This is a genomic window from Mesorhizobium sp. LSJC285A00 (genome assembly GCF_000503155.1).
In the GTDB taxonomy this organism is placed as follows: domain Bacteria; phylum Pseudomonadota; class Alphaproteobacteria; order Rhizobiales; family Rhizobiaceae; genus Mesorhizobium.
In genome coordinates, this window is record NZ_AYVK01000029.1 from 1 (window position 1) to 53,923 (window position 53,923).

Below are 53,923 nucleotides of genomic sequence, written 5' to 3' on the forward strand. Positions count from 1 at the left end.
CGTCGAGCACGACGCGGCCCTGGTCGGGCGCCTCGAAGCCGGCAATCAGCCGCAGCAACGTCGTCTTGCCGCAGCCGGACGGGCCGACGATCGCGGTGCGACTGCCGCTTGCGGCGCTGAGCTCGATGCCGGCAAGGGCTGCGACCGGGCCGTAGTGCTTGGTGAGGCCACTGATTTCGAGAAAGCTCATCGCCCGGCCATCCGTTTCGACTGGACATAGAGCAGCCAGGTCAGCGGCAGCGACATCGTCACCATGATGAAGGCGTAAGGGGCGGCCGACGCATAGTCGATCTCGCCGCTATAGGACCAGAACGCCATGGCCAGCGTGCGCGTGCCGTTGGGCGCCAGCATCTGGGTGGCGGTCAACTCGTTCATGATGCCGAGCGCGACCAGCGCCATCCCGGCCGCAGCCCCCGGCGCCGACAGGCGAATCGTTGTCGACCAAAGCGCCTTCAGCGGCGGCCGGCCAAGGCTGGCGGCGGCGCGTTCGAGCTCGACCGGCGCCTGTGCGATCGAGGCTCTGAGGCTGATCAAGGCGCGCGGCAGGAACATCAGGGCATAGGCGACCAGGATTGTGAACAGCGTCTGGTAGAGCGGCATGGCGATGCGCACGGTAATGGTGACCAAGGCCAGCGCGATGACCACGCCGGGCAGCGAACCGACAATGTAGTTGCAGCCTTCGAGCAGCCGCTGCAGCGGTCCCGGCGCGCGGATCGAGATCCAGGCCATCGGCATGGCGGCGATGGTCGCAAGCAAGGCGCCGGCCAGCGCCAGGAACAGCGTCTGGCCAAGCGCCAGGCCGATCTCGTCCAAACGCCAGACATCGGCGCCGCCGGCGACCAGCCAGCCGCCGATGGTGACGAAGGGCACGCCGATGGCGAGAAGCGTGGCGATGGCAGGCAGAGCCAGGCAGGGCAGGGTGGCGCGACCGAGCCTGGTGCGCTGCTGGCGGCGCGCGGCACCCGAGCCTACGCGGGCATAGCGTTCCTCGCCGCGCACCAGCACCTCCAGCGCGAGCAGCACGAAGCAGCAAGTCACCAGGACGCCGGCCAGCATGTTGGCGGCGGGACCGTTGAAGGTCGACTGGAACTGGTCGACGATCGCCGTGGTGAAAGTGTCGAAGCGGATGAAGACGTAGAGGCCGTATTCGGCCAGCAGATGCAGGCCGACCAGCAGCGCGCCGCCGCAAATGGCCAGTCTCAGCTGCGGCAGCACGACACGCCAAAACACCCGCCATGGTCCAAGGCCGAGTGCTGCGGCTGCGTCCTCCAAAGCAGGATCGAGCCGGCGCAGAGCCGCCGCCAGCGGCAGATAGAGGAACGGGAAATAGGCGAGAACCGAGACCAGCACGCCGGCCCACAGGCCGTGCAAGGTCGGCACCATGGTGATCCAGGCGTAGGAATGCACGAAGGCGGGGATGGCGAGCGGCGCCACCGACAGCCAAGCCCACAGGCGGGCGCCGGGCAGGTCGCTGCGCTCGGTCAGCCATGCCAGCGTCACCGACAGCACGGTGGCGATCGGCACGGTGAGCGCCACCAGAAGCACGGTGTTGACCAGAAGTTCGCCGACGCGCGGCCGGAAGACCAGGGCCGAAGCAGTGTCCCAGCCGATCTGCACACCGATCCAGATGATGAACGCCAGCGGCAGCAGCGACAGCAGCGAGACAACTATGGCGGCAAGCGCGATCCAGGACATGGGCTTCCGGCGGGACCGCCCGACTGTCTGGCCTGAACGTGCGAGATCGACCGCAGTTTGCATCAGCTCGACCGCGCCACTGCCGCCGGGGCGGGGGCGCCGCAGGCGCGGCCGGAAACGCAATGTGTTGTCATGGACAATGCCATCTCGAAAACAGAGCGCTCCTGCGGAAAGTCCGGCAGGAGCGCAATCGTTGCCCTTTTAGGACGAACCCAGCCTAAAGCAAGCCGGCTGCCGTCATCAGGTCCGTCACCTTTTTGGAGTTCAGTGTCGCCGGATCGACCTTCGGCGCCTGCAGGTCGGCCAGCGGCACCAGCTTGGGATTGGACTGCGCGTCCTTGCCGATAGCGTATTCGAAGGACGTGCCGGTCTTCAGCACGTCCTGGCCGCCTTTCCCGGTCACCCATTTGAGGAACGCCTGGGCTTCCTTCGGGTGTTTGCTCGAGGCGAGCACGCCGCCGCCGGAGATCGAGACGAAAGCGCCGGGATCCTGGTTCTTGAAATAATGCAGTTCGACGTTCTTGCTGTTTTCGCCGGTCTTTGCCTGATCGCCGAAATAGTAATAGTGGTAGATGATTCCGCCTTCGATCTCGCCGGCATTGACCGCCTTCATCACCGTGCCGTTGCCCTTGTAGGCGGTGAAATTCTCCTTCATGGCCTTCAGCCAGTCGGCGGTTGCGGCTTCGCCCTTGAGCTCGAGCAACGCGCTGACGATGGCCTGAAAATCGGCGCCGGAAGGCGAGGCTGCCCAGCGGCCTTTCCAGCTCGGATCGGCGAGATCGAGCATCGATTTGGGCAGCTTTTCGGCCGTGAGCTTGGTTTTGTTGTAGGCAAAGACGGTGCTGCGCGCCGCGACACCCACCCATCTGCCGCTGCTCGGCTGGAATTCGGCCGGGACTTGCGCCAGCGTGTCGGCGTCGACCGGCGCGAAAAGGCCCGCCGCTTCGACCAGGGTCATCGCCGGCGAGTTTTCGGTCAGGAACACGTCGGCCGGCGAAGAAGCGCCCTCGGCGACGATCTGGTTGGAGAAATCGCTGTCGCCGCCATTGCGCAGCGTGACCTTGATGCCGGTTTCCTTGGTGAAACCTTCGACCCATTCCTTGGCCAGGCTCTCATGCTGGGCGTTGTAGACGATGATGCCGGCATCCGCGGCCATCGCCGGCCCGGCGATCATGCTCACGGCCAGCGCTGTGGCCCCCGCTAGGGTGGAGAGCGTGTATCTCATGGCGTCATCCTCAGTCTCGGTGGTTCTGGTTTCGCAGGCTGCACCTATCGATACCTGACAGCAGTAGTCAACATTGCTCGGCTGCTTCAATCGGTCGCCGCTCCCGCAAACTTTCGTGATTTTGCGGCACTTTGGCTTGGACATCATTTCGCCGGACACGTAACAAATCGGTGCCGAGGCGCGAAGATCGGGGAGTGAACTCTTGTGAGCGGCAAGGATGAGGCCGAGCTTTCCCGGCTGATGCGGGCCGCGATCGCGGGAGATGAAAGGGCCTACGCCGACTTTTTGCACCGGATCGCCGCGCTGGTTCGCGGCTTTGCGAGGCGCAAGATCGTACAGGGCGGGGTCGATCCCGAGGATGTCGTGCAGGAAACCTTGCTGGCCATTCATGTGAAACGGCATACCTGGCGCCAGGACGCGCCGGTGTTGCCATGGATCTATGCGATAGCCCGCTTCAAGCTGATCGATGCTTTCCGGCGGCGCGGACGGCGCATCGAAATCGAGATCGACGAGATCGCCGAGACCTTTGCCGAGCCGGAAACCGAGACCGTCAGCGAACGCGACATCAACCGGGCGCTGGACGGACTGCCGGCTGCGCAGCGTTCCGTCGTTTCTTCGATCTCGGTCGACGGCCGCTCCATCGGCGAGACGGCGGCCAGGCTCGGCGTCAGCGAGACGGCGGTGCGGGTGTCGCTGCATCGCGGGCTTGCCGCGATCGCCAAGCGATTTGGGCAGGGGCGCTTCGGGCGGCAGTGACATGAGGACGGAGGATCTCATCAAGGCACTCGACGCCGACACAAGCAGCAAGGCGATGCCGCTGCGCTCGGCCTGGTTGATGGCGGCGGCAGCCGCGGCGGTGATCGCGGCTCTGGTCTTCTTTCTCACCATCGGCCCGCGTCCCGACATCATGACCGCCATGCACACGATGCGGTTCCTGGCGAAGTTCGTGTTCACCATCGTGCTCGCCGTCACCGCCTTTGGCCTGGTCCGGGCGTTGTCGACGCCGGGCGCTTCGACGGCAAGAGCCGCGGCCTGGATGCTGGCGGCGCCGCTGCTGGTGGCCGTGGCGGTGGCTCTCGAACTGTTCATGGTGCCGGAGCCGATGTGGAGCACGCGCATGGTCGGCTCCAACATGATGATCTGCATGGGCTTCATCCCGCTGATCGGAATCGGCCCGCTTGCCGTCTTCCTGTGGATGCTGCGCTATGGAGCGCCGACGCGGCCGGTGTTGGCCGGGGCGGTCGCGGGACTGCTCGCCGGCGGCCTGGCGGCGACCTTCTACGCCGCGCACTGCTTCGACGATTCTCCGCTTTTCGTCGCCACCTGGTACACGCTCGCCATCGCCGTCCTCGCCGGTCTGGGCGCGCTCGGGGGACGGTTCTTCGTGCGCTGGTGACCGGGCCGTCCAAGATCGCCCAATAATCACCGATCCTTAATCATGCCGGGAATTGTTTGCGGGTTCACCGTGTTGCCGGTGGCTCCGGCGCAACCTTTCCTTAAAATCGATCATCCAGTGTTTTTTGCAGAAATGTGTTGCGCATGGGATGGCATGCACAGTGATGCGACGAGAGCGAAAAAGCCTGCGGGCTGACAGTCACGTGGCTTTGGTGCTTGCGGCCGGAGGGCTTTGCGCTGCCGTGGTCGCGCTCCTGCTGTCGCGGCTCGATGTCAGCGCCGAAGTGCTGAAACTCTGCCTGCAGATATCGGTGCCGGTCGCCGCCGTTGCGCTGATTCTCGCCGCCCTGTTCATTTACCGGATACTGGACGACCGCCGGCAGATCGCCGAAAGCGAGCAGCGTTTCCGCCGCGCCATGGAGGATTCGGCGATCGGCATCGCCATTGTCGGCCTCGACGGCCGCATCCATGAAACCAACCCGGCCTTCGCCGCCATGCTCGGCTATAGCAAGCAGGAGATCGAGGCGCTGACCTTCTTCCAGATCACCCATCCCGACGATGTGCAGATCGGCCGTGAGACGATGGAAGGCATGCGGGCGGGCACCGTCAACGCCTTCCACTTCGAAAAGCGCTACCTCAGGAAGGACGGCACGCCGGTATGGGCCCATCTTGCCGGTTCCGTCATTCGCGACGAGAAGAGCGGGAGCCCGCTCTACCTGGTCTCCCAGATCGAGGATATCGATGCGCGCAAGCAATCCGAGGCGCGCATAGCCGAGGCCGAAACGCGCTGGAATTTTGCCCTGGCCAGCGCCGGACAAGGCGTCTGGGATCTTGATATGCGGAAGGGCGGCACCACCTACTCCGCCACCTGGGTGAAGATGCTGGGCTATGCCGATGGCGAACTGGACGGCGACCCCGACCGCTGGCTGGCGATGATCCACCCCGACGATCGCGAAAACGTCGCCGAAGCCGATCGTGCCCATCTGGAGGGCAGGACACCGTTCTTCGAAGCCGAGTTCCGGATGCGCCACAAGGATGGCCACTGGGTCTGGATCCTCGACCGCGGCAAGACGCTCGAACGCGACAAGGACGGACGGCTGGTCAGGGCCATCGGCAGCCTGACCGACATCACCCAGCGCAAGCAAACCGAGGAAAGCCTCATCGTATCGGCGGCAATGCTGGCCGACGAGAAGGAGCGGCTGAGGGTGACGCTGCAGTCGATCGGCGACGCCGTCATCTGCACCGATGCCGCAAACCGCATCACCTTCATGAACCCTGTCGCCGAAAAGCTCACCGGCGTTGTTGGCGCAGAGGCGCTCGGCAAGACGCTTGGCCATGTCTACTGGGCGGTGGACGAAGAAACCGGGCAAAGGATCGGCATGACGCGGCCGGCGCTCGGCAGCGCCAGCCCTGTCGACCAGAACAGTCGCGCCGTCCTCATCCGTCGCGACGACACACGCTGCAGCATCCGCCAGGTGGTGTCGCCGATCATGAACGACCGCCAGGAGTTCTGCGGCCTGGTCATTGTCTTCCAGGACTTCACCGATGCGCGCGCCTTGCAGCGCCAGCTCGCCTATGCCGCCGCGCATGATGCGCTGACTGGCCTTGCCAACCGTTCGAGCTTTATCCGCACCATGGAGGAACTGGTCGACCGGAGCCGCAAGGCCGGCACAGCCAGGCCGGCGGGCGAACATCATTTCATGTTCATCGATCTAGACCATTTCAAGCTGGTCAACGACACTGGCGGGCACGCCGCCGGCGACGCCTTGCTGAAGCGGGTTGCCGAGGCCATTCGCGGTGCGCTTGGGCCGGAGGATATCGTGGCCCGCCTCGGCGGCGACGAATTCGCGGTCATCCTGAAAGCCGGGCCGAGCGCCGGCGCCAGGATTGCCGCACGCTCGGTCATCGACGCCATCCGCGGCCTGCAGTTCAGCTGGGACGGCCGGCCGCATGCGATCGATGCCAGCATCGGGCTGGCGCCAATCCACAGCAACAGCGGTGAAGTCGACGAGATCATCGCCCGGGCCGATGCTGCCTGCTATGCGGCCAAGGCCGCCGGCCGCGGCTGTGTTTCCGTGGCGCCTGACGATACCGGGTCAAGAGGCCAAGCAGAGCCGCCGCTTGCAGCGGCGTCCTGAGGGAGCACGGAACTTTCGTTCTGGTGGTTAGCGCGTCGGAACCGGATGCTCGCCGCGATAGTCGTAGAAGCCGCGCCCGGTCTTGCGGCCGAGCCAGCCGGCCTCGACATATTTCACCAGCAGCGGGCAGGGGCGATATTTCGAATCCGACAGGCCGTCATGCAGCACCTGCATAATCGACAGGCAGGTGTCGAGGCCGATGAAATCGGCGAGCTGCAGCGGTCCCATCGGATGGTTGGCGCCGAGCCGCATGGCGGTGTCGATGGCATCGACCGAGCCGACCCCCTCATAGAGCGTGTAGATCGCCTCGTTGATCATCGGCAACAGAATGCGGTTGACGATGAAGGCCGGAAAATCTTCAGAGACGGTGATGGTCTTGTCGAGCTGTTTCACATAGGCCTTGGCCGCCTCGAAGGTCTGATCCTCGGTAGCGATGCCGCGCACCAGTTCGACCAGCTTCATCAGCGGCACGGGGTTCATGAAATGTATGCCGATAAAACGCTCGGGACGGTCGGTCTGCGCCGCAAGCCGGGTGATCGAAATCGACGAGGTGTTGGTCGCCAGAATGGCTTCCGGGTTGAGCTGGGGACAGAGCTGCGCGTAAATCTTGCGCTTGACCGTCTCGTCCTCGGTCGCCGCCTCGATAACCAGATCGGCACCGGCGAGATCAGCCATGGTGGGGGCTGCGGAAATGCGCGCCATCGCTTCGTTACGCAGCTTTTCCTCAAGCTTGCCGGAGCCGACCTGACGGGCCATGTTGCCGCTGACCGTGGCAATGCCCTTCTCGATACGGTCGGGCGAGACGTCGTAGATCAGCACCTTGAAACCCGAAAGTGCTGATACATGCGCGATGCCGCCGCCCATCTGGCCGGCGCCGATGATGCCGATCGTCTCGATCTTGGCCATTTGCAGCGATCCCGTCGAAAAGGCCTTTGCGGCCTGCTTTTTGTGCAGTGCAAACTAAAAGGGTGGGGCAGCTTCGTCTACCCCACCCTTTCACAATTTAATACGCTTTGGCAGAGAGCGTCAAAGCGCCTTTTGCAGTTCCGGCAGGATGACGAACAGGTCGCCGACGAGGCCGTAATCGGCAACCTGGAAGATCGGCGCCTCTTCGTCCTTGTTGATGGCGACGATGACCTTCGAATCCTTCATGCCAGCAAGGTGCTGGATGGCGCCGGAAATGCCGACGGCAATATAGAGGTCCGGCGCCACGACCTTGCCGGTCTGGCCGACCTGCCAGTCATTCGGGGCGTAGCCGGCGTCGACGGCAGCGCGCGAGGCGCCGACGGCTGCACCGAGCTTGTCGGCGACCGGCAGGATGACTTCCTGGAACTTTTCCGAGGAGCCGAGCGCGCGGCCGCCCGAAATGATGATCTTTGCCGAGGTCAGCTCCGGACGGTCGGTTTCCGAGAGTTTGTTCTCGACGAAAGTGGAGAGGCCGGGATTGGCCGCGGCCTTCACCGTCTCGACAGCTGCCGAGCCGCCCTCGGGGGCAGCCTGGAAGGAGGCGGTGCGCACAGTGATGACCCTCTTGGCGTCGGTAGACTGCACCGTCTGGATCGCATTGCCAGCATAGATCGGCCGCTTGAACGTGTCTGGTGAAACCACTTCGATGATCTCGGAGACTTGCGCGACATCGAGCAGGGCCGCCACGCGCGGCGCGACGTTCTTGCCCGACGAGGTCGCCGGCCCGATTATGGTGTCGTAGGCGCCGGCCAGCGAGACAACGAGTGCGGCGAGCGGTTCGGCGAGGCGCTCGGCCAGTTCGTCGGCCTCGGCCAGCAGCACCTTGCTCACGCCCTTGAGCTTGGCGGCGGCGTCGGCAGCGCCTTTGGCGCCTTTGCCGGCGACCAGCACATGCACGTCCGAACCGATCTGCAGCGCCGCCGAGAGCGCTTTGGCGGTCTGGTCGGAAAGAGTTGCGTTGTCGTGTTCTGCGATGAGGAGAATGGTCATTTTATCTGTTCCTTCCAGTCTCAGAGCACGCCGGCTTCGTTCTTCAGCTTGTCGACCAGTTCGGCGACGCTCTTGACCTTCACGCCCGCCTTGCGGCCGCTGGGCTCCTCGGTCTTGAGCACCTTCAGGCGCGGCTTGACGTCGGCGCCGTAATCGGCCGGGCTCTTTTCGTCGAGCGGCTTCTTCTTGGCCTTCATGATGTTGGGCAGCGAGGCGTAGCGCGGCTGGTTGAGGCGAAGATCGGCGGTGATGATCGCCGGCATCTTCAGTTCCACCGTCTGCAGGCCGCCATCGACTTCGCGCGTCACCTTGGCCTTGTCGCCGTCGAGCACGACCTTGGAGGCGAAGGTGCCCTGTGCCCAGCCGAGCAGGGCGGCCAGCATCTGGCCGGTCTGGTTCGAGTCATCATCGATCGCCTGCTTGCCGAGGATCACGAGGCCGGGCTGCTCGGCGTCGACGACGCCCTTCAGCACCTTGGCGACGCCGAGCGGCTCGGTCTGTTCATCTGTCTTGACCAGGATGGCGCGGTCGGCGCCCATGGCGAGCGCGGTGCGGAGCGTTTCCTGCGCCTGCTGCGGGCCGATCGAAACGACGATGATCTCTTCGGCCTTGCCGGCTTCCTTCAGCCGGAGTGCCTCTTCCACCGCGATCTCGTCGAACGGGTTCATCGCCATCTTGACATTGGCGAGTTCAACCGCCGAACCATCAGCCTTGACGCGAACCTTGACGTTCGCATCCACAACCCGCTTCACGGGCACAAGGATCTTCATTTGCCTGTCACCTCTCCTGAGATATCCGGGCGCGCTATAGCAGCGTGCGCCTCCGCAGAGTTGTCGAAAGCCGACATTCCTGACTGAATTGCGGCCAAACGGAATCCTGGCCGGACGAATTCTGGTCTTCTGCCGCCTAGCGGTGGCGCTCTCCGTAGTTGTGGCGACGCAACACGTCAATATGCCACGGCAGCGGCCAAACCACTCAAATCGGTTCAGTTGTGACCGGAAGCGCCACCCCGGCCCCAACGCGTCTCAGGTTGCACGGGAGCCGGACCGGCTGGCGCCGGCCCAATAGAAGCGGCTGGCTGATCGGCGGGTTCCGGCTCGCCGTCGTCACCGGCGAGCAGCGGCACGCCGCGGCTGCGCATGATGAGCACCAGCACGCCACCGGCAATGATGCCGCCAATGTGGCAGGCCCAGGATATCTGGTTTTCGCCGCCGGCGGCAAACATCACCACCTGGAAGCCGATCCACAGGATCAGCGGGATGAAGGCCGGGATACGCAGCGGAATCCGGGCAAAGACCAGCACCCACACTTTCACCCGGGGGTAGAGGACCAGATAGGCGGCGACGACGCCGGCAATGGCGCCGGAGGCGCCGATCAGCGGAACCTCCGAACTCCAGGCGACGAGCCCCTGGAAGAAGGCGCCGGCGATGGCGCAAAGCAGGTAGAAGATGAGGTAGCGGATGTGGCCGAGTGCGTCCTCGACATTATCGCCGAACACCCACAGGAACAGCATGTTGCCGCCGAGATGAAAGATATCGGCATGCAGGAAGGCATAGGTAAGGTAACTCAGGCTCTCGGGAATGACGACGAATTGGGGCGAGAGTTCTGCCGTGTCGTGGACAACCGAAGGAATGAAGCCGAAGCCGAGCACGGCGGCGTTGTTGAAATTTTCGCCGCCGATCGTGGTGATGAGAAAGACCAACACGTTGGCCGCGATCAGGCCGATCGTCACATATTGCAGCCGGATGTGGCGCAACCTGTTGGAGTCGTAAAGCGGGATGAACATGCCCCAAGCCCTTTCCCGCCTTCGAAAATTCAGCGGTTCTTGCCGGGCACCCATAACACGTCGGCATTTCCGTTGTCATTGACCGCACGAGCGGCGACGAACAGAAAGTCCGAGACGCGGTTTATGTATTTCAGCCCCTCGCGATTGACATGTTCGGCCGGGTCCTGCGCCAGTGCCACCATGATCCGCTCGGCCCGTCGCGCCACGGTGCGGGCAAGATGAAGTGCTGCCGCCGCCGGCGTGCCGCCATTGAGCACGAAGGATTTGAGCGGCTGCAGATCCTTGTTGAGAAGGTCGATATCCTTTTCGACGCGGTCGGTCTGCGAGGCGATGATGCGCAGCGGTTCGTAGCCAAGCGGCTTGCCGTCGTCGGGCACGGCGAGATCGGCGCCGAGGTCGAACAAATCGTTCTGGATGCGGGACAGCATGGCGTCGATGGCGGGATAACTTGCCGCTGTGTGCAGGCGGGCGATGCCGATGCAGGCATTGGCTTCATCGACGGTGCCGTAGGCATCGACGCGCAGGTCGGATTTCAGCCTGCGTTCACCGGTGCCGAGGCCAGTGGTGCCGTCATCGCCGGTGCGGGTGTAGATCTTGTTGAGCTTGACCACGTCGCCTCCCGAACGGCCGTCACTTGCGGGTGAAGTACACCACCAGCAGGATCAGTGCCAACGCCAGCGCCTGCAACAGCACGCGCGCCTGCATCAGCTTGTTCGAGCTCACACCGGAGCCGCCGCGCATCATGTTGATGAGGCCGCGGACAAGCACGATCACCACGGCGACCATGACGAGGACGAGGAGGACTTTGATGACGGTTGCCATGATCTGTTCCCAGTTCTGTTGCGGTCAGGCGCGTCTGGCCAGAACGCGGTAGAGCATCGATGCCGGCAGGATGCGCTTGAGCATCACGCCGATCCTGGCCGGCACTGTTACCACATAGTGCGGGCGCGGGCGCCGCGACAGAAGTGCATGGCGCAAGGCCGCATAGACCACCTCCGGCCCCTTTTTCAGCCGTGATGAGCTGCCGCCGGCCCGAAGCCGCGCCAGCTGCGTGGCATAGGCGAGGTGGTGGACGGAATTCTCGTGGTCGATGTTTTTCAGGAACCAGAACAGCCCGTTGCTGGCGATTTTCGAGGTCACCGGCCCCGGTTCGATCAGCGAGACATGGATGCCGCTGCCCCTGAGTTCCTGCTGCATGCACAGCATCAGGCCTTCGAGCGCGTGCTTGGAGGCTGAGTAGGCGCCGCGAAAAGGCACCGGCGCTAGCCCAAGGATCGAGGAACAATGAACGAGGCGGCCATGTCCCTGGCGACGCATTACCGGTACGATGCGTCGGGTGAGGTCGTGCCAGCCGAAGAAATTGGCCTCGAACTGCTCGCGCAATGCCGCAACCGGCAGGTCTTCCACGGCGCCGGGCTGTGCATGGGCGCCGTTGTTGAACAGGGCGTCGAGGCGTCCGCCTGTCCGCTCCAGCACCGAGCCCACAAGGGCTTCGATAGAGTCCGGCTCACGGTAATCGAGGTAAAACGCCTCGATGCCGTCTGCTTCGAGTGAGGCTATGTCTTCAGGCTTGCGCGCCGTTGCAAGCACCCGCCAGCCATCCGCCTTCAGCGCACGGGCGCAGTGGGCGCCTATCCCGGACGAGGCGCCGGTGACGATGATGGTGCGCAACTCTTTGGCAGGCGGCGTCGTGGTTTGAGCAAGGGTTGCCATTTGCCACAATCCCTTCCCATATTCGCGGCGTCGAGACAATCGAAGGGAACGCGGCTCTTGATGCGGAATATCGTCGTGCTGCGCCGCGTGCTCTATGACGCGCTTGGCCATTTCAACACCGATGACGGCTGGGCCATGGCCAGCCATCTGGCGATCACTTCGCTGATGGCGCTGTTCCCGTTCCTGATCTTCGCCACCACGCTGGCGAGCTTCCTCGGCGCGCAGGCGTTCGCCGATACTGCCGTGCACCTGGTCTTCGACACCTGGCCCGAACAGATCGCGAAGCCTATCGCGCGCGAAGTGCTCAACGTGCTGACCGTGCGGCGCACCGATCTTTTGACCTACGGCGTGCTGCTGGCGGCCTATTTCGCCTCCAACGGCATCGAGGCGCTGCGCACCTCGCTCAACCGCGCCTACCGCGTCGCCGAAACGCGCGGCATCATCTACCGCCGGGTGCAGAGCATTTTCTTCGTGCTGATCGCGACGGCCGGTTTCCTGGCGATCAGCGTGCTCCTGGTCTTTGCGCCCTTGCTGGCGCGGCTGGCGGAAGCTCATTTCGAGTGGATCAAACCCTATACGGGCACGATCACGCTGTGGCGTTACGTCATCGCCTCAACCGTCATCATTGGTGGCTTGTTTGCCGTCCACTATTGGCTGCCGGCGGGCAAGCGCCGCTTTGTCTCGCTGGTGCCTGGCATCATTTTCACTCTGGCTGCGTGGCTTGTCGGCTCGACGATGTTCGCGACCTACCTCGACCATTTCTCGTCCTATGTGACGACCTATGCCGGCCTCGCCTCGATCATGATCGCCGTGGTTTTCCTCTATATGCTGTCGGCGATCTTCATCCTCGGCGGCGAACTCAATGCAGCGATCAGCCGCTTTCTCGAAGCGCGCGCGCGTGTCGGCAGCTAGGTTTTGGCTGGCCGAGCCGTGGCCAGCCCGACGCCGAGCGTCGCGATTGCCATGCCGACGATCTGCACGAGGCTGAGCCGTTCGCCGAACAGCGCCCAGGCGATGACAGCGGTGACGGCCGGCACCAGGTAGAACAGCGACGCGACCTTCGACATCTCGCCGTCGCGGATCATCACCATCAGCAAGAAGATGGCGCCGATCGACAGCACCAGGACCAGCCAGGCCATGGCGAAGATCAGTTCGCCGTTGATGATCACCGTGTGGGTCTCAAGGGCCAGCGAAGCCAGGATCATCAGCGAGCCGCCGCCGATATATTGCCACATCGTCGCCGCCACCAGGTCGCCACCCGAGGCATAGCGCTTCTGCCAGATGGTCCCGGCGCTCATGCCCAGCACCGAGACCAGCGACGCCGCCAGCGTTTCGGGCGTAACGCCGCCGCCGAGAGCGCCGAGCTTTGGCCACAGCACGATGATCACCCCCACAAGGCCGACGGCAAGGCCGGCCCAGTGGCGCGGCAGGATGGCCTCGCCGAGGAACCGGCCGGCAAGCACGGCCGTGATCAGTGGCTGCAGGCCGACGATCAGCGCCGAAAGCCCGGCGGGCATGCCCCTGTGGATCGCCCAGAACACCGCGCCGAGATAGATGCCATGCATGAGGATGCCGGAGACCGTGGCGTGAAGCGCTTCTGCCCTTGTGGCTCGCTTCGAGCCAAGCACGAGCATCAGGCCGGCGAGCAGCAAGGCGGCGATGACAAAGCGGGCCGCCAGAAAGGTGAAGGGCTCGGCCCAGGGCATGGCGTAGCGCGCGCCGATGAAACCTGTCGCCCACAGGACGACAAACGAGGCGGGGATGAACCGCTTGAGACTGTGCATTTTCGGGGAAGCCGTTTCCGGTGGAGAGGTCCGATTCGGTGAAGAGACAAATACGGCAATTGCTCTAATGCGGTTCAATCCGGCAAGCAAAGCGAAACAATTGGTACATAAGCTCATCCTGATGTAGGAGGTGGCCGAATTCAAAGGGCGGCGTCAGGGCAATCGACTTCTGTCGATGGATCCGGCGACATGGCGTTTTGGCTTCGACAGGGAGCGCGCATGCTGTTGCATCTCGACACAAGCTGGCTTTTGATGACGGTGGCCAGTGTGGCCGTGTTCGGCTTCTTCTTCGGTTCAGCGCTCGACGCCATCATGCAGGAGGACGGTTTTGGGTCGACCGGCAACACATTGCTGTTCACGCTCGGCTTTTTCGCCGCGGTCATGGCCGCGAACGAACATGGCATCGTCCTGAGAGATCTGAAGCTCGCGGTTGCCTGGGGACTGGGCGGCGCCTTCGCGTTTATAGGCGCGTTGGCGCTGCTCAAGGCGGGGCTGGCCCGGCTTTAGTCAGAGCCCGACCAGCCGCCTGACATCGTCCGGCGACATGCCTGCCGGCCTCAGCGCGGCAAGGCCGGTATCAGCAAAACTCTTCGACAGTTTGCGCCCATCCGGTCCGAGTATGAGACGGTGGTGGAAATACTGCGGCTGGCCGAGGCCGAGCAGTTCCTGCAGCAGGCGCTGGATGCCGGTCGCGGAATAAAGGTCGCGGCCACGCACGACATGGCTGACGCCTTGCAGAGCGTCGTCGACGACGACGGCCAGGTGATAGCTGGTCGGGATGTCGCGGCGCGCCAGAATGACGTCGCCCCAGTCCTGCGGACGCGCCTCGACTCGCTGCGTCGCCGAAAGCGTCTCGTTGGTGAATTCGCGCCAGGACAAATCCGTGCCGACGCGCGCCAGCGCTGCATCGATGTCGAGGCGCCAGGCGAAGGGCGCATTTTCGGCGATGCGGCGGTTGCGTTCGCTGACCGGCAGCGCCTTGTCGGCGGCGGGATAAAGCGGCACGCCGTCCGGGTCGCGCGGCCAGCCGCGGCCGCGCTTTTCGCTGTCGGCGATGAAGGCCCTGATCTCGCCACGGCTCATGAAGGCAGGGTAGACGAGTTCTTCGCGGACCAGCCGGTCGAGCACGGCCTGATAGTCGGAGAAATGCTCGGCCTGGCGCCGCACCGGCTGTTCCCATTCGAGACCTAACCATTCGAGGTCGCGAAAGATGCCGGCCTCGAATTCAGGCGTGCAGCGGATCGTGTCGATGTCCTCGATGCGCAGCAGCAGGCGGCCGCCGGCCGCACGCGCCAGTTGCTGGTTGAGCAGTGCCGAATAGGCATGGCCGAGATGCAGTTCGCCATTCGGGCTCGGCGCGAAGCGGAATGTCAGGAGCGTCATCTCACAAGCGGCAATCGGGTTGTGCAGCGGTTTTGCCAATTGCTACCGTGCGGTCGGTTCAGGAACAAGAAAACATGCAACGCATCGCGACACTGGACGATATTGCGCGCGGGTTGGATGCGCTTTGCGCAATCGATCCGCGCCTGGAAAAGGTGCGCGGCATGGCTGGCGAGGTGCCGCTGCGGCTGTCGGAACCCGGTTTTCGAAGCCTGGCCTCCATTATCGTTTCGCAACAAGTATCCCGTGCGAGCGCCGATGCGATTTTCGGCCGGCTGATGAAACTGGTCGATCCGCTAACGCCGCAGGCGATCCTTGCCGCCGGCGAGGACATGTTTCGCGAGGCCGGGCTGTCGCGGCCGAAGCAGCGCGGTCTGATCGCGGTTGCGCAGGCCGTGGTTGAGGGGCTCGACCTGCATCACCTCTGTTTGCTCGACGCCGAAGAGGCGATCGCGGCTATGATCGCGGTGCCGGGCATCGGCCCGTGGACGGCGGAAGTCTATCTCCTGTTTGCCGCCGGCCACCCCGATATTTTCCCCGCGCGCGACGTCGCGCTGCAGAGCGCGGTCGGCCACGCGCTCGGTATCGAGCCGCGTCCGCCGGAGAAAACGCTGATCGCCCTGGCCGAATCATGGAGCCCGTGGCGAGGTGTCGCATCGCGGCTTTTCTGGTCCTATTATCGCGAAACCAGGGGCCGGGACGCGGCACCTCCGGCCTGAAACCGCAAAAAAGCATGAAAACCCTGCATTTTTGCCGCGTTTGGCTGATGACAATCCGCTTCACATCCCTGTCATGTCGGGCTTACAGTATCCACGCCGATCGGTTTTAAAACGAGGAGGTCAACAAGGTGACGGTTGCCGTATCTCCGGATGGGCTTCCTGCGCTGGTGCTGAATGCGGATTACCGTCCGCTCAGCTATTACCCCTTGTCGCTCTGGTCCTGGCAGGATGCCATCAAGGCGGTGTTCCTCGACCGGGTCAACATCGTCGCCGAATACGAGCATGCGGTGTCTTCGCCGACCTTTTCGATGAAGCTGCCCAGCGTCGTCAGCCTGAAGGCCTATGTGAAGCCGTCGAGGCACCCGGCATTCACCCGCTTCAACGTGTTCCTGCGCGACCGCTTCCAGTGCCAGTATTGCGGCACGCCCGAGGATCTGACCTTTGACCACGTCATCCCGCGCCATCGCGGCGGGGCGACGACGTGGGAGAATGTCGTGGCCGCCTGTTCACCCTGCAATCTGAGGAAGGGCGGCATGATGCCGGCGCACGCCAAGATGTGGCCGTTGCAGAAGCCCTACCAGCCGACCGTGCACGACCTGCACAACAATGGCCGGCTGTTCCCGCCTAACCATCTGCATGAAAGCTGGATGGATTATCTCTACTGGGATGTGGAGTTGGAGCCGTAGGGATTGGCGCGATCGGCCTTGCCAGGGCAATCGCCGATGTCAGGTGCTGCCCCTCATCCGGCTGCCGCCACCTTCTCCCCGTATAGTGACGGGGAGAAGGGAATTGGCTGCAAATTTGGCGCCCTTCTTTCAGCGTTCGGGATTGGCGAAACCATTGATGACTGCGTCTTTCTCCCCGTCACTATACGGGGAGAAATGCCCGGTGTTCGAACCGGATAGATAGGTAACAGAATGGACCGATAGCATGGGTGACAGTTTTCTTGTCCGCCGGAGGACCGGCGATGGTTTGGCGAGAGACTGGCATCATGGACGAGCGGCTACGGTTTGTTGTGGAGTGTCTTTCTGGGGATGAGACGATGGTTGCGCTTTGTGCGGCCTACGGGATCTCACGCAAGAACGGCTACAAATGGCTAGGACGCTATCGGACGTTTGGGCCTGAGGGTTTGCACGACCTGCCGCGAGCCCCGCTCAATCATGGCCGGGCGACAGCTCAGGATCTGGTTGAGCGGATTGTGGCGGCCAAGGAGCTGCATCCGCTTTGGGGTCCAAAGAAGATCGTGGCACGGCTCAGGCGCACGGCTCCCGAGTTCATGTGGCCTTCAGCCTCGACGGTCGGCGCGATCCTTGCGCGGCATGGGCTTGTCCGCGCCCGCAAGCGACCCCGCCTGCGGGCCTGCGGCAATGGACCCTGGCCACAGCCGCAAGAACCGAACGCGGTGTGGACTGGCGATCACAAGGGCTGGTTCCGGACCCGCGACGGCTGGCGTTGCGAACCCTTGACGGTGATGGATGCGTCGAGCCGCTATCTTCTGGCGCTCGAAGCGACGGGGTCGACGGCCGATAGCGAAGCCTGGCCGGTGTTCGAACGGCTGTTTGAAGAGCATGGCCTGCCGGATCGCTTCAGAAGCGACAATGGCCCGCCCTTCGCATCGGCCGGCGTCACCGGGCTGACGCCGCTTGTCGTGCGCTTCATCAAGCTCGGCATCACCTTGGAGCGGATCGCACCCGGCAGGCCACAGCAGAACGGACGTCACGAGCGCTTTCACCTGACCATGCTGCCGATGGCCGAGGCACCGGAAGCCGACCGAACGGCACAGGGCCAGGCCTTCGAGACCTTCCGCCACAGCTACAATGAGGAACGTCCCCATGAGGCGCTGGGCATGGATACGCCCGCCCAGCACTACCGGTCCTCACAGCGCGCCATGCCCAGGACACCACCCGAGCCCGTCTATCCGGCCGAGGCCTCGGTCCGCCGCGTGCGCCACAATGGCGAGATCCGATGGAATGGCGGCTTCATATATGTCTCGCAAGCGCTGGCGGGCGAACCGGTCGCTGCGTTGGAGACCGAAGACGGACAATGGACACTCTCATTCCATGCCCACCCGCTCGGCATCATCGACACACGGCACATGAAGCTTGTCCGCCGCAGCGCCGCGCCAACCAATCCGCTTGGCGCTGCGGCGGACGCATAGGGGGAGAGAAGTGTCACCTATGTATCCGGTTCAAAGTGTTACCCATCTATCGGCTGGACACCGGCNGCGGCGGACGCATAGGGGGAGAGAAGTGTCACCTATGTATCCGGTTCAAAGTGTTACCCATCTATCGGCTGGACAAGCGAAGCTCGACGGAGTGGGGGTCGACCCATGCGCTCAGTGCCCTTCCGATGTCCGTTCGCGGCGACTGCCAGGTGGTTCCCCCACTCCGTCTCGGCTTCGCCGAGCCACCTCTCCCCCCTCCGGAGGGAGAGGAAAGGAGCCTGGCTGGGACAGCGCCAACGTCCGGAAAGATGGGGGGGGAGCGCCCCGGCCGTAAGCACAGGTCCTGCACGAAAACTGCACATCCCTGCGGAAAACCTCCTCCGCTCCGCCCCGCCGTTTCCATGCGAGCCCGCGACAACAGCGGCATGCAACAGCGAAACGCTCACCTTTGGTCCTTGCCCTATCGCCTGCGCAGCGAAAGCTGGTGGTTGGTCGATCCGCCCCGGGCGGCGGCCCGCCCTTACCTGGAAGCGAGCCTGCTCCCTTTTATCCGCCCACCGGCCGAGCGGACCCAGCCCATCAGGAAAATCCGCGCATGACATCGTTTGCAAGCTTTTCCAGCCGCTTCGGCATCGCCGTCCTGCTCGTGGCGCTGGCGGATTTTTTCTTTTACGGCCAGCCCGCCGGGATCACGGTGCTGCTGTTTGCCATCCTGATCGCCGGCGCGGTGGTCGCTGTGCATCCTGCCGCACTGAATTCCACCCGACCCTGGCTCAAGCCGGCCGCTTTGTTCGTCGCGCTGCTGCCGCTGGCCGAGAACGTCAGCCCGCTGTCGGTGGCGATAGCTGTCGTGGCGCTGGTGGTGTTTGCGCTGTCCCTGTCCGGGCGGCTGCGGCACGGCATCGCCCGCATTGCCGGCCAGGTCGCGCTGTTCCTGCTGGCGGCGCCGCTGCGCCTTATCCGTGACTTTTTCCAATGGCGCCGCACGGTGCGCCGGCTTGGCGGCCGCCGCATCCACCTGGCGTCCATCATCGTCTGGGTCATGCCGGTGACGCTGGGCGCGGTGTTCCTGCTTTTGTTCGGCACCGCCAATCCGGTCATCGAATACTGGCTGTCGCTGATCGACCTGATGAAGCTGCTCGATCTCATCCAGCTGGCGCGGATCGTCTTCTGGCTGTTCGTGCTCGCCGGCGTCTGGGCTTTCCTGCGGCCTCGCCTGCCGCGCTTGCTGCGCCGACCCCCACGCCGCCTTCCACCTTTGGCGCCGCCTGCAGCCGTGGCCGCACCGGCCGCGACAAAATCCGCCACGACGATCGAGGCCGTCGTCTTCGGCAAGGCCGCGATCCTGCGCGCGCTGATCGTCTTCAACGCCTTGTTTGCGCTGCAGACGGGGCTCGACGCAGCCTATCTCTGGGGTGGGGTCGCCCTGCCGGACGGGTTGAGCTATGCCGCCTATGCGCATCGCGGTGCCTATCCGCTGATCGCCACGGCGCTGCTGGCCGCCGGCTTCGTGCTGGCGGCGCTGCGGCCGGGCAGCGAAACCTCAGGCGATCCGCTGATCCGCCGGCTGGTCTATGCCTGGGTGACGCAGAACATCGTGCTGGTCATCTCGTCGATTCTCAGGCTCGATCTCTATATCGGCGTCTATGCACTGACCTACTGGCGCATCGCCGCCTTCGTCTGGATGGGGTTGGTGGCGTCAGGGCTTGCATTGATCATTGCCCGCATCGCGCTTGGAAAATCCAACGAATGGCTGCTCTCCGCCAATCTTGCGACGTTATCGGCGACGCTTTATGCCTGCTGCTTCATCAACTTCGCCGCAACGATCGCCAATTTCAATGTCGACCATTCCCTTGAAATGACCGGCGACGGCACGCCTATCGATACCGAATATCTGCGCTCGCTCGGCGCTGCCGCCATGCCGGCGCTGGACCGCCTCTACCTGCACCAATTCGGAAACCAAACCACCTGTCTGGCCGATCAAATGATGATCGACGACACTATCGCCGAGCAGAGGCAGTGGCGCGCCTGGAGCTTTCGCGGCTGGAGGCTCGTGCAGGTTCTCGACAAGAGAGGTCCGCTCGTGCTTCCTCCACCTACCCAGCCCTCGCAACCTTCAGTGCCGGACCGTTAGATCCATGCCGCATCAGATCCTGGTCGCCGACGACGATCCGCACATACGCGAGATCATCTGCTTTGCGCTGGAAAAGGCCGGGATGAAGACGCAAGCCGTGTCCGACGGCGCCGCGGCCCTGCAGGCGATCGAGCGCCGCGTGCCCGATCTCGTCGTGCTCGACATCGGCATGCCGGAGATGGACGGGCTGGAAGTCTGCCGGCGGCTGAGGCAGCGCTCCGATGTGCCGGTACTGTTCCTGTCGGCGCGAGACGAGGAGATCGACCGCATCCTCGGGCTGGAAATGGGCGGCGACGACTATGTGACCAAGCCGTTCAGCCCGCGCGAGCTGGTGGCGCGCGTCAACGTCATCCTGCGCCGCGCCCGCCCGGTGGCCCCGGACCCCGCCGGTGACAAGAACTTTGCGCATGGCAAGCTCAGCCTGGTGCCGGCCAGCCACGGCGCCAGTTTCGACGGCAAGGCGCTGGCGCTGACGGCGATCGAGTTCTCGATCCTCAGGGGATTTCTGGCGCGGCCGGCGCATGTGCTGGGCCGCGACCTGGTGGTCGCCAGCGCCTATGCCGCCAACATCCACGTCGCCGACCGTACCGTCGATAGCCACATCCGCAACATCCGCGCCAAGCTGGCGGCGGCGGGCTGTCTCGACGCCATTGAAACCGTGCATGGTGTCGGTTTCCGGCTCGGCCGATGCGGCGCCTGAGCGACGCCAAATGGATCGGCACCAAATGGCGGCCAAGGCTGGCCACGGTGGTTCTCGCCATCCTCATCATGGTGCTGGCGCTGCCGCTGGTCGGCCTGTTCTTCTTCCGGCTTTATGAAAACCAGCTGATCCGCCACACCGAGGGCGAGTTGATCGCGCAAGGCGCCGTCATCGCCGCCATCTATGCACATAATATCAGTGACGCCGCCATTGCCCCGGAGAAGCTAGGGGTGCCGATGCAGGCTGACAGCGGCGATGCCAGCCGCGGCGACGACTCGCCTTACCAGCCGATCGAGCCGAGCCTCGATCTCGCTTCCGACTACCTGCTGCCGACCCGACCCGCCGGCATCGCCGCGGCCATCGATCCAGCCTTCGCGGCGATCGGCGCCAGCCTGTCCGGCATTCTCGACACGACGCAAAAAACCACGCTGGCCGGCTTCCGGCTGCTCGATCCGCGCGGCGTTGTCATTGCAGGGCGCGACGAGGTCGGACTATCGCTGGCCAATGTCGAAGAGGTGCGCACCGCCCTTGCCGGCCACTACGCCAGCGTGTTGAGACAAAGAATTCCCGACCAGCCGCCACCGCCCCTCTATTCGGTCAGCCGCGGCACGAAAGTTCGCGTCTTTGTCGCCATGCCGATCGCGGTCGACGGCCATGTCGCCGGCGTGATCTACCTGTCTCGAACGCCGAACAACATCGTCAAGCATCTCTATGGCGAACGCGGCAAGGTGACGCTGGCGGCCATCGCCATGCTCTCTGGCACGCTGCTGATCGCGCTGGTGTTCCTGCGCACCGTGAGCCGGCCGATCTACGCGCTGATGGAGCGCACGAGGCGCATCGCCGCCGGCGACCGCGACGCGATCCGGCCGCTCGACCATCACGGCACGCGCGAAATGGCCGAGCTGTCCGCGGCCTTTCTCGACATGGCCGAAAAGCTGCAGGCGCGCTCCGACTCGATCCAGACCTTTGCCACCCATGTCTCGCACGAGCTCAAATCGCCGCTGACGGCGATCCAGGGCGCGGCGGAACTGTTGCGCGATTCCGGCGAGGCGATGGATGCCGTCGAACGCAAACGGTTTTCCGGCAACATCGTCACCGATGCCGGAAGGCTCAATCTGCTGGTACGGCGCCTGCTCGACCTGGCACGCGCGGAAAACCTGGCGCCGAGCGGCGAGAGCACATCGCTTGATGCGGCGCTGGCATTGCTGCCGGTGGACGGCAGGCTGGCTGTTACCATCGAGACGGGCGGCGAAATCGGTCTGCGCATCTCGGCCGAGAATGCGGCGATCCTGCTTGCCAACCTGATCGACAATTCGGCCAGGCACGGCGCGACCCAGGTTTTGCTGGCGGCTGGCAGCGCCGAGGGCAAGGTGACCATTGCGGTCAGCGACGACGGCGCCGGCATCTCGCCGAGCAACAGGGCACGCATTTTCGAGCCGTTCTTCACCACGCGGCGCGAGTCCGGCGGGACCGGCATGGGCCTCGGCATAGTGCTGGCCCTCCTGAAAGCGCATGATGGCACGATCGCGCTGGTTGACTCCGGGCGCGGCACGCGCTTCGAGATCATTGTGCCGGCGGCGTGAAGGATGCCGGCGGCCGGATTGGAGAACAAAGTGCGCTACGACACCGTCATCATCGGCGGAGCCATCGTCGGCTCCTCGGTCGCCTATTATCTGCGCGAGGAAGGCTTTTCCGGCTCCATCGCGCTGATCGAACGCGACCCGCAATTCGCCCATGCGGCAACGACGCTGTCCATGGCCTCGATCCGTCAGCAATTCTCGATTCCGGAAAATATCCGGCTGTCGCAGTTCACGCTAAACCTGTTCCGGCGACTGAAGGAGACCTTCGGCACCGATGCCGATATCGGTTTTCGCGAAGGCGGCTATCTCATCCTGGCCGGCGAGGCCGGGTTGCCGATCCTGAAAGCCAACCACGAGGCGCAGGTCGCCGAGGGCGCCGACATTCTGCTCGAGGACGCCGACCAGCTGGCAAAGCGCTTTTCATGGCTGTCGACCGAAGGCATCAGCGCCGGCGCCTTCGGCCGCACCGGCGAGGGCTGGTTCGACGCGCATGCCATGTTGACGCTGTTCCGCAAGGCCTTGCGCGACAGACGAGTCGATTTCATGGCCGCCGATGTCACCGGCATCGAGCGGCAGGGCAATCGCGTCACCGGCGTGGACCTCGACAATGGCGAAAGACTGCAAGCCGGCATCGTCGTCAATGCCGCCGGGCCGAATGCCGGCAAGGTGGCCGGCATGGCGGGACTCGTCCTGCCCGTCGAGCCGCGCAAGCGCAACGTTTTCGTCTTCGAGGCGCGGGAAAAATACGCCGACATGCCGCTGCTGGTCGATCCCTCCGGCATCTATGTCAGGCCTGAAGGCTCGGTCTATCTCACCGGCGGCGCCGAGCCGGAGGAGGGCGATGGCCCCGCCGACCCCAGGGATTTCGGCGTCGACTGGCCGCTGTTCGAAGAGGTGATCTGGCCGGTGCTGGCAACCCGCATTCCGGCCTTCGAGGCGATCAAGCCGACACGCGCCTGGGCCGGCCACTACGACTACAACACGCTCGACCAGAACGCGGTGATCGGACCGCATCCCGAGGTCGGCAATTTCATCTTTGCCAACGGATTTTCCGGCCACGGCCTGCAGCAGGCGCCGGCGGTCGGCAAGGCGCTGGCGGAGTTGTTGGTGCATGGCGGGTATCGGACGGTGGATTGCTCGGCGTTTGGGTACGCCAGAGTGGCCGAAGGAAGGGCGTTCCGGGAATTGAATGTGATTTGAGGCGGCAAAAGCTCACTGTCGAGTTCCTGCCTACCCCCCTCTGCCCTGCCGGGCATCTCCCCCGCAAGGGGGGAGATTGGCAGCTTCGGCGAAGGCGCCATTCTTGCAACGTCGGCGATTGGCGAAAGCGGTCGCGGCATCTGATCTCCCCCCTTGCGGGGGAGATGGCCGGCAGGCCAGAGGGGGGTGCTGTCCCGCGAGCGTCTAAGCAACCATCGCACTGACAGCCATCGCGTTGCCCAGTGCATGCCCGGCAGCCGTGTTGTCGAAAAAGCCCCAGACCTCGGCACCGGAAGCGGCCGCTGCTTCCACCTGCCGCGCAAACCGGTCGAGCGCTTCGGCATCGTGGTCCGAATAGTAGACGCGCGGCGCGCCGTGCCAGCGGAAATAGGCAAGGCCGGGCGAGCCACCCGGCCCTGCCGCCTCAGGGATCGGGGCCGGGTCAACGGCCACGCGCGTGATCCGGTTGTCAACAAGGAGTGCTCCGCCTCGGCACTGAACCAGCTGGGATGGCGCGGCTCGCATGCCAGCCTTGCCAGGCTACGCCTGCCCAACATGTTGAAGAAGCCGCCGGCGACCTCCGGCTCGAAGGGCAGGCTTGGCGGCAGCTGCACCAGAAGCACGCTCAGCTTTTCGCCGAGACCTTCGACCTGCCCGAGAAAGTCCTCTGTCAGCCCCTCGCAATCGGCGAGGCGATGCTCATGGGTCATGCTCTTCGGTGCCTTGACCGCGAAACGGAAGTGCTCCGGCACGGCGTGCGCCCAGCGCTCATAGGTCTCGCGGCGGTGCAGTTTGTAGAAGGAGGTGTCGATTTCCACGACCGGAAAGCATTTTGCGTAACGTTCGAGATGCGACCCGGGCTGCGGAAAGTCAGCCTTGTATCGAGACGGAATTCCCCATCCGGCGGTGCCTATCAGAGATCGGCGATTTCCCATGCTGCGGATTTGGACCGGATGAAGCGCGGGTCAAGGGCGACAAGGAGGCGTTGCTCCGCGGGGTCCTGAACACCGTTCCGCATTGCCGAGAACCTTGCCCCGCCTTGACTGCCCAACCCGATCGGCAATTGCGCCCGACGCTCGTCAGCCCTCGCGGGAGAACCAGAACGCGTCGGCCATTCGCGTCATGCCAATACGCTCATAGAAGCCGACGGCGTCGGGCATCGAGATCAGGCTGATGGCGACCGAAGGCCCAAGCTGCCGGCGGGTCTCGTCCATCAGGCCCTTGCCGATGCCGAGGCCTTGCGCAGATTGGGATACGGCGAGCTCTGAGACGTAGCACACCCAGGAAAAATCGGTGATGGCCCTGATAACGCCTATCAGCGGCCTGCCTTCGATGTCGAGCCGCGCCGTCAGCACCAGGTTCGCGCCCGAAAGCATCGCCTGCAGCCGGGCGTCGTCATCGACGGGGCGTGTTTCGCCGAGCGTGGATTCAAGCAGAACGCGGCGGAATTCGGCGACGTCGAGTTCAGGCTCCCGGGCATAGATAATCTTCGATTGTGCGGTCATGGGCGTAAGGTGCACCAACGGCAGCCGGTTTTAAAGACAGTGCCGCGCCGATCTTTCGATCGGGCCGCGCACCAACAGTTGCCTTTTATTTGCCGGCCGCTTTGTGTAAACCGGGCGCAGCAAACCCTGACGCAACGAATTATCGATCAAGAACGGGCAAAAGCCATGGAAAAATTCACCAAGCTCACCGGCGTCGCCGCACCGATGCCGATCGTCAATGTCGACACCGACATGATCATCCCCAAGGATTATCTCAAGACGATCAAGCGCACCGGGCTCGGCAGCGGCCTGTTCGCCGAAATGCGCTACAAGGACGATGGCTCGGAAAACCCCGACTTCGTGCTCAACAAGCCAGCCTACCGCAAGGCGCAGATCCTGGTCGCCGGCGACAATTTCGGCTGCGGTTCGAGCCGTGAGCACGCGCCGTGGGCGCTGCTCGATTTCGGCATTCGCTGCGTCATCTCGACCTCGTTCGCCGACATATTCTACAACAACTGCTTCAAGAACGGCATCTTGCCGATCACCGTCAGCCCGGAAGATCTGGAGAAGCTGATGGATGACGCCTCGCGCGGCTCCAATGCGACGGTGTCGGTCGACCTCGAGGCCAAGGAAATCCGCGGGCCCGATGGCGGCGTGGTCAGCTTCGACCTCGACGACTTCAAGCGCCACTGCCTCTTGAACGGTCTCGATGATATCGGCCTGACCATGGAGAAGGCCGGCGCCATCGCCTCGTTCGAGAAGAAGAACGCTGCCGAGCGTCCTTGGGCCTGAGTGGTACGGCATGGCCGGCCGCCACAAAGCCGGGNTGCCGGCGCCTGCGCGCTGGCGTGGATGCTGATGCCGGTGGCCGGCGCGCAAGCACAGACCGACACGGTCCTCGTGCCGGCAGAAGATCCGTCCGCCGCCGATCCGGGCGCGTCGAGCAATGCGGCCCTGGCGGACGATGACAGCCAGGGGCCGGTCCCGTTCGAGGGCGGGCAACTGACCATTACCGAGCCAGAGCAGGATGGCGAAAAGGTGCTGGCCTATGACGGCAAGCAACTGGCCAGCAATTACGACGTGTTCTTCGACAGAACAGTCAAGGTCGGCGGCGTCAACGTGGCGCTGGTCGATGTCGGCGACGGCGGCAACCAGTGCGGCCCGGCCAAGGTCATCGTCTGGAAGCCGGAAGGCGGCGAGATACAAAGCCTCAAGGTCGAACAGGACGAATGCGGCGCGCCGCCGTCGGCGGTGGCCGACAACGCCATCTATTTCGTGCCGTATCTGTTGCCGGGCGATACGAAGCAAGCGCTGCAATGGTCGCCCAGCGACGGGCTGACGATCTCGGGCGACCTGACCTACGCGCCGGAGCCGGGTACGGACTGGAAGGACGTCGATCCGGCCAAATACCAGAACATCATCGACGCCTTCCACAATGAGGCCGTCTACAAGGCGGCGCAGACGCTGCTCGGCGACACCATGCCCGACATGGCGACCAGCCTGCTGGTCGGCGGCGGCACCGAAAAGACGGCGTCGGGCGCCTTCTACGCCACCGGCTGCGTGCCGCACGCATGCGGCAGCAATGACGGTTTCATGGCGGTCGACCCGGCCAAGCACACGCTCTACTTCGCCCGGCGCGGCGACAATGGCGAGCCGCAGGCGTGGCCGCCGGTGGCGGACTGGCCGGCGGATGTGAAGGAAGCAATGGACAAGGCGCAGGAGTCGGGGAACTAGGGTTCGCGGCAGCGCGGCGAACACTCGGTGTTCATGCTTGTTCCGTCGCGATCCGTCACACCCCCCTCTGCCCTGCCGGGCATCTCCCGCTCAAGGGGGGAGATCAGACGTCACTCTGGCTTTCGCCAATCGCAAATGTGGAAAGCGAGAAAGGCGTCCGAACTGCTAATCTCCCCCCTTGAGGGGGGAGATGGCCGGCAGGCCAGAGGGGGGTGCTGTCCCGCCGACGACCAAGATTTGCACCTGACTTGGCCCATGGCCTGGCCGGCCCTTTTCCTGCAAAGTGTTCGAAACCACAGCGAGGCTCCATGCGCACACTCATCTCCACCGGTTCGCCCTTCGAAAAAACCGCCGGCTATTCGCGCGCGGTGGTGCAGGGCGACTGGTGCTTCGTCTCGGGAACCACCGGCTATGACTATGCGACGATGGCCATGCCGGAAACGGTGGAGGCGCAGACGCGCAATTGCCTGGCGACCATCGCGGAGGCGCTGAGGGATGGCGGCTTCGACATGGCCGATGTGGTGCGGACGCATTACTACATCACAGACCGGGCCATCGTGGACGTCGTCTTCCCCATCCTCGGCGAGGCTTTCGGCGAGATCAGGCCGGCGGCGACGATGATCGTGTGCCAGCTCAACAAGCCGGAAATGAAGATCGAGATCGAAGTCACGGCGCTGCGGCGCACGGCTTGAAGAGGCCAAAGCCATGACGGTCCGGCGCATCGTAGCCAATATCGGGACGCAGGACGCGGCGGCGGCGAAACGCTTCTATCAGGACGTGCTTGGCCTCGATGTGCTGATGGATCAGGGCTGGATCGTCACCTACGGGTCCGACGAACGGATGCAGGTGCAGATCAGCTTCATGGCCCAGGGCGGCTCCGGCACGCCGGTGCCGGACCTCTCCATCGAGGTCGACGATGTCGATGCGGCGCTGCAAGGCATGAAGGCCGCCGGCTTTGCCGTCGAGTATGGTCCGGCCGACGAACCCTGGGGCGTACGGCGGTTTTATGTGCGCGATCCGTTCGGCCGGTTGGTGAATATTTTGTCGCATAAGTGATTTGTTCCTCTCCCCCGCCTCTGGCCACGGCGAGGAACCCAGGTCTTGAGACGCGGGCGCCGTCGTAGCGTTCTTCATCCCCTTGCGCGGCAAGCTCTTGGCGTTTAGCAAGGCCGCGGTTTCTCCAAACAGCATCGGACGGTTCTCCATGGCTTCGAAAAATCTTCTCCTGCTCGCCGGCGACGGCATCGGCCCCGAGGCGATGGCCGAGGTGAAGAAGCTGATCGCGGCCATGAACGCAAAGCTCGGCAGCGGTTTTGCCACTGATGAAGGCTTGGTCGGCGGCTGTGCCTACGACGCGCATGGCGCGGCGATTTCGGATGCCGACATGGCAAAGGCGATGGCTGCGGACGCCGTGCTGTTCGGCGCCGTCGGCGGGCCGAAATGGGACAAGGTGCCTTACGAGGTGCGTCCCGAGGCCGGGTTGCTACGGCTGCGCAAGGATATGGAGCTGTTCGCCAATCTCCGGCCCGCCATCTGCTATCCGGCGCTGGCCGCGTCGTCCTCGCTGAAGCAGGAAGTCGTCGAGGGCCTCGACATATTGATCGTGCGCGAGCTTACCGGCGGCGTCTATTTCGGCGAGCCGAAGCAGATCATCGATCTCGGCAACGGCCAGAAGCGCGGCATCGACACGCAGGTCTACGACACGTTCGAGATCGAGCGCATTTCCGGCGTCGCCTTCGAGCTGGCGCGCACGCGCAAGAACCACGTGACATCGATGGAAAAGCGCAACGTCATGAAATCCGGGGTGCTGTGGAACGAGGTTGTCACCCAGACCCAGAAGACTCGCTATGCTGACGTCAAGCTCGACCACATGCTGGCCGATGCCGGCGGCATGCAGCTTGTGCGCTGGCCAAAGCAGTTCGACGTCATCGTCACCGACAATCTGTTCGGCGACATGCTGTCCGACATCGCCGCCATGCTGACCGGATCGATCGGCATGCTGCCGTCGGCCTCGCTCGGCGCGCCCGATGTGAAGACCAAGAAGCGCAAGGCGCTGTACGAGCCGGTGCATGGCTCGGCGCCCGACATTGCGGGACAGGGCATCGCCAACCCGATCGCCATGATCGCGTCGTTTGCCATGTGCCTGCGCTACTCCTTCGGCATGGTCGATGAGGCCGACAAGCTCGAAGGCGCCATAGCCGCCGTGCTCGACGACGGGCTGCGGACGAAGGATATTATGTCCGAGGGCATGACCGAAGTCGGCACTGTCGCAATGGGCGATGCCATCATCGCCAAGTTCCTGGCTTAGCGGCCGACTCAGCGGATCTCGCCGGCCAGCCGTTTCAGCAGGCCGACGAGTTGCGCCTCATCCACGGCTGAGAAAAAAGCAGCGTCGGCGGCTTCGACGGCGACGATAGCGCGCTGGACTGCGGCCGTCCCCGTCGTGGAGACGCGGATCACCTTGGCGCGGGAATCCCGCGGGTTGGTGTCCCGCACAATCAGTCCCTTTGCCTCGAGCCGGGCGACGACGTCCGATGTCATCTTCACCTCGGTGCCGGCCTGGGCGGCGAGCTGCACCTGGTTAGGCGGCTCGCCATAGCGGCCGAGCCACATCGCCGAAGCCAGCAGCACGAACTGGACATGCGTAAGGTCAAGCGGGGCCAGCGCCGCCGTCATGACGCGCTGCCAGCGCATGGTGGTTCGCCAGAGCAACAAGCCGGGGCTCTCGGATGGTCCGCTGAAGCGCGTTTGCAGATCCCCCCGATCAGCCACCGTTCGCCAACTCCCTTGCCTGCTCGAACAGTTTGGCCATCGAAGTGTCGAAATCGCCGCTGATCTGCGGCCCGAGCTCTGGTCCGACCTCGGCGGCCGATGGGCCGGAAATCTCGAGGCGATGCGTCACTTGAGTGCCACCCTCGACCGGCGTCAGCGTATGCCTGAACAGCAGTTTCGTGTCGCCGAACGAGGTCTCGTCGGCATACGTCACAGTGTCGACAAGATCGACGATCGTCGATTCGAAGGTGTCCTGCCCGACGGGCGTTACAGAGAGGCGGGTGCCCTTGGCGAACGGGCCGTGCAGCACGAAGGTATCGGACCCTTCGTAGGTGAGGCGGCCTTCGTGCAGCGCCTTGAGCGCGTTCCAGATGGCCTGCGCCGAAAGGGGGGAAATTGCGGTGTACTCGTTGGTCCACATTTGTCTTGGCTCCATCATCCGTTTTCGATCGTCGATTTAAGGAGTGCACAGATTATCTGTGCGCAGACAAAATGGCAAGAGAAATATTTCGTTCGTCCGGTCAAAACAGCAGCTGCCTTCCTGGCTGCGACCTAAGCCATTGTTAAAGCACGGCTGTCCGCAAACAGCCGGCAGCTCATTTCTGGTGCGGTCTAGGCTCCGCCTCCTCCAGGCACCGGCCCCCACTGGTTTTCGTGGGCCTGGGTCGGGATCAATCCGAGTATCAGCGCGAGGATCAGCGTAGCCGGAGCGAACATGAAGGTGATTGCGAAGTAAGGTATTGCCAGCCAGCCGGTCAGGCCGATGTCGTGCAAGCGGCGCACGACGAGCCCGACCCAGGGCAGGAACGTCGCTAGCCAAAACAGCCCCCAGACGCCGATCATCACAATCGGCCAGTTGCCGGCATCGAAATTGCCGACGGCCTGGTCGGCGAGGGCGCCGGCAATTCCGACCAGGATGAAGCTGACGGTCCAGAACAGGCAGTAGCCCCAGAATTCCTTGCGGCGGGCGCGTTCGGCGAAGTTGATGTAGTTGCGCGTCACGCCTCGCCAGAAATAACCCGGCAGTCCGCTATCGCGAACCGCGCCGTCTTCCGCCAGGCGGCCGAAATGCTGTGGCGCGGCTGAAGCGGCAGCCGCCTTGGGCGGCGCGACGCTTGCCGCTGGCGCAGCGGTGGCGGGACTGGCGGGCTGGGCGCGGATTGAAAAAACGTCGCGCGCCTGACCGCTTGCCGGCAGAAACTCGACCACGGCGCCGTTCGCGATCACGGTATCACGGCGCAGATCCTCGCGCGCGAAGGTGTAGCGGTTGCCGTCCGCCCCGGTGATGAAGCCGAAACCCTGGGCCTCGTCATAGTGAAGAACTTCGCCGCGCATTTAGCCTTGCCCCCGTGTAGGCACAGACTGTTCAAAGTTGCGGCGGACTGCAAGGGGTTGGACGAAATGGAGGGTAAACGGTTCAGGCATGAGTTGCTTCATTTTCCGGTGCGTTGGCGCTGCCCCTCACCTGCCTGCCGGCATCCTCTCCCGTATAGTGGCGGGGAGAGGGGTCGCTGTTATCGACGATTCCGCCAATCGCCAACGTTGCAAGAAGAGCGCCAAGGCTGCGGTCAGCCCTTTCTCCCCGTCACTATACGGGGAGAAACGCCCGGCAGGGCAATGAGGGGCAGCGCCTACATCTGTAATTGGCCGATAAGAGCCTCAAACCGGCCGCTTCTTCGGTTTCTTGTTCTTCGGCGGTCCAGCCTTGTCGAATTTCGGTTTCCCGGCCCAAGGCTTTGCATCGCCGGCGGGCCGTTCCCGCTTCTCGAATTTCGGCTTGTGTGCGCTTTGCGGCGCCTCGAACGGGCGCTTGCCGCGATGCGGCTTCTTGTCGGGCTTCGGCGCCTGGTAGCCGGCCCGCGACAGGTCGGGCGTGCCGTCCAGGCGTTTCACCGCAATGTTGCCCTGCAATTTCTTGTCGGGGCCGACGGCGGCGAGGAAGCGATCGGCCCAGTCGGCCGCGATCTGCACGTAGGTCTCATCCTGCTGCATCTTGATGGAGCCGATCTCGCGCTTGGAGATGTTGCCGGTGCGGCACAGCATCGGGATCAGCCAGCGCGGCTCGGCATTCTGCTTGCGCCCGATCGACAGCGAGAACCAGACGCTGTCGCCGAAATCGTCGCGGCGGCTGGGCGCTTCGTCGCGGCGTTCGAATTTTTCGCCCGCCGGTCTGTCTCGCGACGGCGTGAAGGCCGCGACCTCCGTCAGTTCCTCGGGCGCCGAGCGGCTGGCGCGGCATTGGCGCACGAAGGCGGCGGCCACCTGTTCGGCGCCATGCCTGGCCAGAAGCGCGTCGATGAAGCCGCGCTCGTCCTCGGCAATCGGCTCTTCGAAGGCTGGATCGGCAAGGATGCGCTCGTCGTCGCGCTTGATGACTTCGTCGGCGGAGGGCGGGCTCGCCCATGTCGCCTTCAGCCCGGCATTCTGCAGCAGCCGTTCGGTGCGCTTGCGGGCGCCGTTGGGCACGATCAGCGCGCTGACGCCCTTGCGTCCGGCTCGGCCGGTTCGGCCGCTGCGGTGCAGCAGCGTTTCGGGATTGGTCGGCAGATCGGCGTGGATGACCAGTTCGAGATTGGGCAGGTCGATGCCGCGCGCTGCGACGTCCGTGGCAATGCAGACTTTGGCGCGGCCGTCCCGCATCGCCTGCAGCGCGTGGGTGCGTTCGTTCTGGCTGAGCTCGCCCGACAGTGCGACGACGGAAAAATTGCGGTTGTTGAAGCGTGCCGTCAGATGATTGACGGCGGCGCGGGTGTTGCAGAACACCAGCGCGTTCTTCGCCTCGTAAAAGCGCAGCACGTTGATGATGGCGTTCTCGCGGTCGGGATAGGCGACATTCAGCGCCCGGTATTCGATATCGAGATGCTGCTTTTCCTCGCCGCCGGCCGAGATGCGTACGGCGTCGCGCTGATAGCCTTGCGCCAGCGTGGCGATCGAGCGCGGCACGGTGGCCGAAAACATCAGCGTGCGGCGCTGAGCCGGTGCGGCATCGAGGATGAATTCGAGGTCCTCGCGAAAGCCGAGGTCGAGCATCTCGTCGGCCTCGTCCAGCACCACGGCTTTCAGCGCCGACATGTCGAGGGAGTTGCGGGTGATGTGGTCGCGCAGGCGGCCGGGCGTGCCGACGACGATGTGGGCGCCGCGCTCCAGCACGCGCCGTTCGGAGCGCATGTCCATGCCGCCGACGCAGGACGCGACGGTGGCGCCGGTCGGCGCGTAGAGCCATTGCAATTCGCGCATCACCTGCAGAGCGAGCTCGCGCGTCGGCGCCACGGCCAGCGCCAGCGGTGCGCCAGCCTGGTCAAAACGCTCGGCGCTTCCAAGAAGGGTCGGCGCCAAAGCGAGGCCGAAGGCGACGGTCTTGCCTGAGCCGGTCTGCGCCGACACCAGAGCGTCGGACTCGCCGAGCTCCAGCACGGCCTTCTGCACTGGCGTCAGCTCGGTATAGCCGCGTTTTTCCAGCGCTTCTGCCAGCGCAGGAACAATAGCTTCGAAATTGGACATCTCACTCTTTCGGAATTCAGGGTCTGGGCTCATCATGGAGCACATGCCGGGGCTGACGCACGCCAGCCAAACACTATTTGGGCGTTCGTACTTCTTGCGGCCGCTATTGTACAGGGCAGGCGTGTGCCTGGCCGCAATTGACTCCTGACGCAAACCGCGTAAAAGCCGGCATCGAACGGGATCATTTTCGATGCGCGGCCTTCTGATGGCTCTTCTTGCCTTCGACTTCCCCGGCCACAATCATGGGGCCGGGCGCGTCGGCGCGTCTTACCGTTCCAGCAAAACCATGGCCAAAAAAACCACCACCACGGTGTGATTCCCTTGGCCTAACCACCCTCTCCCGGGTCCGGCCCGGGGGACGGACCCGCATTGGCCGGCGGGTTTTCTCCAAAAACCAAGCGGAGAGGGACAGGAGATTTCTGATGAGTTTCAAGGTTGCGGTAGTCGGCGCCACGGGCAATGTGGGTCGCGAAATGCTCAACATACTGGAAGAGCGCGGCTTTCCGGTAAGCGAAGTCGTGGCGCTGGCCTCGCGGCGCAGCCAGGGCACCGAAGTGTCGTTCGGCGACCGTTCGCTGAAGGTCAAGACGCTCGACCAGTATGATTTTTCCGACACCGACATCTGCATCATGTCGGCCGGCGGCAACGTCTCGAAGGAGTGGTCGCCGAAGATCGGCAAGCAGGGCTGCGTCGTCATCGATAACTCGTCGGCCTTCCGCTATGATCAGGACGTGCCGCTGATCGTGCCGGAAGTGAACCCGGATGCGATCTCGCTGTTCACCCGCAAGAACATCATCGCCAATCCGAACTGCTCGACGGCGCAGCTGGTCGTGGCGCTGAAGCCGCTGCACGATGTCGCCACCATCAAGCGCGTCGTCGTCGCCACCTATCAATCGGTATCCGGCGCCGGCAAGGAAGGCATGGACGAACTCTTTACACAGACCCGCGCGGTGTTCGTCGCCGATGGCGTCGAGGTCAAGAAGTTCACCAAGCGCATCGCCTTCAACGTCATTCCGCATATCGACGTCTTCCTCGACGACGGCTCGACCAAGGAAGAGTGGAAGATGGTCGCCGAGACCAAGAAGATGCTCGACCCCAAGATCAAGCTGACGGCGACCTGTGTGCGCGTGCCGGTGTTCATCGGCCATTCCGAAGCCGTCAACATCGAGTTCGAAAAGCCGATCACCGCCGACGAGGCGCGCGATATCCTGCGCGAAGCGCCGGGCTGCCAGGTCTTGGACAAGCGCGAGGATGGCGGCTACATCACGCCGCTGGAATCGGCCGGCGAGGACGCCACCTTCATCTCGCGCATCCGCGAGGATTCGACCATCGACAACGGCCTGTCGATGTGGATCGTCTCCGACAATCTGCGCAAGGGCGCGGCGCTCAACGCGGTGCAGATCGCCGAGCTTCTGGTCGAGCGCGGCCTGATCCAGCCGAAGAAGAAGGCGGCATAGTTTATTCGCTCACGGGCCGTATCTCCGCTGCCGCGGCGGGCCCTCCGCGGGGGCGCCGGAAAGCCGGCGGCCCGCAGTCGCGGGCTCGGCCTTCGGCCGAAGCCTTCCTTCTCCCGTTCACGGGGAGAAGGTCCCGGCAGGGGGATGAGGGCAGCGCTGACCTCTGTTGAGAAACGCCTTTGAACGATCCCACCAAAATCGTGCTGCGACCCGCCACGGCTTTGGATGCCGCGACCATCGCCATTGTCATGCGGGCCGCACTTGGCTCGTTCTCCTGGATGCCGGTCATCCATACGCCGGATGAGGATCTTGCCTTCATCCGCGAGATCGTGCTGTCCCGGCAGCAGGTGACGGTCGCCGAGGCCGGCACCGGCATTGTCGGCTTCATTGCCCTGAGCGGCGATTGGGTGGAACAGCTCTATCTCGACCCCGCCTGGACGGGGCAAGGCATAGGCAGCCGGCTGCTGGTGCAAGCGACCGCCGCGCTACGGATCGTTAAACTGCATTGCTTCCAGGCCAACACCGGCGCGCGTCGCTTCTACGAGCGCCATGGCTTTCGCCCCGAGGCGTTCGGCGCGGGCACCACCAACGAAGAAGGCCTGCCGGATATTCTCTACGTGCGTCGAGCTTGATATTCAGCCGGCGTTATCCTTGGCCAGTTGGCGCAATAACTCCATCGCTTCCTCGGCCCGCTCAGCGGGCACGAACAGATGGTCATGATAGAAAGCAGAGACCGGATTGACGCCCATGCCGGCGGCGGCCAGCCGGGCGGTGATGGCGGCGAGGAAGCCGACGGCTTCCAGCGAGGAGTGGACGTTCAGGGTGATCATGCGGCAGCGGAACGAAGCGGTCAGCCCGGCCGCCCGTGCCGCGTCCTCGGTCACGATCAGTGTCACACCCTCGCGCTCGCGAAAGACCATCACGGGATCGAGGCCTGCCTGCCGGCTGATTCCAGGTGTGAGCGTAGCGAACACGTAGACGTCCGGCAGCAGTTCCGGCGTCATCGCCGCCAGCAGCTTTTTCAGATCAGTCTCGCCGGCCATTCGCTCGTCTCTCGCCCAGCCCTATCAATAGCCGTGACTGGTGGATGTCGATAGTCCGTCAAGGTGGAGGGACAGCACCCCCCTCTGCCCTGCCGGGCATCTCCCCCGCAAGGAGGGAGATCGGCGGTTTCGATGCTCCGCTCATTCATGGAACATTGCCGAAGCGGTCGAGCGTGTAATCTCCCCCCTTGCGGGGGAGATGGCCGGCGGGCCAGAGGGGGGTGTGAAGGATCGCCACGCAGCGGCTTTTGCTTGCTGCTACCCAAAAAGAATCCGCACCCTGTAGGATCGCCGCCCCATCGCTCGTCCTTGGTCCGAAGCCAGCAAACGGCTCGAACCGCTTAGGAGGGAACACCGTGAGTATTTCTCAAACCATGCCCGTCTCGTCGGGCGCCCTGTGGACCGGCCGCGTGCTCAGCGGCCTCATCATCCTGTTCATGATCTTCGACGGCGTCATCAAGCTGCCGCCGCTCGATGTCGTCACCCAGACCATGGTGCCGCTCGGCTGGCCGGCCGATGTCAATGTCGCGCGCACGCTCGGCATTATCGGGCTGATCTCGACCGCGCTCTATGCGCTGCCCCGCACCTCGGTGCTCGGCGCCATCCTGCTCACCGGCTATCTCGGCGGCGCCATCGCCACAAATATGCGCGTCGGCAGCCCGTTGTTTTCGCACACGCTGTTTAGCGTCTATCTCGGCATCATCCTGTGGGGCGGTCTCTATCTGCGCGACCCAAGCGTGCGCGCCCTGATCCCGTTCAGCCGTTAAGCGAGGAGAAAAACATGCTCAGCACCATTCTCATCCTCCTGGTCGTCATCATCGCCGCCGTGCTCATCTATGCGGCGACGAGGTCGAATGATTTCGTCACCGCCCGCACCGCCAGCATCAAGGCCGCGCCGGAAGCGATCTTTCCGCTGATCAACAATTTCAAGCAGTGGCCGGAATGGTCACCCTACGAAAAGCTCGACCCGCTGATGAAGCGCACGCTGTCGGGCGCTGATGCCGGCAAGGGCGCCGCCTACGCCTGGGAAGGCAATGCCAAGGCCGGCAAGGGACGCATGGAGATCGTCAATTCCGTGCCATCCTCGCTGGTGTCGCTGAAGCTCGACTTCGAGAAGCCGTTCCGGGCCAGCAACAGCGTCGACTTCACCCTGAAGCCCTCGGGCGACACCACCGCTGTCACCTGGGCAATGCGCGGCAACCGGCCCTTCATTGCCAAGCTGATGGGCCTGTTCATGAGTTTCGATACGCTGATCGGCAAGGATTTCGAGGCTGGCCTCGCCAATCTGAAAAAGGCAGCCGAAAAGTAGAAAAGCCTGGATTTTCAACAAGCTCGGCGGCGGTCGGCACGAATGTGACCGGCGCGGACACCGCGATCTCTCACGTCATCGGGATCAAATCAGCCGTCTGGGAGTTAGAGCCGTGGCGGCGAGGACGGCGATCCGCGTGAGAGAGGAACGATAATGAAAAGAGCGATGATCATTCTGGTACTGGCGACCGCGCTGGGCGCGTGCTCGCAAACCGAAAAGGGTGCCGCGGTCGGCGGCCTCGGCGGCGCGGCGGTTGGCGCAGCTGTGGCAAATGATCCGGTTCAGGGGGCCGTCGTCGGCGGCGCCGTCGGCGCCGTGGCCGGCGCGCTGATCGGCCGTGCCAGCGAAAGCGGTCAATGTCGCTACCGCGGCCGGAACGGGCGCACCTATATCGCCAGCTGCCCCGACGGTTATTGAACACAGCCAGGTCCAACATCGGAAACCGGCGGCTATAGATCGCCGGTTTCGCTGTTGCCCAAGGCAGCTGGACCATTGGCTGCCTGCGCTACAGCAATCCCCGGATATGCTCCCAAGCCAGGCGGCCCAGGCGCGTGTCGGCGTCGTCATTGCCGCCATGGGCATGCAGCCTCGAGCGCGGCGTGATTTCGCCCGGCAGCAGAATGCGGTGGCCGGCGTCGGGCACTGAGACGAGGCAGGTGGTCATTGCGGTGTCCTGGCGACGCCGAACGATCGACTGGGCAAAATCCAGCGATGGCCATAGCGCGTCGTCGCCGCCCGCAACCAGAACAATGTCGGCTGAAATAGCTTCGACGGGAATGGCAGCCTTGGCCGCTGCGTCCTTGAAGGTTTGCAAGGCACGTAGGAAGAGCCCCCGGTAGGACACCAGACCATCGACATACTCAGCGTTCCAAGCGGGATTGCTTGGGACAAACGGCAAAGGAATCCCCTCGAGCGTCCACGACGATCGTTCCGGCCAGCTGACGCCGTCGCGGCCCGGCCCGATATTGCCCCAGACCACCGATGTCGGGCTGATCGCAACCACGAGGCCGATGCGTGGATCGTGAGCCGCCGCAAGCAGGGAGGCCTCGGCGCCTTTCGAGGTCCCGACATAGACGATGCGCCGGCATCCCATCTGGACAAGATAGTCGGTCGCCGCGAAAAACGTTTCGAGCGGGATCTCGCAAATGCCGGGCACCTGACCTTCGCCGCCAAACCATTGCAGCGCGAGAGCGGATGCTCCTTCCTTGGCAAAGAGCCGGGCCCGGGTGACGTCGATGCGGCCGCTCGATCCGCTGAGCACGACGACGCCTGTCGTGGCGCCGGCGCATCGCAACAGCGTTCCGGCTACGCCGCCGAAAAGGGTCTCTTCCGTGACGGTCCGCTCAGTCATCTTTCGTTCGAACGCATATGACATCGCCGCACATTAGCAAAACGGCGGGCACAGGCCCGCCGTTTTGTCGATGCGATGACGCGATGCTTATTCGGCGGTGGCGGCTTCCGCTTCGGCCGGGGCTGCAGCAGCGGCGGCAACGGCGGCGGCAGCGTCTTCCTGGGCCTTCTTCAGCAGAGAGGCGCGTTCCTGCGCCTTCTTGCCGGGCTCGGCCTTCTTCGGGTTGGAGCGGGCTTCGCGCTTGAGGAGGCCGGCCTCATCGAGGAAGCGCAGCACGCGGTCGGTCGGCTGAGCGCCGTGCGACAGCCAATGCTTGACGCGGTCGGCGTCGACCTTGACGCGCTCGCCGTCCTTGGGCAGCAGCGGGTTCCACGAGCCGATCGACTCGATGAACCGGCCGTCGCGCGGCGAACGGGCGTCAGCAATGACGACGTGGTAGTAAGGGCGCTTCTTCGAGCCCGCACGGGCCAGTCTGATCTTCAAGGGCATTTCATTTCTCCTAAATTTCTGATTTCAGTGTTGGGTTAATGGCTTTGTCTGGTGCAGGTCGTTGTCCCAAAACCGCTGCGCACTTTTGGGCGACATGCACTTTGTTAGCCGGTTTTGCTTGCGCCGTTGGACGCGGCGATCTGCTCGTGATGGCGGATCACTTCGCGGACGACGAAGTTGAGGAATTTTTCCGCGAAATCGGGGTCGAGATGAGCGTCCTTCGCCAGCTGGCGAAGGCGGGTGATCTGCTCCTGCTCGCGCGCCGGGTCGGCGGGCGGCAGGCCATGCTCGGCCTTGAGCACGCCGACCGCCTTGGTGCAGCGGAAGCGCTCGGCCAGCATATGAATGAGGGCGGCGTCGATGTTGTCGATCGAGGCGCGATAGCCGGCCAGGATGGTGCGTGCGTCGGCCATGTCTTTTTCTTCGTTCATAGCGTCCTCACTTCTTCTTTCCGAGGCCGGGCAGACCACCGCCGCCAAGGCCGGGAAGCTTCATGCCGCCGGGCAGACCGGGCAGGCCACCGCCGCTCGGGGTGGGCGGGCCCTTCATGCCGCCAAGGCCGGGCATCTGCTTCTGCAAGGCTTCGAGCTGCTTGGGATCCATCTTGGAGAGGTCGGGCATGCCGCCACCCATCATGCCGCCGGGGCCACCCGGCATCATGCCGCCGAGGCCCATCTTGGAGGCAAGGCCGCCCATCATGCCGCGCATCAGGCCGCCGCCTTTGCCCTTGCCGCCCATCGCCTTCATCATGTCGGCCATGCCGCGATGCATTTTCAAGAGCTTGTTGATCTCGGCCGCATCCGTGCCTGAGCCGGCGGCGATGCGCTTCTTGCGCGAATGTTTCAGCATGTCCGGATTGGCGCGCTCGGCCTTGGTCATCGACGAGATGATGGCGAGTTGGCGGCCGAACATCTTGTCGTCGAGGCCGGCGGCCGCCATCTGGTCCTTCATTTTGCCCATGCCGGGCATCATGCCCATGATGCCGCCCATGCCGCCCATTTTCGACATCTGCTGAAGCTGGCCGGCAAGGTCGTTCAGGTCGAACTTGCCCGACTGCATCTTCTTGGCCATCGCCGCCGCCTGCTCGGCGTCGATGTTTTCGGCGGCCTTTTCGACCAGCGAGACGATGTCGCCCATGCCGAGGATGCGGTCTGCAATACGCTTGGGGTGGAATTCCTCCAGCCCGTCCATCTTTTCGCCGGTGCCGATCAGCTTGATCGGCTTGCCGGTGACGGCGCGCATCGAAAGCGCGGCACCGCCACGGCCATCGCCGTCCATGCGGGTCAGCACCAGGCCGGTGATGCCGACGCGCTCGTCGAAGCTTTTGGCAAGGTTGACGGCGTCCTGGCCGGTCAGCGAATCCGCGACCAGCAGGATTTCGTGCGGGCTCGACATCTTCTTGATGTCGGCCATCTCCACCATCAGCGGCTCATCGATATGGGTGCGGCCGGCGGTGTCTAGGATGACGACGTCATGACCGCCGAGCTTGGCTGCCTGGACGGCGCGCCTGGCGATGTCGACCGGGTTCTGGCCCGCAATGACAGGCAGGGTCGCGACTTTGACCTGCTCGCCGAGCTGGCGCAGCTGCTCTTGCGCCGCGGGCCGCCGCGTGTCGAGCGAGGCCATCAGAACCTTCTTGTTCTGGCGCTCGGTCAGGCGCTTGGCGATCTTGGCGGAGGTCGTCGTCTTGCCGGAGCCCTGCAGGCCGACCATCATGATGACGACCGGCGCCGGCGCATTGAGGTCGATGGCGACGCCCTCGGCGCCGAGCATGTCGACCAACTCGTCATGGACGATCTTGACGACCATCTGTCCAGGCTTGATCGACTTGACGACGGCGGCGCCGACGGCCTTCTCGCGCACCTTGTCGGTGAAGGAACGCACCACTTCCAGCGCAACGTCGGCTTCGAGCAGCGCACGGCGCACCTCGCGCAACGCCGCCGAGACATCAGCCTCCGATAGCGCGCCGCGGCCTGTCAGGCCGTTCAGGATGGAGCCAAGGCGCTCCTGAAGTGATTCAAACATTGGTCAACCCGCCGCGCGAGAGCGCCTTGGATTCATGGTGATCCCTGTCGGGCCGATGGCCCTCCACGCCTCTTGTGCGCTCCTGCAGCGATTCAAACATTCCGTTTCCTTTTTCTCAGGCACCCCGATGGTGCCCGAGAGGTAGTGCGTTCGCGCCGCTCATCCAAGCAAAGCTCAAAACCAAAAAGCACCCGGGGGCGCTCAGCGCTGCCGGGTGTTGGCCTCCAGGATCTGTTTACAGCACCCACCTCAAAAGGTTTTGGCGTCCTGGTCGGCTTGCTCGGAGGGATACTCGTCGCGGATTTCGGGGCTGTAGACAGGAAATCGGCCGAAGAGTCAAGACAAGGGCGGCTTCCCGGTCTCTGGATCGGTCCCTGTTTAGTTCACCCTGCATCCCGAGGGTCGGCCGTAACCTTCAGCGGCGAGCGCGGGTGCAGAAGCAGCAGGATCGTCAGCAAGGTGCAGACGATACCGATGGCGGCGATGATGACGGCATCCGTCGTCGTCCAGTCCGGACCTTCCAGCGGCTTGGCGTTGAACAGGGCGAAGGAATTGTAGTTCTCCTGATGCGAGATCAGCAGGAAGCCGGTGAGATTGTTGCCGAGATGGGCGCCGAAGGCGGCGCCGAGATTGCCGGTGACATAAACCACCAGCGTCAACAGCAAGGCGAAGGCGGCGATCGAGGCCAGCACGCAGGCGTTGATGGCGGGGGTCGAGCCCGGGCTCCAATGCAAGAAGGTGAACAGCAAAGCGGGCAATAGCGCCCACACGTAAGGGCTCTCGAAGCGCCTGGCCAGGCCGCGCAGCAGATAGCCGCGAAACAGCATCTCCTCGGACGAGGTCTGCAGCAGGGTCAGCGCCACGATCGGGAGCAGGAACAGCAGCCAGGTCGACAGGTTGATCGTGCCGCGGGCGATTTCGGGCTGTAGCCAGTAGAGCAGGATTTCGGAAAGCGCCGATGTGATCAGCACCGCGACCAGGCCCTTGAGGAAGCCCGACAAGGACACGCGGCGACTGGCGCCGAAAAGCGCCGAGAGCGGCTCGCCATGGACGAAACGCATGGCAAGCCAGAGGCCGAGCCAGATGCCGGTAAACGAGGTGAGTGCGGTGAGTATGCCGATGGGCGAGGCCAGAAAGCCCTGAAGCGGCCCGCGCGGGTCGTCCGGCAATACATGCCAGACGATCGCGACATAGGTGCCGCCAAGCACCACAACCAGGGTGATCGCCACCCAGAACAGGACGACGACCGCCGTTCCAATTATCAGCCGCGGCAGGTTCGTCTTTTCGGTGGCCGTGTTGCTATAGCGCTCGAAGGCGGCTGGATCTGATATCACGCGAGTTCCTCTGCCGAACGCATCGGGTCGCATGATCTAGGGGATCGTCGGCTCTCGCGCAATTGCTGCTGTTCAGCGACCCTTTTGCCGCCCTCAGCCTCCGCAGGAGGGCGGCACGAGTTCACTTGTCATTCTTTCAAGGCAAAATCAGCGCACGACGTACATGATGCGCCGTGTCTGCGGGTCGACCAGCGCCTGCTGGCCATTCACATAGACGTAGCGGTAGCGGTAGTCGGGGATTTCGCGCAGTTCGACCGTGTCGGGCAAGGTGGCACCGGTCACCACCTCGCCCTCGAGATAGACAGGATCGAGCCGGTGCGTGCTGACATAGGTGCCGACTTCCGCCGGTGGCCTGTCGATGGCGTCGACGGGGCCGTCGTCGGACAGAATCGCACCGGTATAGGTATCGGGATAATCATCCTGCGGCGGTGTAACCACGGTGATGGCGGCGTTGGCGGGGCGGCGTGTCAGAACGACCCGGTTGCCGCCGAAATCGGCCGTGACATAGTCGGAATAGACCCAGCCCTGGCCTCCGGCTTCGGCAATGGTGCACCATTTGCTGTTTTCGATGCAGCCATTGAGCGTCGCCGACTGGCCGGCGGCGAGCACGCCGATCACAGGATATTGCGGGCCGGGGCCGGCGCGCACATTAAGATCGGTGACGGCCGAGACGGCGGTATCGGCGAGTGCCGCACCCGACATCGCGACAAGCGCCCCGGCGACGGCCGGAAACAATATGCGTCTCATGGTTTCTCTCCCTTTCATGGTCCCTCGCGACACCAAACGAAACCAGAACGCATGCGTTCCGGCTAAAATACCGACGCCAGCTCACGATTTGTTCCGGTTTCTTTCGGCAAACCGGTCAAAAGCTCATGCACGAAGCTGAGTTTCTGCGCCGTCACGTCCGAAATGACGAAGGGATAAAGGTCGGGCAGGCCCATGCAGCGGTTGATCGAGTTGGAGGCTTCCGAGAGTACCAGCCAGCGGGCGAGAATCTTTTCGAACGGCTCGGGCACGGCGTCAGGTTCCGCGGGCGCCGCCTGCAACCGGCCGCCGGTGTCGCCTTGCGGCAGCACATTGGTCTCCATCGTCTCAAGCTGGCCGAGTGGAAAATTCAGCGCGTGCACCATCTCCAGCGTGTCGGTGATGTGGAGATGGTGCGCCCAGGTCTCGGCCCAGTCTTCCCATGGATGCGACGTCGCATAGGCGGAGATGTGGTTCTGCTGCCAGTCGGGCGCAGCGCCATTGGCGTAATAGGCCTTCAGCGCCTGCTCGTAGTCGGGGCGTTCGTCGCCGAACAGCGCCCGGAAGGCATCGAGCCGTTGCGGCTCGTCGCGGATCAGCCGGTCCCAGTAGTAATGGCCAAGCTCATGACGGAAATGACCGAGCAGCGTGCGGTAATTTTCGCCCATCTCGACGCGACGCCGCTCGCGCTCGGCCGAGTCCGCCTCGGCGACGTTGAGCGTGATCAGGCCGTTGTCGTGGCCGGTAAGGATGCGTTCGCCGCCGGGACCGCCGCCGATCGGATCGGCAATGAAGTCGAAGGCGAGGCCGATTTCGTCGCCGTGCTTGTGCTTGGGCACGACCGGAAGGCCGAAGGCGAGCAGCGAATAGACGGCGCGCTTCTTGGCCGCCTCGACGCGAATCCAGCGGCGGCGGTTGCCGTCGACGGAGAGGTCGGGGATCAGCTGGTTCAGCACGCAGGCGCGGCAGTAGGTATGACCCGGTTCGGCCATCCAGTTGCAGGCGCATTCATCCGCATTGGTGCAGTGGAAGATGCCGTCGACGTCAGACAAGGCAAAGCGCGCATGCTCGGGATCGTAAAGCACGAGACTCCCGCAATTCAGGCACTGCGCATTCTCGAAGTAGAGGCGGTGGCCGCAATGCGGGCAGTCGAACAGTTTCATGTCGATCTCGATGCGTCAGGCGTTGGCGTATGGCGTCAGAGGAGGAATATGGTGCGGAGCGGCGCCTCGCCCAAACGCCCGCCACGGGCCGCCGTTCCATGCCCCCGTCACCTCTTTTTACCCGAGCAGCGAATTCGCCTGCCCGGCACCGGGCGTTTCGGCCACAATAAGCACTTGATCGTAAGCAAATTCCGCTGCATTGGCCAGGGTAGCGCCGGGGGTACGGTGACAATGGCGTGTTTCGCTGGCAAGTTCGCAACCGGGACGTGATTCAGGCAATCAGGAGAAAAAGCATGGCATTGCTTGCCAAGGGAAAGATTATTGCTGCCGCGGTGGTCGCGGTACTTGCGCTGGCGACGGGCGCGCAGGCGGCGGCCAGCTGCGGCAAGACCGGCGCGGGCTTCGAGGCGTGGAAGCAGGACTTTGCCGCGCAGGCCAGGTCCGAAGGTGTCGGCGGGAAGGGTCTGGCTGCTCTGGCCGGTGCCAGCTACGCGACAAAGACAATCTCCGTCGACCGCGCCATCCACAAGGCGTTCAGCGGTTCGGTGGACGCCTTCATGAAGCGTCGTGGCGGAGCTGCGATCATTTCCAGGGGCCGTGCGCTGAAGAAGTCGAATGCAGCGATGTTCGACAGGATCGAGAGCAATTACGGGGTGTCGCCGGGCGTGTTGCTGGCCATCTGGGGCATGGAAACCGGCTTCGGAGCCTCCCTGGGCAACCAGAACACGGTCTCCGCCATTCTGACGCTTGCCTATGATTGCCGTCGCCCGGGCTTCTTTTACCCGCATGCCATTGCGGCGCTGAAGCTGGTCGATCGCGGCGCGCTGAGCGCCTCGTCGGTCGGCGCTGCGCATGGCGAGATCGGCCATACGCAGTTCCTGCCCGGCAATGTCCTGAAGTATGGCGTCGGCAACGGAAATCTGCGCGACAAGGCGACGGCCTTGGCTTCGACGGCCAACTTTCTCAAGGCTCATGGCTGGCGGGCGGGTGCGAGCGCGAGTGCGAATATGGGGGCCATCGCCGGCTGGAATTCCGCCAGCGTCTACCAGCAGGCCATCGCCCAGATCGCCGACGCGATCGACGGCGGCTGATAGAAATATCCAGATCGAAGAACGGAAAGCCCGGCCATGCGCCGGGCTTTTCTGCAAGGACTGGAGCTTTTGGCGTTCAAACCGTTCAGCAGCCGAGCGGCTACCCGCCTTTTATGACCTTCCAGATGTCCGTGGACTGGTCGAACTGGAGGCGGTTTATGTCGGAGAAGGTCAGCCGGCCGGTCTTCATGGCATCGACAAGGCGGCGGCACAGCAGTGGCGGCATGCGCTCCAGGGAAACGCCCATAAAAGCGGCGATCTCGTGTTTGGCCGATATATTCGATATGGCCACCTTGCTGACGCAGCGATCGAATGCCGCCTCGGGATCCTGTCTCACTTGCTCCTGCCCAGTCTGGCAACCGGCCAGCATGACGACCATTGCAGGCAGGCCACAAACCACGGCTTCATTGTCAGCTGCCCCCATCGATTGTGAGGAGGCTAGATAAGGGCCCGAAAAGATCAAGCAGGAAAAGCACTGAGTTCTTTGCCGCCGCTCTATTTCTTTGTTTTTACGCAGTTACGGACGAAGTCGGGCATGCTCTTTCTCGAATTGCTCGATCGTTGGCGCAAATGCCGGCTGAGCGCCTGGGCTCTCAATAATGTGCGTAGCCGCTCAACGGGCACTTCTGGGAAATAGGAACCTCGAAGGCGCCTTCAGTACCTTTGCAGCTCCGGAATTTGGAGTTGCGCAGCACCGGCGCGGCCCTGGCAGTCGCCTTTGACTTGCCCTTGATGACCAGCCATATCTCGGTCGGCAGGTCTAGCTGCACTCTGTTCAAATCGGAGTAGCTGATCCGCCCGCTGCGTACACCTTCGGTGATGCGCTGGCAGAACAGGGCCGGCATGCGCTCCTGCGAGACGCCCATGAAAGAGGCGATTTCGTGCTTGAACGTGATGCTCCATAGATGGACGGCGGAGATGCACCCGTCCTGCTCGCGTTTTGCGGCCGCCTGCGAGGACTGGCACCCGGTAAAGACGATGGCCGCCGCAAGCAGGAGAAAAATGGCGTTTTTCACGATCGGAATCCCTCGTCCCGCGAAGGAATTTAGATGAGGCTTTTAAAAGGTCAAACGGAAACCATGTCAGCCAGCTTGGCCTCTTATATTAGAGGTATCAAATAAAAACCCTGTGTGACCGCCGGGTTTTCCTGGAACACTAGTTTGGTTCACCCTTGCGGCTCCTTGCCGCCAGCGTCCTCAGCCGCAGCGCATTGAGGCGGATGAAGCCGGCGGCGTCCTTCTGGTCGTAGGCGCCGCGGTCATCCTCGAAGGTGACCAGCGCGTCGGAATAGAGCGTCTTCTTGGATTTGCGGCCGGTGACCATGACATTGCCCTTGTAGAGTTTCAGGCGCACCGTGCCTTCGACGTCTTCCTGGCTCTTGTCGATCATCGCCTGGAGCATCAGCCGCTCGGGCGAGAACCAGAAGCCGTTGTAGATCAGCTCGGCGTAGCGCGGCATGAACTCGTCCTTGAGGTGGCCGGCGCCGCGGTCGAGCGTGATCGATTCGATGGCGCGGTGGGCGACGATCAGGATGGTGCCGCCGGGGGTCTCGTAGACGCCGCGCGATTTCATGCCGACGAAGCGGTTCTCGACCAGGTCTAACCGGCCGATGCCATTGTCGCGGCCAAGATCGTTAAGCGCCATCAGCATGGCGGCCGGCGACAGCTTCTTGCCGTTCAGTGCAATCGGATCGCCCTTCAAAAATTCGATCTCGATCTCGGTGACCTTGTCCGGCGCCTCCATCGGCGAGACGGTGCGCTGATGGACGAATTCCGGCGGCTCGCTCCACGGGTCTTCCAGCACCTTGCCCTCGGAAGAGGAGTGCAGAAGGTTGGCGTCGACCGAGAACGGCGCCTCCCCCCGCTTGTCCTTGGCCACCGGGATCTGGTGCTGCTCGGCGAAGTTGATCAGGTCGGTGCGCGACTTGAACGACCAGTCGCGCCACGGCGCGATGACCTTGATGTCGGGATTCAGCGCATAGGCCGACAGCTCGAAACGCACCTGGTCGTTGCCCTTGCCGGTGGCGCCATGCGCAATAGCATCGGCGCCGACCTCCTGGGCGATCTCGACCAGGTGTTTGGAGATCAGCGGCCGGGCGATCGAGGTGCCGAGCAGGTAGGTGCCTTCATAGACGGCATTGGCGCGAAACATCGGGAAGACGAAGTCGGCGACGAATTCCTCGCGGACATCGACGACGCGGATATCCTTGATGCCCATCATCTCGGCCTTCTTGCGCGCCGGCTCCAACTCGCCACCCTGGCCGAGATCGGCGGTGAAGGTGACGACTTCGGCGCCGAGCTCGGTCTGCAGCCATTTCAGGATAATGGAGGTGTCGAGACCGCCGGAATAGGCGAGCACGACCTTCTTGACGTCTTTTGTCTTGGGCATTGCTGGGGACATTTTGGCGGTTCCGCGCGTGAGTTTCGCGGGCGAGGTATCACGGCATTTCCGGCCAGCGCAAGGGATGAACGGGCGCCGGCCGCCGCAGCCGCTGGACCAGATGCCACGCCAGTCAGTTGCTGGCGTGAGCGGGGAGGCTGCGTTATAGACCGACGATCATTCGCCAGGGGCCACCGATGTCCTTCATTCCCGACACCACAACACTGATCCAGTTCGCCATCGCCACCATGATCCTGGCGATCACGCCGGGGCCGGATATGACGCTGTTCGTCTCGCGAACACTGAGCCAGGGCCGCGCCGCCGGCTTTGCCTCGCTGGCGGGTGCTCTGTTCGGCACGCTGATCCATACAACTTTGGTGGCGGTCGGCATCTCGGCGCTGATCGTCGCCTCGCCGATGGCCTTCCTGGTGCTGAAAATCTTCGGCGCCGTCTATCTGGTGTTCCTGGCCTGGCAGGCGATGACCAAGGGCTCGGCGTTTTCACCGCAGAAGAAGAATGGCCCGCAGATTTCGCTGTTCCGCAGCTGGGCCGCCGGACTCGGCGTCAATTTACTCAACCCGAAGATCATCCTGTTCTTCATGACGTTTCTGCCGCAGTTCGTCTCGGCTCACGATCCGAACGCGCCGGGAAAACTGTTCTCCCTCGGCCTCATGTTCATCGTGCTGTCGATCCCTGTGACGGCGCCGATGGTGTTTGCCGCGGAAAGGTTTTCGGCGGCGATGAAGGCCAGCCCGCGCGTAACGCGGGTCGTCGACTATCTCTTTGCCGGTGTGTTTTCGGCCTTCGCGCTCAAGATCCTGACCGCTCAGGCGAAGTAGCGGCCTGCCACCAGCTTCCGGCCCAGCGGCCGGCGGCGAGCCAGTAGAAGATGCCACCGACCATGCCGCAGCCGATCACGGCGGCGATGGCGCGGGGCTCAGTGACGTCGAAATTGATGTCGGCATTCTGGTGGACGAAGCCGAGGAACACCGCGGCCACGATGCCGCCCGCAAGCGCATAGAACAGCCAGTCGCGGCGGCTGAGTATCTCCGAGATCAGGATGACGATGGCTGCCGGTATGAAAGCGAAATAGGCGACAAACAGCGCCACGAACGGGATCGAAAAATACAGCGCCGCGGCCGCCGCTGGGTGCGCATCGTCCGGCATATAACCGACGGAAGCCAGGAACAACACGTTGAGAAAGGCGCTCGCCGCCAATGAGGCGACGACATAGCCGAACAGGATGACAGCGAAACGGAGGATATAGGCGAAGAGGCGGCTCACGCCTCGCCATGCCCCGCAATCATCATGGCTTCCAGCGCCAGGCGGTCGACCTTGCGCATGCGTTCGGATTCGGATTTGAGCTGCCCGCAGGCGGCCAGGATGTCGCGGCCGCGCGGCGTGCGGATCGGCGAGGCATAGCCGGCATTGTTGATGTAGTCGGCAAATTTCTCGATCGTCTCCCAGTCCGAGCACTGATAGTTGGTGCCCGGCCACGGGTTGAACGGGATCAGATTGATCTTGGCTGGAATGCCTTTGAGCAGCTTGATCAGCCCCTTGGCGTCCTCGATGGAATCGTTGACGTCCTTCAGCATCACATATTCGAAGGTGATGCGCTTGGCGTTGGACAGGCCGGGATAGGCGCGGCAGGCCTCGATCAGTTCCTTCAGCGGATACTTCTTGTTGATCGGCACAAGCAGGTCGCGCAGATCGTCATTGGTGGCGTGCAGCGAGATCGCCAGCATGACCCCTATCTCCTCGCCGGTGCGGAAGATCTCGGGCACCACGCCGGAGGTCGAGAGCGTAATGCGGCGCTTCGACAGCGACAGTCCGTCGCCGTCGGAGGCAATCAGCAGCGCCTTCTTCACCGCCTCGAAATTGTAGAGCGGCTCGCCCATGCCCATCATGACGACGTTGGAGACTTTTCTGCCCTCGGCAGGGACGATGGCGCCGTCGGGTGTGTCGCGGTCGGGGAAATCGCCGAGCCGGTCGCGGGCGGTGAGCAATTGCGCCAGGATCTCTTCCGCCGTCAAATTGCGCACCAGCTTCTGCGTGCCGGTGTGGCAGAACGAACAGGTCAGCGTGCAGCCGACCTGCGAGGAGATGCAGAGCGTGCCGCGGCCTTCTTCGGGGATGTAGACGGTCTCGATCTCGACGGGACGGCCGGCACCGCGCGGCGGAAAGCGGAACAGCCACTTGCGCGTGCCGTCGGAGGAAATCTGCTCCTCGACGATTTCGGGCCGGGCGACGGTAAAATGCTTGTCGAGTTCGGCGCGCAGATCCTTGGAGATGTTGAACATGCCGGCAAAATCGGAGACGCCGCGCACATACATCCAGTGCCAGAGCTGCTGGGCGCGCATTTTCGCCTGGCGCTCGGGCACGATGCCGGCACTGACAAGGGCTTCACCGAGCTCGGCCCGGGTCAGGCCGATCAGCGACGGCTTCTCGGGCGTGGCGCGAGCGCGCAACGCGTCGCGTGCGCCCTCAGTGGTGAGATCGAAGGAAAGGGTCATATCAGCGCCAATATAAGCAAATTGCGGCCGATTTCATCCATCGTGCCGAAAAGAAGCGCGGCGCATAGCACAGGTTGCGGCGAGAGTCATGCGGCGGGAACCGCGCTAGCCTACTTGCACTTGGCGATCGACGTCAGCGCGGCCGAGATGCCTTTCAGCGAAAACACATAGGTCGTCGGATTGCCGCGGCCAGACTTCGCCGAGACCTTCATGTCGGTGCCGGTCTTCATGGCGGCGATCAGCACCGGCTCTTCGGCGGCGTTCTCGACCCAGGCCGACTTGCCGCGGGTGAACATCGAGAACGTCTTCTTGTCGATGGTGACGGTGGCCTTGGAGCCTTCCTGGAATGTGTAGCCGGCGATGAATTGCGGCTCGTAGGACACTTGCTGGCCCGGCCGCTGGCTGACGAAGAAGAACATGTCGCCGTGATCGAGCGTCGGCGGCTGCTTGTCGGTCGGCACGGTGAGCACATAGCAGACCTTGCCGCCCTGCGCCTGGTAGCTGTAGGTGCCCCAGGCATTGTGCTGGCCGATCTTGGTCGCCTGCTGCGCCAGCGCCGGCGCGGCAAAAGCCACCAGGACCAGGCTCGAGACTAGTGCAATCAATCCGCGCATCGCTTTTCCCGTATTCCAAATGGTGCGGGGCAGGCCGGCTTGGCGTCCTGCCCGTCGCTTCATTTTGATTTAATCTGGGTTACCAAACGGTGAATTTCCCTCGGAAAAGGACATTCACCCATGGAAACCACCGCCATTTCCGCGCCGCTTCTTGAAAAAACGGCTTTCGCAATGTCCCTGCGGCGACTTGGAGGCCACGAAAGCGGCAAGAGTTTGACTTTTCCAACGGCCGCAGCGGAACCCGAAGCCAAGCCGCTATCGTCCTGTTTGAGCGGAGGATTTCTTCTGAACCAAGTTGCCAACGCGACGCCGATTCAGCTCTTGTCGGCGATCGCCTCCTTGGCGGCCTTGCGGTGCGCAGGGGTGATATGGGCGCTTACCGTGGAGATCGCGGCGGTCAGCACGGCGATGTCGTCGGTGAAGCCGAGGCCGAAGACGAAATCGGGTATGACGTCGACCGGCAGCACGAAATAGCCAAGCGCTGCCAGCAATATGCCCTTGGCACGCAAAGGCGTCTTCCTGTCGAGCGCGCAATAATAGCCGGCGACGACCTCTTCCATGAACGGAATCTGCCGGGCGGCCTTCTTGGCCGTGCGCCAGAATTTGGCGCGCACTTCACTCTCGTCGCCGAGCTTGCTGCCGAAGCCGAAGAAATCAAAACCGGGCTGCTGCGCCATCAATCCTCTCCTTGCCGGCCGTCGCGCTACGCGTTGCGCGCGGCCGCCACGGAAAATGTGGTGAAAGTCCCGGTCCACTGCAAGAGGATGGCGCCGATTTGGCGTTGCCGCCCCAGCGTTCAGCCGCCAGCATACCCATTCATCTTCTTGGCCAGCGCGATGTCGAGCGCAGTGACACCACCGGCATCATGGGTGTTGAGCGTCACGTCGACAGTCTTGTAGACGTTCGACCAGTCGGGATGATGGTCCATCTTCTCGGCGGCCAGCGCGACGCGGGTCATGAAGGCGAAGGCTTCGGAAAAATTCTTGAAGTCGAAGCTGCGCTTGATGGAGGCGCCATCGGCTGCCTGCGACCAGCCGGCCAGTTCGGCCAGTGCGGCGGCGATGGCGTCCTTGCTGAGTTTCTCTCTCGTCATGATGATTTCCCGTGCTATCCCAGATATCGACCCTCACCATAATGCAAGTCGCCCAAAAGTCCTTTGCGTTTTGGGCTTCCAAATGCACGAACGGCGCATATCGAATGAGCGTAAAGCCGATAAATTCCATACTCTTCGTCTGCCTCGGCAACATCTGCCGCTCACCCCTGGCCGAAGGCGTGTTCCGCGCCGTGCTGGCGGAACGCGGCCGCGACATGGTGCTGGACGACATCGTGCTGGACTCTGCGGCGACCGGCGGCTGGAACCTCGGCGAAGCGCCCGACCCGCGCTCGATCGCGATTGCGGCCCGCCACGGCATCGACATATCAGGGCAGCGGGCACGCAAGGTCAGGCCGGGGGATTTTTCGCGCTTCGACCTGATCCTCGGCATGGATCGGCAGAATGTCCGCGACCTCAAGGCGTTGGCGCCGGCCGGTGCGCGCGAACGTATTCATCTCTTGGCAGAGTTTGCGCAGGGCAAAACCCGCGACGTGCCGGATCCCTATTATGACGGGGCCGAAGCGTTCGCTTCGGTCTACCGCATGATCCGCGAAGCGTCGGAGGCGCTGGCGACGAGATTGGTGGCGCGGGCGTCGACGCCGGAGAGCGGCCACGCCTCCTCGACAATGTAGGGACCGCCGCCGACCGAATCGCGCGACGACATCAGCACGAAGCGGCCGACGCGAAACGGTAGCGTCGCAAAATTGCCGCGCGCCGACAGGTACTGGGCGACGTCGAGCGGGCTCGAATTGCGCAAGCGTGCCAGCGTAACATGCGGGGTGAACTTGCGCGGGTCGGCGGGCAGGCCGAGCCGCTGGCAGATGCGGTCGATTTCGCTCTGCAGCGCCGAAAGGTCGGGCGAGGCGAAGACGCCGGCCCAGACGGCGTGCGGCTTCTTCTGGCCGAAAGCGCCAACTCCGGACAGGGTGAGCGAGAAGGATGGGCGGTGCACCCGGTCGAGCGCGTTGGCGATTTCGTCGGCGATATGGCCTTCGACGTCGCCGATGAAGCGCAGCGTCAGATGGTAGTTTTCGACATCGATCCAGCGGGCTCCGGGCAGGCCGCCCCTGAGCAGGGACAGCGAAAGAGCGGCGTCACGGGGTATTTCGAGGGCGGTGAAAAGACGCGGCATGGTGAGCCTCCCTTCCTCGAATCGAACTGTGCCCCTAGCGAATCATCGATAGTCAAACGGGGCAAGTGGTTTGTTGGTTGCAGGCATTTTTACGAACAGGCGCCTCCAAGCGATGAATAAGCACTATTGCCGTGCCGCCTCGGCGCTTGCATTACCCAGATGCTGCATATGCTCTTCGAGCGCAGCATGGATGACTCGGGTCATCGGCAGCCCGGTCTTTTGTTTCAAAGTTCGCGCGAGGCGAACGCCGCGTTATTCTCGTCAGGCCGGCGTTCAACCGCCACCCTCAACTGCCGCAATCGCCTTCTCCACGGCGGGCATGATGCGCTCGACCATCGCTGCGACGCCCTTCGGATTGGGATGCAGGCCATCCTCCAACTGCAGGCCGGACTGCCCGGCGACGCCATCGAGAAAAAACGGATAGAGCGGCACATCGTATTTCGCGGCCAGCTTTGGGTAGATCGCATCGAAGGCGTTCTGGTAGTCGGCGCCGAGATTGGGAGCGGCGCGCATGCCGGCCAGAAGCACCGCGATCTTGCGCGCTTTCAGCTTCGCCAGCATGTCGTCCAGGTTCTTTTCCGTAATGCTGGGCGAGACGCCGCGCAGCATGTCGTTGGCGCCGAGTTCGAGGATAACCAGCCTTGTCCCATCCGGCACCGACCAGTCAAGCCGCGCCAAGCCGCCGCTCGAGGTGTCGCCTGAAACGCCGGCGTTGGCGACGGTGACGTCATGGCCTTTGGCGCGCAGCGCAGCTTGCAATTTGTCGGTAAAGCCATCGCCAGGCCCGAGGCCGAAACCGGCCATCAGGCTGTCGCCGAAGCCGACGATGGTGAACGTCTCGGCGCGCACGGACGAAATGGCGCCGCAAAGGGTGACGAAAAGGACGAGCCCTGCGGCATTCAAGCGTTTGAAAGACATGTGGCAGCCCCCATATACCCGAGGAATTCTTCCGGCGACGGCTTCCGGCAAGCAGAGCCTTCATCCTGATATAGGACGCTTTAATTGTGACAGAAGCCGTCATCGGGCTGAAAGACGTATCCCTGACCCTTGGCCAAGGCGCTTCCTCAGTGCATGTGCTGAAACGCGTCAGCCTGGACGTGACGCGCGGCGAGGCGACCGGCATCGT

At 63.6% G+C, this 53,923-nt stretch carries 63 protein-coding genes and 1 pseudogene (1 of these 64 cut by a window edge); 27 read left to right on the forward strand and 37 right to left on the reverse strand.

The window, feature by feature from the left end; translation table 11 throughout:
- The 3 genes from X726_RS0135835 to X726_RS147060 form a co-directional block, all read right to left on the reverse strand.
- Positions 1-190, reverse strand: a 190-nt coding sequence (locus X726_RS0135835) for an ATP-binding cassette domain-containing protein (RefSeq protein ID WP_031215214.1), incomplete at its 3' end; no start/stop codon positions are given.
- Positions 187-1,758, reverse strand: coding sequence for an iron ABC transporter permease (locus X726_RS147065; protein WP_031215216.1), 1,572 nt, complete (start codon positions 1,756-1,758; stop codon positions 187-189). The genes X726_RS0135835 and X726_RS147065, both read right to left, overlap by 4 nt.
- Before the next feature lie 154 nt (positions 1,759-1,912).
- On the reverse strand, positions 1,913-2,920 hold the full coding sequence (locus X726_RS147060) for an iron ABC transporter substrate-binding protein (RefSeq protein ID WP_023685327.1): 1,008 nt from the start codon (positions 2,918-2,920) through the stop codon (positions 1,913-1,915).
- 204 nt (positions 2,921-3,124) lie between these two features.
- Between X726_RS147060 and X726_RS147055 the strand changes: the two genes are divergently transcribed.
- The 3 genes from X726_RS147055 to X726_RS147045 all read left to right on the forward strand — a co-directional run bounded on the left by X726_RS147055 (position 3,125) and on the right by X726_RS147045 (position 6,453).
- Positions 3,125-3,676, forward strand: a complete 552-nt coding sequence (locus tag X726_RS147055) for a sigma-70 family RNA polymerase sigma factor (protein WP_023671665.1) — start codon at positions 3,125-3,127, stop codon at positions 3,674-3,676.
- Position 3,677: 1 nt separating this feature from the next.
- Positions 3,678-4,316, forward strand: a complete 639-nt coding sequence (locus X726_RS147050; RefSeq protein ID WP_023671666.1) for an NrsF family protein — start codon at positions 3,678-3,680, stop codon at positions 4,314-4,316.
- A gap of 202 nt (positions 4,317-4,518) precedes the next feature.
- Entirely contained in the window at positions 4,519-6,453 is a 1,935-nt protein-coding gene (locus X726_RS147045; RefSeq protein ID WP_050588569.1) for a PAS domain S-box protein, read from the forward strand.
- A gap of 27 nt (positions 6,454-6,480) precedes the next feature.
- Here the strand turns inward: X726_RS147045 and X726_RS147040 are convergent, their stop codons facing one another.
- The 7 genes from X726_RS147040 to X726_RS147010 all read right to left on the reverse strand — a co-directional run bounded on the left by X726_RS147040 (position 6,481) and on the right by X726_RS147010 (position 11,908).
- On the reverse strand, positions 6,481-7,359 hold the full coding sequence (locus X726_RS147040; RefSeq protein WP_023671668.1) for a 3-hydroxybutyryl-CoA dehydrogenase: 879 nt from the start codon (positions 7,357-7,359) through the stop codon (positions 6,481-6,483).
- Positions 7,360-7,479: 120 nt separating this feature from the next.
- Positions 7,480-8,409 carry an electron transfer flavoprotein subunit alpha/FixB family protein gene (locus X726_RS147035; protein ID WP_023671669.1) on the reverse strand — a complete coding sequence of 310 codons (930 nt, stop codon included), beginning with the start codon at positions 8,407-8,409 and terminating at the stop codon, positions 7,480-7,482.
- Between the two features lie 20 nt (positions 8,410-8,429).
- Positions 8,430-9,179: an electron transfer flavoprotein subunit beta/FixA family protein gene (locus X726_RS147030; RefSeq protein WP_023671670.1), complete on the reverse strand. Its 750-nt coding sequence runs from the start codon at positions 9,177-9,179 to the stop codon at positions 8,430-8,432.
- A 215-nt stretch (positions 9,180-9,394) separates the two neighbouring features.
- The gene (locus tag X726_RS147025) at positions 9,395-10,195 is read right to left on the reverse strand and encodes a rhomboid family intramembrane serine protease (RefSeq protein WP_023671671.1); all 801 of its coding nucleotides are present in this window, start codon (positions 10,193-10,195) and stop codon (positions 9,395-9,397) included.
- Between the two features lie 29 nt (positions 10,196-10,224).
- Entirely contained in the window at positions 10,225-10,806 is a 582-nt protein-coding gene (locus X726_RS147020; protein WP_023671672.1) for a cob(I)yrinic acid a,c-diamide adenosyltransferase, read from the reverse strand.
- A gap of 19 nt (positions 10,807-10,825) precedes the next feature.
- Complete coding sequence (locus X726_RS147015; RefSeq protein ID WP_023671673.1) at positions 10,826-11,017, reverse strand: twin transmembrane helix small protein; 192 nt, start codon at positions 11,015-11,017, stop codon at positions 10,826-10,828.
- Positions 11,018-11,041: 24 nt separating this feature from the next.
- The gene (locus X726_RS147010; protein ID WP_023671674.1) at positions 11,042-11,908 is read right to left on the reverse strand and encodes an SDR family oxidoreductase; all 867 of its coding nucleotides are present in this window, start codon (positions 11,906-11,908) and stop codon (positions 11,042-11,044) included.
- Between the two features lie 60 nt (positions 11,909-11,968).
- On the opposite strand from X726_RS147010, the gene X726_RS147005 reads away from it, so the two are divergent.
- Positions 11,969-12,820 carry a YihY/virulence factor BrkB family protein gene (locus tag X726_RS147005; protein WP_023671675.1) on the forward strand — a complete coding sequence of 284 codons (852 nt, stop codon included), beginning with the start codon at positions 11,969-11,971 and terminating at the stop codon, positions 12,818-12,820.
- On the opposite strand, the gene X726_RS147000 is transcribed toward X726_RS147005, so the two are convergent.
- Positions 12,817-13,692: a DMT family transporter gene (locus X726_RS147000; protein WP_023671676.1), complete on the reverse strand. Its 876-nt coding sequence runs from the start codon at positions 13,690-13,692 to the stop codon at positions 12,817-12,819. The genes X726_RS147005 and X726_RS147000 overlap by 4 nt on opposite strands.
- Positions 13,693-13,881: 189 nt before the next feature.
- Here X726_RS147000 and X726_RS146995 point away from each other — a divergent pair, with 189 nt between their 5' ends.
- Positions 13,882-14,199: a hypothetical protein gene (locus tag X726_RS146995; RefSeq protein ID WP_245260927.1), complete on the forward strand. Its 318-nt coding sequence runs from the start codon at positions 13,882-13,884 to the stop codon at positions 14,197-14,199.
- On the opposite strand, the gene gluQRS is transcribed toward X726_RS146995, so the two are convergent.
- Entirely contained in the window at positions 14,200-15,075 is an 876-nt protein-coding gene (gene gluQRS, locus X726_RS146990; RefSeq protein WP_023671678.1) for a tRNA glutamyl-Q(34) synthetase GluQRS, read from the reverse strand.
- Positions 15,076-15,149: 74 nt separating this feature from the next.
- Here gluQRS and X726_RS146985 point away from each other — a divergent pair, with 74 nt between their 5' ends.
- The 7 genes from X726_RS146985 to X726_RS146955 all read left to right on the forward strand — a co-directional run bounded on the left by X726_RS146985 (position 15,150) and on the right by X726_RS146955 (position 23,569).
- Positions 15,150-15,791, forward strand: a complete 642-nt coding sequence (locus tag X726_RS146985) for a DNA-3-methyladenine glycosylase (protein ID WP_023671679.1) — start codon at positions 15,150-15,152, stop codon at positions 15,789-15,791.
- Positions 15,792-15,919: 128 nt separating this feature from the next.
- On the forward strand, positions 15,920-16,477 hold the full coding sequence (locus tag X726_RS146980; RefSeq protein ID WP_008874122.1) for an HNH endonuclease: 558 nt from the start codon (positions 15,920-15,922) through the stop codon (positions 16,475-16,477).
- A 281-nt stretch (positions 16,478-16,758) separates the two neighbouring features.
- A complete protein-coding gene (locus X726_RS146975) occupies positions 16,759-17,949 on the forward strand; it encodes an integrase core domain-containing protein (protein ID WP_023826017.1) in 1,191 nt (396 codons plus the stop codon).
- 601 nt (positions 17,950-18,550) lie between these two features.
- Positions 18,551-20,089 carry a DUF4173 domain-containing protein gene (locus X726_RS146970; RefSeq protein ID WP_023671681.1) on the forward strand — a complete coding sequence of 513 codons (1,539 nt, stop codon included), beginning with the start codon at positions 18,551-18,553 and terminating at the stop codon, positions 20,087-20,089.
- Positions 20,090-20,093: 4 nt separating this feature from the next.
- Positions 20,094-20,789, forward strand: coding sequence for a response regulator transcription factor (locus X726_RS146965; protein WP_023671682.1), 696 nt, complete (start codon positions 20,094-20,096; stop codon positions 20,787-20,789).
- A complete protein-coding gene (locus tag X726_RS146960) occupies positions 20,777-22,372 on the forward strand; it encodes a HAMP domain-containing sensor histidine kinase (RefSeq protein ID WP_023671683.1) in 1,596 nt (531 codons plus the stop codon). The genes X726_RS146965 and X726_RS146960 overlap by 13 nt, the downstream gene beginning before the upstream one ends.
- Positions 22,373-22,402: 30 nt before the next feature.
- A complete protein-coding gene (locus X726_RS146955) occupies positions 22,403-23,569 on the forward strand; it encodes an FAD-binding oxidoreductase (RefSeq protein ID WP_031215218.1) in 1,167 nt (388 codons plus the stop codon).
- A gap of 204 nt (positions 23,570-23,773) precedes the next feature.
- Here the strand turns inward: X726_RS146955 and X726_RS1000000172425 are convergent, their stop codons facing one another.
- From X726_RS1000000172425 to X726_RS146950, 3 genes and pseudogenes are all read right to left on the reverse strand, one after another.
- Positions 23,774-24,022 carry a DUF72 domain-containing protein gene (locus X726_RS1000000172425; RefSeq protein ID WP_023671685.1) on the reverse strand — a complete coding sequence of 83 codons (249 nt, stop codon included), beginning with the start codon at positions 24,020-24,022 and terminating at the stop codon, positions 23,774-23,776.
- 77 nt (positions 24,023-24,099) lie between these two features.
- A pseudogene (locus X726_RS1000000172430) lies at positions 24,100-24,504 on the reverse strand (DUF72 domain-containing protein); the annotation flags it as partial.
- Positions 24,505-24,648: 144 nt separating this feature from the next.
- The gene (locus X726_RS146950) at positions 24,649-25,074 is read right to left on the reverse strand and encodes a GNAT family N-acetyltransferase (protein WP_023671687.1); all 426 of its coding nucleotides are present in this window, start codon (positions 25,072-25,074) and stop codon (positions 24,649-24,651) included.
- Positions 25,075-25,239: 165 nt separating this feature from the next.
- Here X726_RS146950 and leuD point away from each other — a divergent pair, with 165 nt between their 5' ends.
- From leuD to leuB, 5 genes are all read left to right on the forward strand, one after another.
- Complete coding sequence (leuD, locus tag X726_RS146945; RefSeq protein ID WP_023671688.1) at positions 25,240-25,845, forward strand: 3-isopropylmalate dehydratase small subunit; 606 nt, start codon at positions 25,240-25,242, stop codon at positions 25,843-25,845.
- A gap of 66 nt (positions 25,846-25,911) precedes the next feature.
- Positions 25,912-26,787: a hypothetical protein gene (locus tag X726_RS146940; protein ID WP_245272142.1), complete on the forward strand. Its 876-nt coding sequence runs from the start codon at positions 25,912-25,914 to the stop codon at positions 26,785-26,787.
- Positions 26,788-27,095: 308 nt separating this feature from the next.
- On the forward strand, positions 27,096-27,479 hold the full coding sequence (locus X726_RS146935; protein WP_023671690.1) for a RidA family protein: 384 nt from the start codon (positions 27,096-27,098) through the stop codon (positions 27,477-27,479).
- A gap of 13 nt (positions 27,480-27,492) precedes the next feature.
- Entirely contained in the window at positions 27,493-27,843 is a 351-nt protein-coding gene (locus X726_RS146930) for a VOC family protein (protein ID WP_023671691.1), read from the forward strand.
- A gap of 148 nt (positions 27,844-27,991) precedes the next feature.
- Entirely contained in the window at positions 27,992-29,095 is a 1,104-nt protein-coding gene (gene leuB / locus X726_RS146925; RefSeq protein WP_023671692.1) for a 3-isopropylmalate dehydrogenase, read from the forward strand.
- An 8-nt stretch (positions 29,096-29,103) separates the two neighbouring features.
- Here leuB and X726_RS146920 read toward each other — a convergent pair whose 3' ends face one another.
- From X726_RS146920 to X726_RS146905, 4 genes are all read right to left on the reverse strand, one after another.
- Positions 29,104-29,481 carry a MarR family winged helix-turn-helix transcriptional regulator gene (locus tag X726_RS146920; protein ID WP_023671693.1) on the reverse strand — a complete coding sequence of 126 codons (378 nt, stop codon included), beginning with the start codon at positions 29,479-29,481 and terminating at the stop codon, positions 29,104-29,106.
- A 70-nt stretch (positions 29,482-29,551) separates the two neighbouring features.
- The gene (locus tag X726_RS146915; protein WP_023671694.1) at positions 29,552-29,980 is read right to left on the reverse strand and encodes a polyketide cyclase; all 429 of its coding nucleotides are present in this window, start codon (positions 29,978-29,980) and stop codon (positions 29,552-29,554) included.
- Positions 29,981-30,171: 191 nt separating this feature from the next.
- Positions 30,172-30,894 carry a DUF805 domain-containing protein gene (locus X726_RS146910; protein WP_023671695.1) on the reverse strand — a complete coding sequence of 241 codons (723 nt, stop codon included), beginning with the start codon at positions 30,892-30,894 and terminating at the stop codon, positions 30,172-30,174.
- 324 nt (positions 30,895-31,218) lie between these two features.
- Positions 31,219-33,060 (reverse strand): DEAD/DEAH box helicase, encoded by a 1,842-nt coding sequence (locus X726_RS146905; RefSeq protein ID WP_023671696.1) that lies wholly within the window; start codon positions 33,058-33,060, stop codon positions 31,219-31,221.
- 190 nt (positions 33,061-33,250) lie between these two features.
- Here X726_RS146905 and X726_RS1000000172290 point away from each other — a divergent pair, with 190 nt between their 5' ends.
- The 3 genes from X726_RS1000000172290 to X726_RS146895 all read left to right on the forward strand — a co-directional run bounded on the left by X726_RS1000000172290 (position 33,251) and on the right by X726_RS146895 (position 35,149).
- Positions 33,251-33,376: a hypothetical protein gene (locus tag X726_RS1000000172290; protein ID WP_023671697.1), complete on the forward strand. Its 126-nt coding sequence runs from the start codon at positions 33,251-33,253 to the stop codon at positions 33,374-33,376.
- Positions 33,377-33,482: 106 nt separating this feature from the next.
- A complete protein-coding gene (locus X726_RS146900; protein WP_023671698.1) occupies positions 33,483-34,517 on the forward strand; it encodes an aspartate-semialdehyde dehydrogenase in 1,035 nt (344 codons plus the stop codon).
- A gap of 179 nt (positions 34,518-34,696) precedes the next feature.
- The gene (locus X726_RS146895; protein WP_023671699.1) at positions 34,697-35,149 is read left to right on the forward strand and encodes a GNAT family N-acetyltransferase; all 453 of its coding nucleotides are present in this window, start codon (positions 34,697-34,699) and stop codon (positions 35,147-35,149) included.
- A gap of 3 nt (positions 35,150-35,152) precedes the next feature.
- Here the strand turns inward: X726_RS146895 and X726_RS146890 are convergent, their stop codons facing one another.
- Positions 35,153-35,560: an ACT domain-containing protein gene (locus X726_RS146890; RefSeq protein ID WP_023671700.1), complete on the reverse strand. Its 408-nt coding sequence runs from the start codon at positions 35,558-35,560 to the stop codon at positions 35,153-35,155.
- 356 nt (positions 35,561-35,916) lie between these two features.
- On the opposite strand from X726_RS146890, the gene X726_RS146885 reads away from it, so the two are divergent.
- The 3 genes from X726_RS146885 to X726_RS146875 all read left to right on the forward strand — a co-directional run bounded on the left by X726_RS146885 (position 35,917) and on the right by X726_RS146875 (position 37,286).
- Positions 35,917-36,327 (forward strand): DoxX family protein, encoded by a 411-nt coding sequence (locus X726_RS146885; RefSeq protein ID WP_023687655.1) that lies wholly within the window; start codon positions 35,917-35,919, stop codon positions 36,325-36,327.
- A gap of 14 nt (positions 36,328-36,341) precedes the next feature.
- On the forward strand, positions 36,342-36,869 hold the full coding sequence (locus X726_RS146880; protein WP_023671702.1) for an SRPBCC family protein: 528 nt from the start codon (positions 36,342-36,344) through the stop codon (positions 36,867-36,869).
- Between the two features lie 153 nt (positions 36,870-37,022).
- A complete protein-coding gene (locus tag X726_RS146875) occupies positions 37,023-37,286 on the forward strand; it encodes a YMGG-like glycine zipper-containing protein (RefSeq protein ID WP_023687657.1) in 264 nt (87 codons plus the stop codon).
- Positions 37,287-37,374: 88 nt separating this feature from the next.
- Here the strand turns inward: X726_RS146875 and X726_RS146870 are convergent, their stop codons facing one another.
- The 7 genes from X726_RS146870 to X726_RS146840 form a co-directional block, all read right to left on the reverse strand.
- Positions 37,375-38,220: an acyl-CoA thioester hydrolase/BAAT C-terminal domain-containing protein gene (locus tag X726_RS146870; RefSeq protein WP_023687658.1), complete on the reverse strand. Its 846-nt coding sequence runs from the start codon at positions 38,218-38,220 to the stop codon at positions 37,375-37,377.
- Between the two features lie 87 nt (positions 38,221-38,307).
- On the reverse strand, positions 38,308-38,709 hold the full coding sequence (gene rpsP / locus X726_RS146865; RefSeq protein ID WP_023671705.1) for a 30S ribosomal protein S16: 402 nt from the start codon (positions 38,707-38,709) through the stop codon (positions 38,308-38,310).
- Positions 38,710-38,813: 104 nt separating this feature from the next.
- Positions 38,814-39,140, reverse strand: a complete 327-nt coding sequence (locus X726_RS146860; protein WP_023671706.1) for a chorismate mutase — start codon at positions 39,138-39,140, stop codon at positions 38,814-38,816.
- A gap of 7 nt (positions 39,141-39,147) precedes the next feature.
- Positions 39,148-40,734, reverse strand: coding sequence for a signal recognition particle protein (ffh, locus tag X726_RS146855; RefSeq protein ID WP_023671707.1), 1,587 nt, complete (start codon positions 40,732-40,734; stop codon positions 39,148-39,150).
- Positions 40,735-41,117: 383 nt separating this feature from the next.
- Positions 41,118-42,068: a type II CAAX endopeptidase family protein gene (locus tag X726_RS146850; protein ID WP_023687661.1), complete on the reverse strand. Its 951-nt coding sequence runs from the start codon at positions 42,066-42,068 to the stop codon at positions 41,118-41,120.
- A 147-nt stretch (positions 42,069-42,215) separates the two neighbouring features.
- Positions 42,216-42,815, reverse strand: a complete 600-nt coding sequence (locus X726_RS146845; RefSeq protein ID WP_023671709.1) for a DUF1236 domain-containing protein — start codon at positions 42,813-42,815, stop codon at positions 42,216-42,218.
- A 62-nt stretch (positions 42,816-42,877) separates the two neighbouring features.
- The gene (locus tag X726_RS146840) at positions 42,878-43,975 is read right to left on the reverse strand and encodes a putative zinc-binding metallopeptidase (RefSeq protein WP_023671710.1); all 1,098 of its coding nucleotides are present in this window, start codon (positions 43,973-43,975) and stop codon (positions 42,878-42,880) included.
- A gap of 293 nt (positions 43,976-44,268) precedes the next feature.
- On the opposite strand from X726_RS146840, the gene X726_RS146835 reads away from it, so the two are divergent.
- Positions 44,269-45,066, forward strand: a complete 798-nt coding sequence (locus X726_RS146835; protein ID WP_023671711.1) for a lytic transglycosylase domain-containing protein — start codon at positions 44,269-44,271, stop codon at positions 45,064-45,066.
- Positions 45,067-45,166: 100 nt separating this feature from the next.
- Here the strand turns inward: X726_RS146835 and X726_RS146830 are convergent, their stop codons facing one another.
- From X726_RS146830 to X726_RS146820, 3 genes are all read right to left on the reverse strand, one after another.
- Positions 45,167-45,445: a hypothetical protein gene (locus X726_RS146830; protein ID WP_023671712.1), complete on the reverse strand. Its 279-nt coding sequence runs from the start codon at positions 45,443-45,445 to the stop codon at positions 45,167-45,169.
- A gap of 214 nt (positions 45,446-45,659) precedes the next feature.
- On the reverse strand, positions 45,660-46,082 hold the full coding sequence (locus X726_RS146825) for a hypothetical protein (protein WP_023671713.1): 423 nt from the start codon (positions 46,080-46,082) through the stop codon (positions 45,660-45,662).
- Between the two features lie 139 nt (positions 46,083-46,221).
- The gene (locus tag X726_RS146820; protein ID WP_023671714.1) at positions 46,222-47,454 is read right to left on the reverse strand and encodes an argininosuccinate synthase; all 1,233 of its coding nucleotides are present in this window, start codon (positions 47,452-47,454) and stop codon (positions 46,222-46,224) included.
- A 188-nt stretch (positions 47,455-47,642) separates the two neighbouring features.
- Between X726_RS146820 and X726_RS146815 the strand changes: the two genes are divergently transcribed.
- Entirely contained in the window at positions 47,643-48,284 is a 642-nt protein-coding gene (locus X726_RS146815; RefSeq protein ID WP_023671715.1) for a LysE family translocator, read from the forward strand.
- On the opposite strand, the gene X726_RS146810 is transcribed toward X726_RS146815, so the two are convergent.
- The 5 genes from X726_RS146810 to X726_RS146790 form a co-directional block, all read right to left on the reverse strand.
- The gene (locus tag X726_RS146810) at positions 48,256-48,729 is read right to left on the reverse strand and encodes a hypothetical protein (RefSeq protein ID WP_023671716.1); all 474 of its coding nucleotides are present in this window, start codon (positions 48,727-48,729) and stop codon (positions 48,256-48,258) included. The two genes, X726_RS146815 and X726_RS146810, sit on opposite strands and share 29 nt — an antisense overlap.
- A complete protein-coding gene (rlmN, locus tag X726_RS146805) occupies positions 48,726-49,958 on the reverse strand; it encodes a 23S rRNA (adenine(2503)-C(2))-methyltransferase RlmN (protein ID WP_023671717.1) in 1,233 nt (410 codons plus the stop codon). The genes X726_RS146810 and rlmN overlap by 4 nt, the downstream gene beginning before the upstream one ends.
- A gap of 110 nt (positions 49,959-50,068) precedes the next feature.
- Positions 50,069-50,572 carry an invasion associated locus B family protein gene (locus tag X726_RS146800; RefSeq protein WP_023671718.1) on the reverse strand — a complete coding sequence of 168 codons (504 nt, stop codon included), beginning with the start codon at positions 50,570-50,572 and terminating at the stop codon, positions 50,069-50,071.
- A gap of 314 nt (positions 50,573-50,886) precedes the next feature.
- Positions 50,887-51,249: a YkvA family protein gene (locus X726_RS146795; protein ID WP_023671719.1), complete on the reverse strand. Its 363-nt coding sequence runs from the start codon at positions 51,247-51,249 to the stop codon at positions 50,887-50,889.
- A 119-nt stretch (positions 51,250-51,368) separates the two neighbouring features.
- A complete protein-coding gene (locus tag X726_RS146790; RefSeq protein ID WP_023671720.1) occupies positions 51,369-51,665 on the reverse strand; it encodes a 4a-hydroxytetrahydrobiopterin dehydratase in 297 nt (98 codons plus the stop codon).
- Positions 51,666-51,769: 104 nt separating this feature from the next.
- Here X726_RS146790 and X726_RS146785 point away from each other — a divergent pair, with 104 nt between their 5' ends.
- Positions 51,770-52,297 (forward strand): low molecular weight protein-tyrosine-phosphatase, encoded by a 528-nt coding sequence (locus tag X726_RS146785; RefSeq protein ID WP_023671721.1) that lies wholly within the window; start codon positions 51,770-51,772, stop codon positions 52,295-52,297.
- On the opposite strand, the gene thpR is transcribed toward X726_RS146785, so the two are convergent.
- Both thpR and X726_RS146775 read right to left on the reverse strand, forming a co-directional pair.
- Positions 52,201-52,797 carry an RNA 2',3'-cyclic phosphodiesterase gene (gene thpR / locus X726_RS146780; RefSeq protein WP_023671722.1) on the reverse strand — a complete coding sequence of 199 codons (597 nt, stop codon included), beginning with the start codon at positions 52,795-52,797 and terminating at the stop codon, positions 52,201-52,203. The two genes, X726_RS146785 and thpR, sit on opposite strands and share 97 nt — an antisense overlap.
- Before the next feature lie 273 nt (positions 52,798-53,070).
- Positions 53,071-53,715, reverse strand: coding sequence for an arylesterase (locus X726_RS146775; protein ID WP_023671723.1), 645 nt, complete (start codon positions 53,713-53,715; stop codon positions 53,071-53,073).
- An 86-nt stretch (positions 53,716-53,801) separates the two neighbouring features.
- Here X726_RS146775 and X726_RS146770 point away from each other — a divergent pair, with 86 nt between their 5' ends.
- Positions 53,802-53,923 carry the start of an ABC transporter ATP-binding protein gene (locus X726_RS146770; protein WP_023671724.1) on the forward strand. The gene runs 580 nt beyond the window's last position, so the window shows 122 of its 702 coding nt (coding positions 1-122); its start codon is at positions 53,802-53,804; the stop codon falls past the right edge of the window.

Coding starts and splice junctions, on each gene's coding strand:
- X726_RS146940 (WP_245272142.1), top strand. CDS start 25,912: ATGCCGGTGGCCGGCGCGCAAGCACAGACCGACACGGTCCTCGTGCCG.
- X726_RS146880 (WP_023671702.1), top strand. CDS start 36,342: ATGCTCAGCACCATTCTCATCCTCCTGGTCGTCATCATCGCCGCCGTG.
- X726_RS147060 (WP_023685327.1), bottom strand. CDS start 2,920: ATGAGATACACGCTCTCCACCCTAGCGGGGGCCACAGCGCTGGCCGTG.
- X726_RS146840 (WP_023671710.1), bottom strand. CDS start 43,975: ATGAAACTGTTCGACTGCCCGCATTGCGGCCACCGCCTCTACTTCGAG.
- X726_RS146975 (WP_023826017.1), top strand. CDS start 16,759: ATGGTTTGGCGAGAGACTGGCATCATGGACGAGCGGCTACGGTTTGTT.
- X726_RS146785 (WP_023671721.1), top strand. CDS start 51,770: ATGAGCGTAAAGCCGATAAATTCCATACTCTTCGTCTGCCTCGGCAAC.
- X726_RS146845 (WP_023671709.1), bottom strand. CDS start 42,815: ATGAGACGCATATTGTTTCCGGCCGTCGCCGGGGCGCTTGTCGCGATG.
- X726_RS146795 (WP_023671719.1), bottom strand. CDS start 51,249: ATGGCGCAGCAGCCCGGTTTTGATTTCTTCGGCTTCGGCAGCAAGCTC.
- leuB (WP_023671692.1), top strand. CDS start 27,992: ATGGCTTCGAAAAATCTTCTCCTGCTCGCCGGCGACGGCATCGGCCCC.
- X726_RS146910 (WP_023671695.1), bottom strand. CDS start 30,894: ATGCGCGGCGAAGTTCTTCACTATGACGAGGCCCAGGGTTTCGGCTTC.
- X726_RS146800 (WP_023671718.1), bottom strand. CDS start 50,572: ATGCGCGGATTGATTGCACTAGTCTCGAGCCTGGTCCTGGTGGCTTTT.
- gluQRS (WP_023671678.1), bottom strand. CDS start 15,075: ATGACGCTCCTGACATTCCGCTTCGCGCCGAGCCCGAATGGCGAACTG.
- rlmN (WP_023671717.1), bottom strand. CDS start 49,958: ATGACCCTTTCCTTCGATCTCACCACTGAGGGCGCACGCGACGCGTTG.
- X726_RS146870 (WP_023687658.1), bottom strand. CDS start 38,220: ATGACTGAGCGGACCGTCACGGAAGAGACCCTTTTCGGCGGCGTAGCC.
- X726_RS146960 (WP_023671683.1), top strand. CDS start 20,777: ATGCGGCGCCTGAGCGACGCCAAATGGATCGGCACCAAATGGCGGCCA.
- X726_RS147030 (WP_023671670.1), bottom strand. CDS start 9,179: ATGAAGATCCTTGTGCCCGTGAAGCGGGTTGTGGATGCGAACGTCAAG.
- X726_RS146930 (WP_023671691.1), top strand. CDS start 27,493: ATGACGGTCCGGCGCATCGTAGCCAATATCGGGACGCAGGACGCGGCG.
- X726_RS147010 (WP_023671674.1), bottom strand. CDS start 11,908: ATGGCAACCCTTGCTCAAACCACGACGCCGCCTGCCAAAGAGTTGCGC.
- X726_RS1000000172290 (WP_023671697.1), top strand. CDS start 33,251: ATGCGCGGCCTTCTGATGGCTCTTCTTGCCTTCGACTTCCCCGGCCAC.
- X726_RS146815 (WP_023671715.1), top strand. CDS start 47,643: ATGTCCTTCATTCCCGACACCACAACACTGATCCAGTTCGCCATCGCC.
- X726_RS146965 (WP_023671682.1), top strand. CDS start 20,094: ATGCCGCATCAGATCCTGGTCGCCGACGACGATCCGCACATACGCGAG.
- X726_RS146875 (WP_023687657.1), top strand. CDS start 37,023: ATGAAAAGAGCGATGATCATTCTGGTACTGGCGACCGCGCTGGGCGCG.
- X726_RS147065 (WP_031215216.1), bottom strand. CDS start 1,758: ATGCAAACTGCGGTCGATCTCGCACGTTCAGGCCAGACAGTCGGGCGG.
- X726_RS146985 (WP_023671679.1), top strand. CDS start 15,150: ATGCAACGCATCGCGACACTGGACGATATTGCGCGCGGGTTGGATGCG.
- X726_RS146995 (WP_245260927.1), top strand. CDS start 13,882: ATGGCGTTTTGGCTTCGACAGGGAGCGCGCATGCTGTTGCATCTCGAC.
- X726_RS146790 (WP_023671720.1), bottom strand. CDS start 51,665: ATGACGAGAGAGAAACTCAGCAAGGACGCCATCGCCGCCGCACTGGCC.
- X726_RS146920 (WP_023671693.1), bottom strand. CDS start 29,481: ATGCGCTGGCAGCGCGTCATGACGGCGGCGCTGGCCCCGCTTGACCTT.
- X726_RS147025 (WP_023671671.1), bottom strand. CDS start 10,195: ATGTTCATCCCGCTTTACGACTCCAACAGGTTGCGCCACATCCGGCTG.
- X726_RS146950 (WP_023671687.1), bottom strand. CDS start 25,074: ATGACCGCACAATCGAAGATTATCTATGCCCGGGAGCCTGAACTCGAC.
- thpR (WP_023671722.1), bottom strand. CDS start 52,797: ATGCCGCGTCTTTTCACCGCCCTCGAAATACCCCGTGACGCCGCTCTT.
- X726_RS147015 (WP_023671673.1), bottom strand. CDS start 11,017: ATGGCAACCGTCATCAAAGTCCTCCTCGTCCTCGTCATGGTCGCCGTG.
- X726_RS146820 (WP_023671714.1), bottom strand. CDS start 47,454: ATGCCCAAGACAAAAGACGTCAAGAAGGTCGTGCTCGCCTATTCCGGC.
- rpsP (WP_023671705.1), bottom strand. CDS start 38,709: ATGCCCTTGAAGATCAGACTGGCCCGTGCGGGCTCGAAGAAGCGCCCT.
- ffh (WP_023671707.1), bottom strand. CDS start 40,734: ATGTTTGAATCACTTCAGGAGCGCCTTGGCTCCATCCTGAACGGCCTG.
- X726_RS146835 (WP_023671711.1), top strand. CDS start 44,269: ATGGCATTGCTTGCCAAGGGAAAGATTATTGCTGCCGCGGTGGTCGCG.
- X726_RS147005 (WP_023671675.1), top strand. CDS start 11,969: ATGCGGAATATCGTCGTGCTGCGCCGCGTGCTCTATGACGCGCTTGGC.
- X726_RS146905 (WP_023671696.1), bottom strand. CDS start 33,060: ATGTCCAATTTCGAAGCTATTGTTCCTGCGCTGGCAGAAGCGCTGGAA.
- X726_RS146900 (WP_023671698.1), top strand. CDS start 33,483: ATGAGTTTCAAGGTTGCGGTAGTCGGCGCCACGGGCAATGTGGGTCGC.
- X726_RS146830 (WP_023671712.1), bottom strand. CDS start 45,445: ATGGTCGTCATGCTGGCCGGTTGCCAGACTGGGCAGGAGCAAGTGAGA.
- X726_RS147035 (WP_023671669.1), bottom strand. CDS start 8,409: ATGACCATTCTCCTCATCGCAGAACACGACAACGCAACTCTTTCCGAC.
- X726_RS146860 (WP_023671706.1), bottom strand. CDS start 39,140: ATGAACGAAGAAAAAGACATGGCCGACGCACGCACCATCCTGGCCGGC.
- X726_RS146970 (WP_023671681.1), top strand. CDS start 18,551: ATGACATCGTTTGCAAGCTTTTCCAGCCGCTTCGGCATCGCCGTCCTG.
- X726_RS146775 (WP_023671723.1), bottom strand. CDS start 53,715: ATGTCTTTCAAACGCTTGAATGCCGCAGGGCTCGTCCTTTTCGTCACC.
- X726_RS147040 (WP_023671668.1), bottom strand. CDS start 7,359: ATGGCCAAGATCGAGACGATCGGCATCATCGGCGCCGGCCAGATGGGC.
- X726_RS146935 (WP_023671690.1), top strand. CDS start 27,096: ATGCGCACACTCATCTCCACCGGTTCGCCCTTCGAAAAAACCGCCGGC.
- X726_RS147050 (WP_023671666.1), top strand. CDS start 3,678: ATGAGGACGGAGGATCTCATCAAGGCACTCGACGCCGACACAAGCAGC.
- X726_RS147000 (WP_023671676.1), bottom strand. CDS start 13,692: ATGCACAGTCTCAAGCGGTTCATCCCCGCCTCGTTTGTCGTCCTGTGG.
- X726_RS146890 (WP_023671700.1), bottom strand. CDS start 35,560: ATGGCCGGCGAGACTGATCTGAAAAAGCTGCTGGCGGCGATGACGCCG.
- X726_RS146915 (WP_023671694.1), bottom strand. CDS start 29,980: ATGTGGACCAACGAGTACACCGCAATTTCCCCCCTTTCGGCGCAGGCC.
- leuD (WP_023671688.1), top strand. CDS start 25,240: ATGGAAAAATTCACCAAGCTCACCGGCGTCGCCGCACCGATGCCGATC.